At 68.6% G+C, this 57,671-nt stretch carries 51 protein-coding genes and 1 pseudogene (1 of these 52 running past the window's edge); 15 read left to right on the top strand and 37 right to left on the bottom strand.

Going from position 1 to position 57,671, the window contains the following annotated elements:
- Positions 1–2,338: the 3' portion of a glycoside hydrolase family 65 protein gene (locus EJK91_RS11300; RefSeq protein WP_024440349.1), read on the top strand. 23 nt of this gene lie to the left of the window's left edge; only the last 2,338 of its 2,361 coding nucleotides appear in the window; its start codon lies off the left edge, out of view; the stop codon is at positions 2,336–2,338.
- 4 nt (positions 2,339–2,342) lie between these two features.
- On the opposite strand, the gene EJK91_RS11295 is transcribed toward EJK91_RS11300, so the two are convergent.
- The 3 genes from EJK91_RS11295 to guaB all read right to left on the bottom strand — a co-directional run bounded on the left by EJK91_RS11295 (position 2,343) and on the right by guaB (position 6,917).
- On the bottom strand, positions 2,343–4,073 hold the full coding sequence (locus EJK91_RS11295; RefSeq protein ID WP_125078971.1) for a GMC oxidoreductase: 1,731 nt from the start codon (positions 4,071–4,073) through the stop codon (positions 2,343–2,345).
- A 98-nt stretch (positions 4,074–4,171) separates the two neighbouring features.
- Positions 4,172–5,311 (bottom strand): GuaB3 family IMP dehydrogenase-related protein, encoded by a 1,140-nt coding sequence (locus EJK91_RS11290; protein WP_206430412.1) that lies wholly within the window; start codon positions 5,309–5,311, stop codon positions 4,172–4,174.
- A gap of 73 nt (positions 5,312–5,384) precedes the next feature.
- Positions 5,385–6,917, bottom strand: a complete 1,533-nt coding sequence (guaB, locus tag EJK91_RS11285) for an IMP dehydrogenase (protein WP_051190144.1) — start codon at positions 6,915–6,917, stop codon at positions 5,385–5,387.
- Between the two features lie 198 nt (positions 6,918–7,115).
- On the opposite strand from guaB, the gene EJK91_RS11280 reads away from it, so the two are divergent.
- Positions 7,116–7,520 carry a DUF5319 domain-containing protein gene (locus tag EJK91_RS11280; protein ID WP_024440345.1) on the top strand — a complete coding sequence of 135 codons (405 nt, stop codon included), beginning with the start codon at positions 7,116–7,118 and terminating at the stop codon, positions 7,518–7,520.
- Here the strand turns inward: EJK91_RS11280 and EJK91_RS11275 are convergent.
- The gene (locus tag EJK91_RS11275) at positions 7,511–8,326 is read right to left on the bottom strand and encodes a hypothetical protein (protein WP_125078969.1); all 816 of its coding nucleotides are present in this window, start codon (positions 8,324–8,326) and stop codon (positions 7,511–7,513) included. The genes EJK91_RS11280 and EJK91_RS11275 overlap by 10 nt on opposite strands.
- Before the next feature lie 253 nt (positions 8,327–8,579).
- On the opposite strand from EJK91_RS11275, the gene EJK91_RS11270 reads away from it, so the two are divergent.
- Complete coding sequence (locus EJK91_RS11270) at positions 8,580–8,870, top strand: WhiB family transcriptional regulator (RefSeq protein ID WP_046300968.1); 291 nt, start codon at positions 8,580–8,582, stop codon at positions 8,868–8,870.
- 247 nt (positions 8,871–9,117) lie between these two features.
- Entirely contained in the window at positions 9,118–9,429 is a 312-nt protein-coding gene (locus tag EJK91_RS11265) for a DUF732 domain-containing protein (protein ID WP_024440342.1), read from the top strand.
- 113 nt (positions 9,430–9,542) lie between these two features.
- Here the strand turns inward: EJK91_RS11265 and EJK91_RS11260 are convergent, their stop codons facing one another.
- The 11 genes from EJK91_RS11260 to alr form a co-directional block, all read right to left on the bottom strand.
- Positions 9,543–9,821 carry a hypothetical protein gene (locus EJK91_RS11260; protein WP_024440341.1) on the bottom strand — a complete coding sequence of 93 codons (279 nt, stop codon included), beginning with the start codon at positions 9,819–9,821 and terminating at the stop codon, positions 9,543–9,545.
- 12 nt (positions 9,822–9,833) lie between these two features.
- Positions 9,834–10,133 (bottom strand): GlsB/YeaQ/YmgE family stress response membrane protein, encoded by a 300-nt coding sequence (locus tag EJK91_RS11255; protein WP_024440340.1) that lies wholly within the window; start codon positions 10,131–10,133, stop codon positions 9,834–9,836.
- Between the two features lie 208 nt (positions 10,134–10,341).
- Positions 10,342–11,442, bottom strand: coding sequence for a ferritin-like domain-containing protein (locus EJK91_RS11250; protein WP_024440339.1), 1,101 nt, complete (start codon positions 11,440–11,442; stop codon positions 10,342–10,344).
- A gap of 206 nt (positions 11,443–11,648) precedes the next feature.
- A complete protein-coding gene (locus EJK91_RS11245; protein WP_125078968.1) occupies positions 11,649–12,164 on the bottom strand; it encodes a lipocalin family protein in 516 nt (171 codons plus the stop codon).
- 241 nt (positions 12,165–12,405) lie between these two features.
- Positions 12,406–14,025, bottom strand: coding sequence for a chaperonin GroEL (gene groL / locus EJK91_RS11240; RefSeq protein ID WP_125078967.1), 1,620 nt, complete (start codon positions 14,023–14,025; stop codon positions 12,406–12,408).
- 91 nt (positions 14,026–14,116) lie between these two features.
- A complete protein-coding gene (gene groES / locus EJK91_RS11235; RefSeq protein ID WP_024440336.1) occupies positions 14,117–14,419 on the bottom strand; it encodes a co-chaperone GroES in 303 nt (100 codons plus the stop codon).
- Positions 14,420–14,669: 250 nt separating this feature from the next.
- Positions 14,670–15,692 (bottom strand): tRNA (adenosine(37)-N6)-threonylcarbamoyltransferase complex transferase subunit TsaD, encoded by a 1,023-nt coding sequence (tsaD, locus tag EJK91_RS11230; RefSeq protein WP_024440335.1) that lies wholly within the window; start codon positions 15,690–15,692, stop codon positions 14,670–14,672.
- Positions 15,689–16,774, bottom strand: coding sequence for a bifunctional tRNA (adenosine(37)-N6)-threonylcarbamoyltransferase complex dimerization subunit type 1 TsaB/ribosomal protein alanine acetyltransferase RimI (locus EJK91_RS11225; protein WP_024440334.1), 1,086 nt, complete (start codon positions 16,772–16,774; stop codon positions 15,689–15,691). The genes tsaD and EJK91_RS11225 overlap by 4 nt, the downstream gene beginning before the upstream one ends.
- Entirely contained in the window at positions 16,771–17,250 is a 480-nt protein-coding gene (gene tsaE, locus EJK91_RS11220; protein ID WP_231383951.1) for a tRNA (adenosine(37)-N6)-threonylcarbamoyltransferase complex ATPase subunit type 1 TsaE, read from the bottom strand. The genes EJK91_RS11225 and tsaE overlap by 4 nt, the downstream gene beginning before the upstream one ends.
- Positions 17,225–18,331 (bottom strand): alpha/beta fold hydrolase, encoded by a 1,107-nt coding sequence (locus tag EJK91_RS11215; RefSeq protein ID WP_024440332.1) that lies wholly within the window; start codon positions 18,329–18,331, stop codon positions 17,225–17,227. The genes tsaE and EJK91_RS11215 overlap by 26 nt, the downstream gene beginning before the upstream one ends.
- Complete coding sequence (gene alr / locus EJK91_RS11210; protein ID WP_125078966.1) at positions 18,321–19,475, bottom strand: alanine racemase; 1,155 nt, start codon at positions 19,473–19,475, stop codon at positions 18,321–18,323. Before alr ends, EJK91_RS11215 begins: the two co-directional genes overlap by 11 nt.
- A gap of 162 nt (positions 19,476–19,637) precedes the next feature.
- On the opposite strand from alr, the gene EJK91_RS11205 reads away from it, so the two are divergent.
- Positions 19,638–20,510: a hypothetical protein gene (locus EJK91_RS11205; RefSeq protein WP_125078965.1), complete on the top strand. Its 873-nt coding sequence runs from the start codon at positions 19,638–19,640 to the stop codon at positions 20,508–20,510.
- A 74-nt stretch (positions 20,511–20,584) separates the two neighbouring features.
- Here EJK91_RS11205 and EJK91_RS11200 read toward each other — a convergent pair whose 3' ends face one another.
- The 3 genes from EJK91_RS11200 to EJK91_RS11190 are packed head-to-tail and all read right to left on the bottom strand — an operon-like array spanning position 20,585 to position 24,258.
- Entirely contained in the window at positions 20,585–21,973 is a 1,389-nt protein-coding gene (locus tag EJK91_RS11200) for a glutamate decarboxylase (RefSeq protein WP_125078964.1), read from the bottom strand.
- Positions 21,974–21,985: 12 nt separating this feature from the next.
- Positions 21,986–23,578, bottom strand: coding sequence for an NAD(P)H-hydrate epimerase (locus EJK91_RS11195; RefSeq protein WP_125078963.1), 1,593 nt, complete (start codon positions 23,576–23,578; stop codon positions 21,986–21,988).
- 32 nt (positions 23,579–23,610) lie between these two features.
- A complete protein-coding gene (locus tag EJK91_RS11190) occupies positions 23,611–24,258 on the bottom strand; it encodes a rhomboid-like protein (RefSeq protein ID WP_046301272.1) in 648 nt (215 codons plus the stop codon).
- 171 nt (positions 24,259–24,429) lie between these two features.
- Here EJK91_RS11190 and EJK91_RS11185 point away from each other — a divergent pair, with 171 nt between their 5' ends.
- From EJK91_RS11185 to EJK91_RS11175, 3 genes are all read left to right on the top strand, one after another.
- Positions 24,430–25,287, top strand: a complete 858-nt coding sequence (locus EJK91_RS11185) for a sensor domain-containing protein (RefSeq protein WP_081654638.1) — start codon at positions 24,430–24,432, stop codon at positions 25,285–25,287.
- Between the two features lie 120 nt (positions 25,288–25,407).
- Complete coding sequence (locus EJK91_RS11180) at positions 25,408–27,345, top strand: flavin-containing monooxygenase (protein ID WP_125078962.1); 1,938 nt, start codon at positions 25,408–25,410, stop codon at positions 27,343–27,345.
- Entirely contained in the window at positions 27,342–28,079 is a 738-nt protein-coding gene (locus EJK91_RS11175) for an SDR family NAD(P)-dependent oxidoreductase (protein ID WP_024443803.1), read from the top strand. Before EJK91_RS11180 ends, EJK91_RS11175 begins: the two co-directional genes overlap by 4 nt.
- Before the next feature lie 5 nt (positions 28,080–28,084).
- On the opposite strand, the gene EJK91_RS11170 is transcribed toward EJK91_RS11175, so the two are convergent.
- On the bottom strand, positions 28,085–28,633 hold the full coding sequence (locus EJK91_RS11170) for a hypothetical protein (RefSeq protein WP_125078961.1): 549 nt from the start codon (positions 28,631–28,633) through the stop codon (positions 28,085–28,087).
- Between the two features lie 138 nt (positions 28,634–28,771).
- Between EJK91_RS11170 and EJK91_RS11165 the strand changes: the two genes are divergently transcribed.
- Positions 28,772–29,128, top strand: coding sequence for a hypothetical protein (locus tag EJK91_RS11165; RefSeq protein WP_046301265.1), 357 nt, complete (start codon positions 28,772–28,774; stop codon positions 29,126–29,128).
- Positions 29,129–29,131: 3 nt separating this feature from the next.
- Here the strand turns inward: EJK91_RS11165 and rnhA are convergent, their stop codons facing one another.
- The 5 genes from rnhA to glmS all read right to left on the bottom strand — a co-directional run bounded on the left by rnhA (position 29,132) and on the right by glmS (position 33,790).
- Positions 29,132–29,680: a ribonuclease HI gene (rnhA, locus tag EJK91_RS11160; RefSeq protein ID WP_024443800.1), complete on the bottom strand. Its 549-nt coding sequence runs from the start codon at positions 29,678–29,680 to the stop codon at positions 29,132–29,134.
- Entirely contained in the window at positions 29,677–30,303 is a 627-nt protein-coding gene (locus EJK91_RS11155; protein WP_125078960.1) for a VOC family protein, read from the bottom strand. Before EJK91_RS11155 ends, rnhA begins: the two co-directional genes overlap by 4 nt.
- A 14-nt stretch (positions 30,304–30,317) precedes the next feature.
- Positions 30,318–31,139 (bottom strand): DUF4436 domain-containing protein, encoded by an 822-nt coding sequence (locus EJK91_RS11150; protein ID WP_046301270.1) that lies wholly within the window; start codon positions 31,137–31,139, stop codon positions 30,318–30,320.
- A gap of 211 nt (positions 31,140–31,350) precedes the next feature.
- Positions 31,351–31,908 (bottom strand): hypothetical protein, encoded by a 558-nt coding sequence (locus EJK91_RS11145; protein ID WP_024443797.1) that lies wholly within the window; start codon positions 31,906–31,908, stop codon positions 31,351–31,353.
- Positions 31,909–31,921: 13 nt separating this feature from the next.
- Positions 31,922–33,790: a glutamine--fructose-6-phosphate transaminase (isomerizing) gene (gene glmS / locus EJK91_RS11140; RefSeq protein ID WP_024443796.1), complete on the bottom strand. Its 1,869-nt coding sequence runs from the start codon at positions 33,788–33,790 to the stop codon at positions 31,922–31,924.
- A gap of 119 nt (positions 33,791–33,909) precedes the next feature.
- On the opposite strand from glmS, the gene EJK91_RS11135 reads away from it, so the two are divergent.
- On the top strand, positions 33,910–34,749 hold the full coding sequence (locus EJK91_RS11135) for a dienelactone hydrolase family protein (protein WP_125078959.1): 840 nt from the start codon (positions 33,910–33,912) through the stop codon (positions 34,747–34,749).
- Positions 34,750–34,877: 128 nt separating this feature from the next.
- Here the strand turns inward: EJK91_RS11135 and EJK91_RS21770 are convergent, their stop codons facing one another.
- Complete coding sequence (locus EJK91_RS21770) at positions 34,878–38,255, bottom strand: PGRS repeat-containing protein (RefSeq protein WP_164517937.1); 3,378 nt, start codon at positions 38,253–38,255, stop codon at positions 34,878–34,880.
- Positions 38,256–38,338: 83 nt separating this feature from the next.
- The gene (gene gjpA / locus EJK91_RS11115; protein WP_125078956.1) at positions 38,339–39,526 is read right to left on the bottom strand and encodes an outer membrane porin GjpA; all 1,188 of its coding nucleotides are present in this window, start codon (positions 39,524–39,526) and stop codon (positions 38,339–38,341) included.
- 472 nt (positions 39,527–39,998) lie between these two features.
- On the opposite strand from gjpA, the gene EJK91_RS11110 reads away from it, so the two are divergent.
- Both EJK91_RS11110 and EJK91_RS11105 read left to right on the top strand, forming a co-directional pair.
- Positions 39,999–41,042, top strand: a complete 1,044-nt coding sequence (locus EJK91_RS11110; RefSeq protein ID WP_024443792.1) for an LLM class F420-dependent oxidoreductase — start codon at positions 39,999–40,001, stop codon at positions 41,040–41,042.
- 68 nt (positions 41,043–41,110) lie between these two features.
- Entirely contained in the window at positions 41,111–42,934 is a 1,824-nt protein-coding gene (locus tag EJK91_RS11105) for a fatty acyl-AMP ligase (protein WP_125078955.1), read from the top strand.
- 22 nt (positions 42,935–42,956) lie between these two features.
- Here the strand turns inward: EJK91_RS11105 and EJK91_RS11100 are convergent, their stop codons facing one another.
- The 9 genes from EJK91_RS11100 to EJK91_RS11060 form a co-directional block, all read right to left on the bottom strand.
- Positions 42,957–43,382, bottom strand: coding sequence for a TA system VapC family ribonuclease toxin (locus EJK91_RS11100; protein ID WP_125078954.1), 426 nt, complete (start codon positions 43,380–43,382; stop codon positions 42,957–42,959).
- 6 nt (positions 43,383–43,388) lie between these two features.
- Positions 43,389–43,625 carry a CopG family transcriptional regulator gene (locus EJK91_RS11095; RefSeq protein ID WP_125078953.1) on the bottom strand — a complete coding sequence of 79 codons (237 nt, stop codon included), beginning with the start codon at positions 43,623–43,625 and terminating at the stop codon, positions 43,389–43,391.
- Between the two features lie 58 nt (positions 43,626–43,683).
- Positions 43,684–45,009 (bottom strand): hypothetical protein, encoded by a 1,326-nt coding sequence (locus tag EJK91_RS11090; protein WP_125078952.1) that lies wholly within the window; start codon positions 45,007–45,009, stop codon positions 43,684–43,686.
- 1 nt (position 45,010) lies between these two features.
- Positions 45,011–45,313 (bottom strand): type VII secretion target, encoded by a 303-nt coding sequence (locus tag EJK91_RS11085; RefSeq protein WP_024443787.1) that lies wholly within the window; start codon positions 45,311–45,313, stop codon positions 45,011–45,013.
- A 65-nt stretch (positions 45,314–45,378) separates the two neighbouring features.
- Positions 45,379–46,710: a phosphoglucosamine mutase gene (gene glmM / locus EJK91_RS11080; RefSeq protein WP_046301787.1), complete on the bottom strand. Its 1,332-nt coding sequence runs from the start codon at positions 46,708–46,710 to the stop codon at positions 45,379–45,381.
- Between the two features lie 145 nt (positions 46,711–46,855).
- Positions 46,856–47,371: a 30S ribosomal protein S9 gene (gene rpsI / locus EJK91_RS11075; RefSeq protein ID WP_024443785.1), complete on the bottom strand. Its 516-nt coding sequence runs from the start codon at positions 47,369–47,371 to the stop codon at positions 46,856–46,858.
- The gene (rplM, locus tag EJK91_RS11070; RefSeq protein WP_024443784.1) at positions 47,368–47,811 is read right to left on the bottom strand and encodes a 50S ribosomal protein L13; all 444 of its coding nucleotides are present in this window, start codon (positions 47,809–47,811) and stop codon (positions 47,368–47,370) included. Before rplM ends, rpsI begins: the two co-directional genes overlap by 4 nt.
- A gap of 273 nt (positions 47,812–48,084) precedes the next feature.
- Positions 48,085–48,381, bottom strand: a complete 297-nt coding sequence (locus EJK91_RS11065) for a WXG100 family type VII secretion target (protein ID WP_024443783.1) — start codon at positions 48,379–48,381, stop codon at positions 48,085–48,087.
- Positions 48,382–48,393: 12 nt separating this feature from the next.
- On the bottom strand, positions 48,394–48,720 hold the full coding sequence (locus EJK91_RS11060; protein WP_024443782.1) for a WXG100 family type VII secretion target: 327 nt from the start codon (positions 48,718–48,720) through the stop codon (positions 48,394–48,396).
- Between the two features lie 219 nt (positions 48,721–48,939).
- Here EJK91_RS11060 and EJK91_RS11055 point away from each other — a divergent pair, with 219 nt between their 5' ends.
- Complete coding sequence (locus EJK91_RS11055) at positions 48,940–50,382, top strand: PE-PPE domain-containing protein (protein WP_046301786.1); 1,443 nt, start codon at positions 48,940–48,942, stop codon at positions 50,380–50,382.
- A gap of 133 nt (positions 50,383–50,515) precedes the next feature.
- Here the strand turns inward: EJK91_RS11055 and EJK91_RS11050 are convergent, their stop codons facing one another.
- Together EJK91_RS11050 and eccCb are read right to left on the bottom strand one after the other, a co-directional pair.
- Positions 50,516–51,685, bottom strand: coding sequence for a type VII secretion-associated protein (locus tag EJK91_RS11050; RefSeq protein WP_125078951.1), 1,170 nt, complete (start codon positions 51,683–51,685; stop codon positions 50,516–50,518).
- Positions 51,682–55,272, bottom strand: a complete 3,591-nt coding sequence (gene eccCb, locus EJK91_RS11045) for a type VII secretion protein EccCb (protein ID WP_125078950.1) — start codon at positions 55,270–55,272, stop codon at positions 51,682–51,684. The genes EJK91_RS11050 and eccCb overlap by 4 nt, the downstream gene beginning before the upstream one ends.
- Positions 55,273–55,386: 114 nt before the next feature.
- Between eccCb and EJK91_RS11040 the strand changes: the two genes are divergently transcribed.
- Positions 55,387–56,550, top strand: coding sequence for an EsaB/YukD family protein (locus EJK91_RS11040; protein WP_164517936.1), 1,164 nt, complete (start codon positions 55,387–55,389; stop codon positions 56,548–56,550).
- A 3-nt stretch (positions 56,551–56,553) separates the two neighbouring features.
- A pseudogene (gene mycP / locus EJK91_RS11035) lies at positions 56,554–57,627 on the top strand (type VII secretion-associated serine protease mycosin); the annotation flags it as partial.
- Positions 57,628–57,671: the final 44 nt, after the last annotated feature.

The raw sequence follows: 57,671 nt of genomic DNA, 5'->3' as shown, positions 1-57,671 counted from the left end.
GATAGAACCGTGGCAGATCCGCGAGACCCACCTCGACCTGGATCTGCTGGGGCAGACGGAGTCCCTGTTCGCCCTGTCCAACGGGCACATCGGCCTGCGCGGCAACCTCGATGAGGGCGAACCGCATGGCCTGCCCGGAACCTACCTGAACTCGTTCTACGAGGTGCGGCCGCTGCCGCACGCCGAGTCCGGATTCGGCTACCCGCAGGCCGGGCAGACCGTGGTCGACGTGACCAACGGCAAGATAATCCGGCTGATGGTCGACGACGAACCGCTGGACGTCCGCTACGGCGAGCTGATCGAACACGAGCGGATCCTCGATCTGCGCGCGGGCACCCTGACCCGCCACATCCACTGGCGCTCACCGGCGAAGAAGCAAGTCAAGGTGCATTCGACCCGGCTGGTGTCGCTCGCGCAGCGCAGCGTCGCCGCCATCGAATACGTCGTCGAGGCGGTCGATGAATTCGTCCGTGTGACAGTGCAATCCGAGCTGGTCGCCAATGAGGACCAGCCGCCGACCTCCGACGACCCGCGGGTTGCGGCGATCCTGGAGAACCCACTGGAGGCCGTCGAACGCGAGAACACCAACACCGGTGCGGTACTGGTGCACCGCACCCGCGCCAGCGAACTGATGATGGCCGCCGCCATGGATCACGAGGTCGAGGTACCCGGGCGGGTCCAGGTCTCCACGATAGCGATCCCCGACGTGGCGGCGACCACCGTGGTGTGCGGACTGCGTCCCGGGCAGAAACTGCGCATCGTCAAATACCTGGCCTACGGCTGGTCCAGTGAGCGGTCCAGGCCCGCGCTGCGCGATCAGGCCATCGCGGCGCTGACCGGCGCCCGCTACAGCGGCTGGCAGGGGCTGGTCGACGCCCAACGTGCCTACCTCGACGAGTTCTGGGACGGTGCCGACGTCGAGGTCCACGGCGACCCGGACTGCCAGCAGGCGGTCCGCTTCGCGCTGTTCCACCTGCTACAAGCCAGCGCCCGCGCCGAACGCCGCGCCATCCCCAGTAAGGGCCTGACCGGCACCGGCTATGACGGCCATACCTTCTGGGACAGCGAGAGCTTCATCCTGCCGGTGCTGATCTACACCGCTCCGCACGCCGCGGCCGATGCGCTGCGCTGGCGGGCGACCACGCTGGATCTCGCGCGCGGGCGCGCCACCGAGTTGGGGCTGTCCGGCGCGGCTTTCCCGTGGCGGACGATCCGTGGCCAAGAATGCTCCGGGTACTGGCCGGCGGGCACCGCCGCCTGGCACATCAACGCCGATATCGCGGCGGCGTTCGAGCAGTACCGGGTGGTCACCGGCGACCCCTCGGTGGAGCAGGAGTGCGGGCTGGCGGTGCTGGTCGAGACCGCGCGGCTCTGGCGCTCGCTGGGGCACCACGACCGGCACGGGGTGTGGCACCTGTACGGGGTCACCGGTCCCGACGAATACACCGCGATCGTTCGGGACAACGTGTTCACCAACCTGATGGCCGCCCATAATCTGCGCACCGCCGCCGAGGCATGCGCCCGCCACCCCGATGCCGCCCACGAGTTGGGGGTCACCACCGAGGAGATGGCGGGCTGGCGGGACGCGGCCGACGCGGCGCACATTCCCTACGACGAGGAACTCGGGGTGCATCCGCAGTGCGACGGGTTCACCACGGCCGCGGAATGGGACTTCGACACCCGCAACACCTACCCACTGCTACTCAGCGAACCCTATGTGCGGCTGTACCCGGCCCAGGTGGTCAAGCAGGCCGATCTGCTACTGGCCATGCAGTGGCGCAGCCATGCGTTCACCGACGAGCAGAAGGCCCGCAACGTCGACTACTACGAGCGGCGCACGGTACGGGACTCGTCGCTGTCGGCGTGCACCCAGGCGGTGATGTGCGCCGAGGTGGGACACCTGGAGTTGGCCCACGACTACACCTACGAGACGGCGTTCGTCGACCTGCGCGATCTGCACGACAACACCCGCGACGGCCTGCATATGGCGGCGCTGGCCGGGACCTGGCTGTCATTGGTGGCCGGGTTCGGCGGCCTGCGCGACGACGCCGGCGTGCTGTCGCTGGATCCCGCCCTGCCGGACGGAATCTCACGGCTACGGTTCGGGTTGCGCTGGCGGGGGTTTCGGGTGACGGTCGACGCCAACCACAGCAAGGTCACCTACACGCTGCGCGATGGCCCCGATGGCCGACTGACGATCAACCATGCCGGCGAGGAGGTCGAACTGAGTACGCGGTCCCCGACGACGCTGCCGGCCCGTCGGCGCGAACCGCTGCTGCCCACTCCGACGCAGCCGCCCGGCCGCGAACCCATGCACCGCCGGGAAGTCGCGCGGTGATCGCTCAGGCGATACCGGAGGACCAGCGCAGCGCACCGAAGGCGCTGTCGGGCACCGCCGGGTTCTTCGGCGCGATCGGGTCGAGCCGCCGGTAGGCCTCGCCCTGGGTGGGCCGCAGGTCGGCCTCGCCCTTGTTGGGCCACAGCGATGCGGCCCGCTCGGCCTGCGCGGTGATCGACAGGGACGGGTTGACGCCGAGGTTGGCCGACACCGCCGCGCCGTCCATCACCGCCAGGGTCGGGTAGCCGTACACCCGCTGGTAGGGGTCGATGACGCCGTGCTCGGGGCTGTCCCCGATCGCCGCCCCGCCCAGGAAGTGTGCGGTGAGCGGAATGTTGAACAGCTCGCCCCAGGTACCGCCGGCCACGCCGTCGATCTTGGCGGCGATGCGGCGGGTGACCTCGTTGCCGACCGGAATCCAGCTCGGGTTCGGCTCGCCGTGGCCCTGCTTGCTGCTGTAGCGGCGGATGCCCAGCTTGCTGCGTTTGGTGAAGGTGGTGATCGAGTTGTCCAGATGCTGCATGACCAGGGCGATCACGGTGCGCTCACTCCAGCCCCGGGGGTTGAGCAGCCGCAAAATGTTGCGGGGGTCTTCGCCGGCTTGGTTCAGCAGCTGGCGCCACCGCGGGGTGTCGGTTCCTTGCGGACCGGAACCATCAGTCATCAGGGTCTGCAACAACCCCATGGCGTTGGAGCCCTTGCCGTAGCGGACCGGTTCGACGTGGGTGTCGGTGGTGGGGTGGATCGAGGAGGTGATCGCCACGCCGTGGGTCAGGTCCAGGTCCGGGTTGACCTTCAAGGTGGCCGCGCCCACGATCGATTCGGAGTTGGTGCGGGTCAGCACGCCCAGCTTGTCGGAGAGCTTCGGCAGCTTGCCCTTATCGCGCATCTTGAACAACAGCCGCTGGGTGTTGTAGGTGCCGGCGGCCAGGATCAGGTGCCGGGCGGTGAAGGTCTTGCGGTGCCGGCGCGCGCGCAAGCCGGTTCGTACCGTCGTCACCTGCCATAGCCCGTCGGCCCCCTGCTCGAAGGCGGTCACCGTCGTCATCGGATGCACCTGTGCTCCAGCCGATTCCGCCAGATACAGGTAGTTCTTGACCAAGGTGTTCTTGGCGCCCCAGCGGCAGCCCGTCATGCATTCGCCGCACTCGATACAACCGGTGCGTTTCGGGCCCGCGCCGCCGAAGTACGGGTCGGCCACGGTCTTGCCCGGCTCCTTGGCACCGTTGGCGCCGTCCGGGCCGAAGAACACCCCGACCGGGGTGGCCACGAAGGTGTCGCCGACCCCCATCTCATCGGCGACCTGCTTGACGATGCGGTCCGCGTCGGTGAAGGTCGGGTTCTTGACCACGCCGAGCATCCGCTTGGCCTGGTCGTAGTGCGGCATCAACTCGGCGCGCCAGTCGGTGATGTGCGCCCACTGCTTGTCGGCGAAGAACGGCTCCGGCGGTACATAGAGCGTGTTGGCGTAGTTCAACGACCCGCCGCCGACCCCGGCGCCGGCCAGCACCATGACGTTGTTGAGCAAATGAATGCGCTGAATGCCGTAGCAACCCAGCTTCGGCGCCCACAAAAACTCGCGCAGATGCCAGGAGTTCTTCGCGAAATCCGCGTCGGCGTAGCGGCGGCCTGCTTCCAGCACGCCGACCCGATAACCCTTCTCGGTCAGCCGCAACGCGCTCACGCTGCCGCCGAAACCCGAGCCGATGATCAGGACGTCGTAGTCAGGCTCCATCGCATCAGTATGCCCTACCCGGTACCCGCGGTAGCAGGGTCGCCGAGGCTACATTTCGTCGCGGTTTTCGTCTCCCGGAGACAAAGACAGGGCCGAAATCAGGAACCGACGGTCAGGCCGACCTTCTGGAACTCCTTGAGGTCGCAGTAGCCGGCCTTGGCCATCGCGCGACGCAGCCCGCCGACCAGGTTCAACGAGCCGAACGGGTCGTCGGAGGGGCCCTCGAGCACCTGCGCCAGACCGGGCCGCTCCCCGTAGGCGACCTGCATCAGCGCGCCACGCGGCAGGGAGGGGTGAGCCGCTGCCGACGGCCAGTACCAGCCGTCGCCCTGCGCCTCGGCTGCGCCGGCCAGCGGCGTGCCCAGCACCGCCGCGTCGGCACCGCAGGCGATCGCCTTGGCCAGATCCCCGGACGTGTGGATGTCACCGTCGGCCAGCACGTGCACGTAGCGCCCGCCGGTCTCATCGAGGTATTCGCGGCGCGCGGCGGCCGCGTCGGCGATCGCGGTGGCCATCGGCACCGAGATGCCCAGGACTTCGTCGGAGGTGGTCACCCCGGAGGTGGACCCGTAGCCGACGATCACCCCGGCCGCGCCGGTGCGCATCAGGTGCAGCGCGGTGCGGTGGTCGATCACCCCGCCGGCCACCACCGGGATGTCCAGCTCGGAGATGAAGGTCTTCAAGTTGAGCGGTTCCCCGGCTCCGTCGCGGTCCACGGCGACCCGCTCGGCGGAGATGATGGTGCCCTGGATGACCAGCAGGTCGACGCCCGCGGCCACCAGCGCCGGGGTCAGCGCCGCGGCGTTCTGCGGGCTCACCCGTACCGCGGTGGTCACTCCGGCCTCGCTGATGCGCGCCACCGCGGCGCCGAGCAGTTCGGGGTTCAGCGGCGCAGCGTGCAACTGCTGCAGCAGCCGGATCGCCGCCGACGGCTCGGGTTCTTTGGCGGCCGCCTCGATCACCTGGGCGATCTTGGCCTGGACGTCGGCGTGGCGGCCGATCAGTCCTTCGCCGTTGAGCACCCCCAGCCCGCCGAGCCGGCCCAGTTCGATGGCGAACTCCGGGGAGACCAGCGCGTCGGTGGGATGGGCCAGGACCGGCATCTCGAACCGGTAGGCGTCCAGCTGCCAGGCGGTGGACACGTCCTTGGAGGAACGAGTACGCCGGGATGGCACGATGTTGATGTCGTCGAGTTCATAGGTCCGGCGGGCGGTGCGGCCCATGCCGATCTCAACCATGTCACGCATGACGGGTCAGCCTCGTTTCTGTTGCTCTGCTTGTCTGCGCGCAGACGCGGGGACGAACGCCTGCTCAGCGCACGTAGTAGTTGGGGGCTTCGACAGTCATGGTGATGTCGTGCGGGTGGCTTTCCTTCAGGCCCGCGGCGGTGATGCGCACGAACTGTGCCTGCTGCAGCGCCTCGATGGTGGCCGAACCGGTGTAGCCCATCGCCGCGCGCAGCCCGCCGGTGAGCTGGTGGATGACCGTGCTCAGCGGGCCCCGGAACGGCACGCGGCCTTCGATGCCCTCGGGCACCAGCTTGTCCTCGGAGAGCGCGTCGTCCTGGAAGTAGCGGTCCTTGGAGTAGGACTTGGCTCCACCGCGGCCCTGCATGGCACCCAGCGAACCCATCCCGCGGTAGCTCTTGAACTGCTTGCCGTTGACGAAGATCAGCTCGCCGGGCGATTCGGCGGTGCCGGCCAACAGCGAGCCGAGCATCGTCGTCGAGGCGCCGGCGGCCAGCGCCTTGGCGATGTCGCCGGAGTACTGCAGCCCTCCATCGGCGATCACCGGCACACCGGCCGGGGCGCAGACGGCGACGGCTTCCATGATGGCGGTGATCTGGGGGGCGCCCACCCCGGCCACCACCCGGGTGGTGCAGATCGAGCCGGGGCCCACCCCGACCTTCACCGCGTCGGCACCGGCCTCGACCAGCGCGGCGGCGCCACTTCGGGTAGCAACGTTGCCGCCGACCACGTCGACCCGCTCCCCCACTTCGGCTTTGAGCTTGCCCACCATGTCCAGCACCCCGCGGTTGTGGGCGTGTGCGGTGTCGACGATCAGCACATCCACCCCGGCGTCCACCAGCGTCATCGCCCGGACCCAGGCGTCGTCGCCAACACCCACCGCGGCGCCGACCAGCAGTCGACCGTCGCTGTCCTTGGTTGCCAGCGGGTGCTGCTCGGTCTTGACGAAATCCTTGACGGTGATCAGTCCGGTCAGCTTGCCGTGGCCGTCGACGATCGGCAGCTTCTCGATCTTGTGCCGGCGCAGCAGCCCCAGCGCGGCGTCGGCGGAGACACCCTCCTGTGCGGTGATCAGCGGCGTCTTGGTCATCACTTCGGCGACCGGCTTGTTCTGGTCGACCTCGAAGCGCATGTCCCGATTGGTGATGATGCCAACGAGTTGGCCCCGCGAGTCCACTACCGGCAGCCCGGAGATCCGGAAGCGGGCGCACAGCGCGTCCACCTCGGCCAGGGTGTTCTCCGGTGTACAGGTGACCGGGTCGGTGACCATGCCGGCCTCGGACCGCTTGACGGTCTCGACCTGGCCGGCCTGCTCGGTGACGGGCAGATTGCGGTGCAGCACGCCCATGCCACCGGCGCGGGCCATCGCGATCGCCATCCGGGCCTCGGTGACGGTGTCCATCGCGGAGCTGACCAGCGGCACCTTGAGGGCGATGTTGCGCGTGAGCCGACTCGCGGTGTCGGCGGTAGCCGGCACCACGTCGGATGCCGCCGGAAGCAGCAGGACGTCATCGAAGGTCAGCCCCAGCATCGCGATCTTGGGGGACTGTCCGTCGAGCGCGCCACCGGCATATACCGCATCGTCTTGCGGACCCATGGCACCAGTCATCGGAGCGCTGACCTCTGTTTTGGACAACCAACGGCCATCTGGGAGCCTCCACTACAAAACCGGGGTGAGAATTCCATCTTAATGGCGGCGCGCAGCCGCCTTCGCCCGCCACCACCCTTGGTCTCCGGGCGGGCCCCTTGGCCCACCGCTGGCGTTCTGTCAGGGCTACTGCGTACCCTGATGGGCGTGCGTGACCACCTGCCACCCGGTTTGCCGCCCGACCCGTTCGCCGACGATCCGCATGACCCGTCTGCCGCACTGGACGCAGTCGAACCGGGCCAGCCGCTCGACCCGCAGGAACGGACCGCAGTCGAGGCCGACCTCGCAGATCTGGCGGTCTATGAAGCGCTGCTGGCGCACAGAGGAATTCGCGGCCTGGTGGTCTGCTGCGACGACTGCCAACAGGACCACTACCACGACTGGGACATGCTGCGCGCCAACCTGCTGCAGCTGCTGATCGACGGCACCGTCCGCCCGCACGAGCCGGCCTACGACCCGGAGCCGGACAGCTACGTGACGTGGGATTACTGCCGCGGTTATGCCGATGCGTCGCTCAACGGGGCGACCTCGGAAGCCGACGGCTACCGCTGATCAGGTCGCTGCCAGTTTCCACCGCGGTGGACCACCAGCTGCGCGGCGTCGTCACGCAGGCCGCGTAACTCTGCTGCCGTGTGCGCGCCGGCGGCGTCGTTCAAATCGGCCAGCATGCACGCCAACGCCCATTGCAGGGGAATCAACCCCAGCCGGCCGGTGTGCTGCAGTGCGGCCTCGGCCACGGCGCGTGCTCGGTCGAGGTTCCCCGCGCAACACAGCGCGCCGGCCAGCACCACCTGACTTTTCACCCGGTGTCGCGTCATACCGTCGCTCACCAGCTCGCACGCCTGCTCGGCATGGCGCACCGCGGCGACTCCATCGCCGGTGACCATCGCCAGTTCCGCGGTCACCCAATGCCGGCGCACCGCCAGGCGCGCCGGCGCGGTGGACGGCTCCGGTTCGGCGCGGGCCAGCAGTGCCGCCGACGCCGCGAAACGCCCCACTCCGAGGGCGTCGGCGGCCAGCCCGACCAGCGCATCGGCGCGGGCTTCAGGGTCGACTTCGCGGTCATTGAGGGCCAGCGCCAGCGCGCGGCCGTCGAAGACGCGGGCCCGATCGTGACCGCCGAGTTGGCGCAGGAACGAGCCCCGGGTGCTGTATGCCAGGGAGGCCAGCGGCCCGGCCGGCACCTCGCGCAACAACGCCGCCAGATCGGCGGCGGCACTGGCGTAGCGCCCTTGGCCTCCGGCCGCGACGGCACGCAGCCACCGCTGCCGGGGATTGGTCGCCGCCGGCAGGGGCCAGCGGCCGGGTTCGTCGCCGAACGCGGCGGCAACGAGGACTGCATTCGGGTCGTCGATCATCGCTGCGCGACGTTACGCGGTACCGCCTTCACATAACCACTCCACAGAATGCGGAATAACATCCACTCTCACGGAAACTCCACTCTTTTAGGCCAGCCTTTCTTAACCATCGCGTTGGTTTTACTTCAGATCGTTTAGTTACCGTCCCTTCGGCGCCGGAAGACAGCCGGCGCTGTTTTACGCGCACCACCCACCGCTCGACAAGCCGCATCCCCAAAGATCCGGCCCCAACAGCGTTTTGAGAGGGGTTCCCATGCCACAGGTTGAGCAATTGCCCGGCCGCAACGCGGACGTATGGGATTGGCAGCTTCGGGGAGCGTGTCGAGGGGTCGACTCATCGGTGTTCTTCCCGCCCGACGGAGAACGCGGCCGCGCCCGGGCCCAGCGCGAGCAGAACGCCAAGAAGTGGTGCCGCAATTGCCCGGTGCTGGAACAGTGCCGGACGCACGCACTCGCCGTAGGTGAGCCCTATGGCATCTGGGGCGGCATGTCTGAAGCCGAGCGGCACGCCGCACTGCGCTGCAACCTGCGCCCCAGCGGCTAATCGCTTCCCGACCGGCCGCGGCGTCACATCCGCGGCTCGTGGGCACCCTGAGCAGCCCCCGGGTTTCCCGGGGGCTGTTCGCCCCACTGCACCTCCCCCGGCGAGGCGATCGTTACGTGCAGCAGCGGTGTGATCGCTGAGTTGAGCGCAGATCACTCGGTTCTGGCGATCACCGGCCACCTGCGCCATTACGCTTTCTTTCGGCAGCCCGCGGGCCTGCGGGGGAAAGAAGAGCAAGGAGTGCCCGGTGAGAAAGCACCTGCTGTTCGGAACCATCGCAGCTGGGTTCGCCGTCGGCCTCATCGGCGCACCCATCGCGAGCGCTGATGACGAGGGATTCCTCAATGAACTGCGGTCCAATGGATTCCCGGGCCTGACGCTGGGCGACCAGCAGCTGCCCGACGGCGTGGTGGTGGCCAACGGTTGGATGGCCTGCAACCGGCTGCGCCTGGGTGAGAAGCCCGAACAGACACTGGCCCAAGTGAACCCGAACGACGTCGACAAGGGACGCATGCTGATCAATGCCGCGCAGCATCACCTGTGCCCCGACACCCTCTAACAGCCCTGCCGGTCGCCCGCCCGATGACCTCGCGCCGCTGTTTCAACGAATTCTTCTGACACCGATAGGCACCAGCACGCCAGTGCTGGTGCCTATCGGTTCCGAACGTGAGATCAGCCGTGCGGCGCCTCAGATATCTTGCTCTCCGGCTTGCCCAGCGTCTTGCAGTAGGTCGATACCGACAGGCGCGTGGCCGAGATCTCCAGATTCGATGGATCGGCACCGCTCTTGTCTTTGAGCATCTTGCTGATTTCGTCGTCCTGCTTCTTCTCGTCCTGTTCGACGAAATCCTTGCACTTGGTGTCGCCGCCGGTGTTGATCACCTGCGACGCCGAGCAACCACTGGAAATGAGCACGCCCAGTGCGAGGGCGGCAAATGCAATGCTTTTCATTCTCGTCACTCCCTACGCCTCGCGCCCGAATAGGCGCACCAGCCAAAGCAGGATGATCGCGCCCAATATTGCGGTGAACAGGGTGAACCACCAGCCGCCGCTCGCCGTATCCACGACGAAGCTGAGCAGGAACCCGCCGATCAACGCTCCGACTACGCCCACGATTACGTCGGTGAACAGGCCATATTTGGTCTTCATGGCCATACCCGCGATCCAGCCGGCGATAGCGCCGATCACGATGTAGCCGATCCACCCCACACTGGTCAACGTTGTGGAACGGGCCAAGAATTCGGTGGCCGCCACTGCGTTCATGGTGATCTCCTTTTCGACACCTTTAGCGCCGTTGAGGTCAACGCCGCGGAGGATTCATACCCGTTTCACGCGGAGACTAATCACCTCTCGCGCGCTCTTCACAGTTGAACCGGAAATGAATTGATAACCGATGCAAATGCATTCGCCCGCTCCGAGTTATGTCGCACCCTTCGGCAGGTGGCAGGCGAACCGCTTCGGCCAGCCAAAGTCAGCTCGCGCCCGCCGCGATCACGTCGTTGACCTCGACGGCGCGCGCGGCCATCTCGGCATGAGCCCGGTCCAGGGATTCAGCTTGATCCTCATCGGCCTTCATCAACGCCTCGATGTCGAAACCGGCCATGTCGAGCACACCCATGTCTCGGAATGCCTTCTGCACCTTGGTGCCCCACAGCCCGATGTCCTTGACGATCGGCACGATGCGGCTGAACAGGTGCGAACGGAACTGGATCATCAACGGTGACGAGTCGACCCATTCCGCGCACTCTTTGACGTTCATGCCAAGGGTCTCAAAGACCTCCTCCCCACGGAATCGGTCGCGCATCAGGTAGCAGGCGTCTACGACGAACTCTTCACGTTCATCGCGTTCGGCCTCGGTGAGCGCGGAGTAGTAGTCCTTCAACGAGATTCGGCCGAAGGCGACATGGCGAGCCTCGTCCTGCATGACGTAGGCCAGTACCTTCTTGGCCAGGGAATCCGGTGCTGACATGTCCCGCAGTACCCCGAAGGCGGCCAACGCGAGCCCCTCGATGAGGACCTGCATCCCCAGGTAGGGCATGTCCCAACGCGAGTCGCGCAGGGTATCGCCCAGCAGCGCGGTCAGGTGTTTGTTGATCGGGTAGACCATCTCGGCCTTGTCCTGCAGGAACCGCGAAAACGCCTCGACATGGCGGGCTTCGTCCATGGTCTGGGTAGCCGCGTAGAACTTCGCGTCCAGATCCGGGACCACTTCGACGATCTTGGCCGCGCACACCATCGCGCCCTGTTCCCCGTGCAGGAACTGGGAGAACTGCCAGGACTGGAAGTGCTGGCGCATCTCGGCGCGACGCGCGTCGTCGGCGGCGTCCCACATCGGGCTGCCAAACAGGGGGTGGAACTCGTCGGGCAGACCGATCGGGTTCATCGGGTCGACGTCTTGGGACCAGTCGATGCGCGACTGGGCGTCCCACTGCTTGTCCTTCCCCTTCTGATACAGCGATAGCAGGCGGCCCCGCCCGTCGTCGTACTCCCAGGTGAAGCGCGCGTCTCCGGCGCTGGCGACCTCCCACGAGTAGGGGTCGGGCACGGTCGTGTACTTGTCCCTTGTGGTCATGCGCTGCCGCCTTTACCGGGTGTGACCAGTGGTCTTATGACGTGTATCACACTGCGCCGCCGGCCGCGGCGCGTCAAGCATGTCGGGGCGGGAAACCGAACGTACGAAAACGCCCGGCCCATCAGGACCAGGGGCGTTCTCGAGCGAACTGGCCTCAACCGTCCGCCACAAAATCAAGGCGCGCAAGTACCGCGGATTCGGCTCTGTCAGCCGTTCAGCTGGTCGTCGGTGACGCGTGCACCGGACTGCTTCGGAACGATCCACCCGTCGAGGTCGAACCCCTGCCGAGTCGCCTCAGCCAGGTAGGCCTCCCGCGTCGCAGGGTCGATCACCGGCTCGCGGGCCAGGAGCCACAGGTTCTTGCGGTTAGGGGTGCCGACGAGAGCAACTGAGTATTCGTCGTCGATCTTCAGCACCCAGTAGTCACCCTTCGTGAACGGTATCCAACGCAGCAGTTCCGGCAGGAACGTAACCTGCAACCGGCCCGGTTGGCCGTCGACCGGCGTCGCCCAGCCGATCGCCTGCGACGGCTTGCCGTTCTCGTCGATGCACCGATTGTCGACACGCAGGCTGCCATCGTCGTGGCGCGTGTAGTTCGCGGTGATGTCGGTGGACTCGGGGGCTTCCCACCGGAGCGGAAGCCGTCCGATCTCGTACCACAGCCCGAGGTAGCGGTCCAAGTCCAGCGAGCTGACCGACGTGACTTCAGATGGTCGGCCCATGACGGACCCCACTCTGGCCGCGCGCCCGTGGCACCTGCGACCGTTCCGAAGGTGACTTCTCGTCACCCTGCTGCTTCAGCACGTGACTGGCGCTACTAACGCTCCGGGTGAAAGCGTACTGCGTCCGCGCTCTGCTCCTACAGGGCCGAAAGTCCGCGTCTCCATCGCTCTGCGCTGATACGCAGAAGCGAATGAAAACGCCCCCGACCCGAATGGGCGGGGGCGCTTCGACTTTCAATTCCTAATGGTGGTGATGCCCGTGACCGTGGCCGTGGTCCTCCGGCTCAGCCGGCTTGTCGACCACAGCGGTCTCGGTGGTTAGCACCATCCGCGCCACCGACGCGGCGTTGAGCACCGCTGAGCGGGTCACCTTGACCGGGTCGATGACACCGTCGGCAGCCAGGTCGCCGTAGGACAGCGTGGCGGCGTTGAAGCCCTGCCCCACCGGCAACTCGGCGACCTTGCTGGTCACCACGGCACCGTCCACCCCGGCATTGGTGGCGATCCAGTACAGCGGCGCGCTGAGCGCAGCGGCGAACACCTGCACGCCCTGCTTCTCGTCGCCGGTCAGCGTGGACTGCAGATCCGCCAGCACCGCCCGGGCCTGCACCAGCGCCGCGCCGCCACCGGTGACGATGCCCTCCTCCACCGCAGCCTTGGCCGCCGCCACCGCGTCTTCGACCCGGTGCTTGCGCTCCTTGAGTGCGGTCTCGGTGGCTGCGCCGACCTTGATCACGGCCACGCCGCCGGCCAGCTTGGCCAGCCGCTCTTCGAGCTTCTCGCGATCCCAGTCGGAGTCGGTCGCCTCGATCTCAGCGCGCAGCTGCTTGACCCGTCCCGCGATGGCCTCGGCGCTCCCGGCACCGTCGACGATCACGGTGTCGTCCTTGCTGACCACCACCCGCCGTGCCGTGCCCAGCACGTCCAGACCGGCCTCCCGCAGCGTCAGGCCCACGTCGGGGTTGATCACCTGGGCGCCGGTGACGATCGCGAGGTCCTCCAGGAACTCCTTGCGGCGGTCACCGAAGTAGGGCGCCTTGACGGCAACGGCCTTGAGCGTCTTGCGGATTGCGTTGACCACCAGAGTCGACAGTGGCTCGCCCTCGACGTCCTCGGCGATGATCAGCAGTGGCTTGCCCGCCTCGGCGACCTTCTCCAGCAGCGGCAGCAGGTCCGGCAGCGAGCTGATCTTGTCGCGGTGCAGCAGGATCAGCGCGTCTTCGAGGACGGCTTCCTGCGAGTCGAAGTCGGTGACGAAGTACGCCGACAGAAAACCCTTGTCAAAGCCGACACCGTCGGTGATCTCCAGCTCGGTAGACAGCGTCGAGGACTCCTCTACGCTGACCACGCCGTCGCTGCCGACCTTGGTCATCGCCTCGCCGACCAGCTCACCGATCTCCTCGTCACGCGAGGACACGTTGGCCACCTGCGCGATCGATTCCTTGCCGGAGACCGGGATGGCCGCGGCCAGCAGCGCTTCAGACACCGCGTCGGCGGCCTTGGCGATACCGGCGCCCAGCGCGATCGGGTTGGCGCCGGCCGCAACGTTGCGCAGCCCGCCGGAGATGATGGCCTGGGCCAGCACGGTGGCGGTGGTGGTGCCGTCGCCGGCCACGTCGTTGGTCTTAGTGGCGACCGACTTGACCAGCTGGGCACCGAGGTTCTCGAACGGGTCTTCCAGGTCCACGTCGCGGGCCACGGTGACGCCGTCCATGGTCACCGTCGGGCCGCCGAAGGACTTGGCCAGCACCACCGTGCGGCCGCGCGGCCCCAGCGTCACCCGGACCGCGTCGGCGAGCTTGTTGACGCCGGCTTCCATCGCCCGGCGCGCGGCCTCGTTGAACTCAATCTGCTTGCTCATAGCTGTTTAAGCCCTTTTCTCTACGCGTGCCGCCCCGGACATCACCCGTAAAACGGGGATCTCCGGGGCGGGCACGGTGGTTGCTTCGTGGCTACTTGCCGACGATGGCCAGCACGTCGCGCGCGGACAGGATCAGGTACTCCTGGCCGCCGTACTTGATCTCGGTGCCGCCGTACTTGCTGTAGATGACGACATCGCCTTCCTTGACGTCCAGCGGGATCCGCTTGTCGCCATCCTCGTCCCAGCGGCCGGGGCCGACGGCGACGACAGTGCCTTCCTGCGGCTTCTCCTTGGCAGTGTCCGGAATGACCAGACCGGAAGCGGTCGTGGTCTCGGCCTCGTTGGCCTGAACGAGGATCTTGTCCTCGAGTGGCTTGATGTTCACGCTCGCCACGATTGGAGCCCTCCACATTGTCTGGATGCGACCCGGCCGATGCCGAGCCCATCGGAACGTACTTACTTAAGGTGTTCGGCATTCGTGCGAACCCTCGCGTCGTCGTCGCGGGTGCCGAGCGAGAATCGACCGACTGCCACCTAGCACTCTATACATGAGAGTGCTAGCACTCAAGGTGACCCCGGTGCCGAGATCATTTCCCAGGTAGCGTCCGGCAACCGAACCGATCGCACGTTGCCGTCGCCGGCACCTACACCTGGCCCTGCACCACCGGCAGGCCCGGGTTGGTGGCCACGTCCAGCGGCGACGGTGGAGCGCCCGCCGCGATCAGTTGCGCCGCGAACGACGCGATCATCGCCCCGTTGTCGGTGCATAACCGCAGCGGCGGGATGCGCAGCGTCACTGCCGCTGCCGCGCAGCGTTGTTCGGCGAGCTCCCGCAGGCGGGAGTTGGCGGCTACCCCGCCGGCGATCAGCAGAGTGCTGACCCCGAGGTCGGTGGCCGCACGGACCGCCTTGGCGGTCAGCACGTCGGCGACCGATTCCTGGAAACCGGCAGCCACGTCGGCGGGGACGAAATCGGGGTTGCGCTCCACATAGCGGGCCACCGCGGTCTTGAGCCCGGAGAAGCTGAACACGTAGGGGTCGTCGCGCGGGCCGGTCATCCCGCGCGGGAAGACCACCGCATCCCGGTCGCCGGTGCGGGCCAGTTCATCGAGCACCCGCCCACCCGGGTAGCCCAGCCCGAGCAGGCGGGCCACCTTGTCGTAGGCCTCCCCCGCGGCGTCGTCGACGGTGCTGCCCAGCTCGACGATCGGCTCCCCCAGCGACCGCACATGCAGCAGGTGGGTATGGCCGCCAGACACCAGCAGAGCCACGCACTCCGGCAGTGGTCCATGGGCGTAGACGTCGGCGGCCAGGTGGCCGCCCAAGTGGTTGACGGCGTAGAACGGCACGCCCCAGGCCGCCGCATAGGCCTTGGCCGCGGCCGCACCCACCAGCAGCGCCCCGGCCAGTCCCGGCCCGATGGTGGTCGCGACCACGTCAGGCTTGTCCACCCCTGCCGTCGCCAGCGCCCGGCGCATGGTCGGCCCCAACGCCTCCAGGTGTGCCCGCGACGCGACCTCGGGCACCACCCCGCCGAATCGGGTGTGCTCCTCCACGCTGGAGGCCACCTCGTCGGCCAGCAACGTCAGGGTGCCATCGGCTTCCAAGCGGGTGATGCCGACACCTGTTTCGTCGCAAGAGGATTCGATGGCCAGCACTACTGTCATGCCGGGGGCTCCCGTCGCATCGTGTAGGCGTCGGCACCATTGCGGTAGTAGCGCTTACGCAGTCCGGTCTCGACGAAGCCGACGTCGCGGTAGAGCGCGATCGCCGGAGCGTTGTCGGTCCGGACCTCCAGGTACACGACGCCCCCGTCGGCGTAGTCCAGCAGGTCGGTGAGTAGCCGCCGCCCGATGCCGCGGCCCTGATGGGCCTTGTCCACCCCGATGGTGTGCACTTCGTATTCGAACGGTGCGGTGCGCCCCAACCGCGCGATTCCGCCGTAGCCCACCACGGCATCGCCGATCCGGGCGGCGACGTAATGGTTGTCTCCCGCAGCGATCGCCCGGCTGAACGCTTCGGCCGGCCATGGGTCGTCGTCGCCGAACAGTTGGGCTTCCAATTCGGCGCAGCGCACCGCATCGCTGTCCTCCAGTGCGCCCAGCGTCACCGGCACCGCGGCCGTCGCCGCCGGTTTGGCGTCGGGGCGGCGCAGGTACAGCGGGACCAGCGATTCCGGCGTCGTATTCCAATCCCGCACTGCGGCAACCAGTCCGGCCGGAGTCGGGTAGGTGATGTCGAGAACCGGCAGGTCGAACAGCTCGGTATGCGCGGGCGAGCCGGCGACCGCGACGGCATCCGCGGGGTCGACGTCGGCCGGCGAACATACCGCGGGGCCCGCGACCCGGGCACCGTCGCGGTAGCGCGCCCAGTAGACCTCCCGACGGCGGGCGTCGGTGACCACCAGGACCGGCCCCGTGGTGCGCACGCCGATCGCGTCCAGGCTGCACACGCCGTAGACCGGAATGCCCAGGGCGTGTCCGTAGGCGGCGGCGCTGGCCATCCCGACCCGTAGACCGGTGAACGGTCCCGGCCCGCACCCCACCACAACCGCGGTCAACTCGGCCATGCTCAGGCCGGCGTCAGCCAGGGCGTCCAGCACATTGGGGGTCAGTCGTTCGGCGTGCGCCCGGGCGTCGGGGGTGGCCCGTTCGGCCAACACGGCCGGCCGGCCGGCCTCATCTAGGACCACCACACCCGCGGTAACGGCGGGGGTGGCGGTGTCGATGGTCAGAATCGCTCGGGTCACGGCGCGTGCCACCGCCAGCTCACGGTGCGCGTCTCGGAGTCCGCGGCGCGGTCCAACCGGATGTCGAGGTGCCGTTCGGAGAGCCGCTCGGCCAGTCCTTCGCCCCACTCGACCACCACGACCGCGTCGTCGAGTTCGGTGTCAAGGTCTAGAGAGTCCAGCTCGGCCAACAGGTCCAGGCCCGACTCGTCGAGCAGCCGGTAGAGGTCGACGTGAATCATCGCCGGGCTGCCGGGCCGGCGAGCCCGATGCTCGCGGGCCAGCACGTACGTCGGCGAGGTGACTGGGCCGTCGACATCGAGTGCCGTGGCGATCCCCTTGGCCAACACGGTTTTACCGGCACCCAACGGTCCGGACAAAACCACCACGTCGCCAGCACGCAGCTGTTCACCCAGCCGAGCTCCCAGCGCAACAGTGTCCTCGGCGGTGGCCAAGGTCGCCTCCTGCGGATCAGCCACTGCGCCCGGCCTTCCCACGTAACCGGTGCGTCAGCATGCCACGGCGCGGAGTGGCCCGCTCCACCAGTCGCACCAGCGCCTCGTCGATGACATCGGGTTCCTCCAACTGCACCAGATGCCCGGCCCCGGGCACGATCACCAGCTCACAATCCCACAACGTGGCCGCCATCGCTCGCGAGTACCCCGGCGGGGTGAGCAGGTCCTGGTCGCCACAGGCGACCAGGGTAGGGATCTTGGCCAGCGTCGTTAGCGCCGCACTCTCGTCATGCACTTCCAGGGCGTGCAAGAAGCCCACCATGGTGGCGACCGGGGTGGAGTGCATCATCTCCTCTGAGTACGCCACCACACTCGGGCTGATCTGGTCGGTGCCATAGGAGGCGGCCCGCAGAATCGGTGCGATCACCCCCCGCACCGCGCCGCGGCCGCGGTGCACCAACTTCGGCGCGTAGCGCACACTGAACTGCACGGCCTCCAGCGCCGGGTTGCGCAGGATCTGGCCCAGCGGGGACCGCGAAACACCTTTGGCGGCCGACGATATCAATGCCGCACCGACGATCCGCCTGCCGTAGCGCCGGGGGAACTGCCGAGCATGCGCCAACACGGTCATGCCGCCCATCGAATGCCCGACCAGCACTATCGGGCCGCGCGGCACGGCCGCGGTCAGCACTGCCTCCAGATCCTGGCCGAGTCGCGGCACGGTGTAGGTCCCCGGAGGCGCGACACTGGAATCGCCGTGACCGCGCTGGTCATAGAAGACCATGCGCACCTGATCACCCCACTCGGCCGCCAGTCGCGCCCGCTGAAAGTGGAAAGACCCCATCCGCAGGCAGAATCCGTGCGCGAACACCACGGTCAACGGTGCGTTACGCGGACCGGTGTCGCGCACCGCCAGTTCGACACCGTCATCGGTGACCACCACCGAGCTGTGGTCGTGGTCGAAGATCTCGAAATCCTCGTCGGCGTAAGCGTCTTCGGCAGTGGTGCGGCGTGTTACCGACCGCGCGACAGTGCTTCCGGCGAGGGTGCCGACGGCGGCCAGGCCGGCCATCCCCGCGAGCCAACCGCCGGCCCGCCGTGACCCGCGCCGATTATCGGCCATCGGCGCCCCGATACGTCCTGGCGACCCGTCCGCGGGGACTGTTCACCACCTCGTAGTGGATGGTGCCCAACGCGTCGGCCCAGTCCTGGGCCAGCGGTTCGCCGTCTGCTCCGGACCCGAACAGGACGACTTCGTCACCTTCGGCGACGTCGACCGGGCCGGGGCCCAGATCGACGACGAACTGGTCCATACACACCCGGCCCACGCTGGGCCGACGCCGGCCGTTGATCAACACGTCGAACCGTCCGCTCAGCGGCCGGAACACTCCGTCGGCGTAGCCCATCGGTACCAGCGCCACGGTGGTGTCTACCGGGGCGACCCAGGTCTGGCCATAGGAGACCGCCTCCCCGGCTTTGATCGGACGAACCAGCACCACAAGAGATTTCAGCGTCATCGCCGGAATCAGACCCATGTCACCACGTTCGGGGATCGGACTCAGGCCGTACATGGCTATCCCGGGCCGAACCATGTCGAACGCCAGATCGGGGCGGGTCATGGCCCCGGCCGAGTTGGCCAGGTGGGCGACCGGGAACCTCAGCCCCTGCTCGCGGGCCACGCTCAGCAGATCGGAAAAGCGTTGGGTTTGAACGTCGTTGATCGGGTTGGCAGTCTCATCGGCGCAGGCCAGATGGGACATCAGGCCGCGAACCCGGATCGCGTCGTCGGCGACGGCTCGCTGCAGCGCGGTCACCAGTTCCGGAAAGTCGGCGGCGCCTACCCCGTTGCGGTTCATGCCGGTGTCGGCCTTGACCGTGACGGTCGCGGTCCGGCCGGTACGTCGCACCGCGTCGAGCAGCTCGCCCAGCTGGGACACCGAAGACACGGCGATCTGTACGTCGGCGGCCAGGGCGGGAGCGAAGTCGGTGTGCGGCCCGTGCAGCCACGCCAGCACGGGTGCGGTGACGCCGCCCGCCCGCAACGTCAGAGCCTCGTCGACGGTGGCGACGCCGAGTTCGGCCGCGCCGGCGGCCAGCGCGGCACGGGCAACCGGGACCGCGCCGTGGCCGTAACCGTCGGCCTTGACCACAGCCATCACCCCGGCGGCGCCGGCGTGTTCATCCAGCACCCGCACGTTGTGAGCAATGGCGTCCAGGTCCACCAGCGCTTGCGCGAGCAGACCGGACGTTCGGGATACGGCAGTCATGTCAGCGTCGATTGTCCCAGAACCTGCCAAACCGGCCCGCCGGATCATCCAGGGTGGGGTTTGATCGGCTCAGCGGCCGTTTTGCGACCGAGAACACACCCTCGGCGGCGGCCAGTGAATCAGCGGCGGCACCGCGACCCGCCCGCGTGCCAACCTGCTGACATGCGAACCCGGCAGGGGCCATTTCGGGCGTCCGAGGCGCTGGCCGTCGGCGCGGTGACCCGTGCCCCACTGCGGCGCGACTACACCGCCGTCTACCCCGGCGTTTGGGTGCCGCGCGAGGCAGCGCTCTCGGCGACGCAGCGGGCCCGGGCCGCCTGGCTCTGGTCGCGTCGGCGGGGCGTGCTCGCCGGGTTGTCGGCATCGGCGATGCTCGGCGCTAAGTGGATCGACTCCGACAAACCCGCGGAACTCGTCCACAGCAACCGGCGGGCACCACCGCTGCTCACCGTGCACACCGACACACTGCTGGCCGGCGAAGTTCGAGTAGTGAGCGGACTGCCGGTGACCACGGCCGCGCGCACCGCGTTCGACCTGGGAAGGCGCCTGGCTCTCAGCGAGGGCGTTCAGCGTATCGACGCCCTGATGAACGCCACTGATCTCAAGATTGTCGATGTGGAGGCGGTGGCCGACGCTCACCGCGGTGCGCGGGGCCTGCGGCAACTCGACGAAACGCTGCCGCTTGTCGACGGCGGCGCCGAGTCACCATACGAATCGCTCACGCGGTTGATCCTCATGCAGGCCGGTTTTCCGCGGCCCCAGACCCAGATTCCGGTGTATGGCGACTACGGCCAACTCGTCGCCGTAGTCGACATGGGCTGGAAGGAGTACTTGGTAGGCGTGGACTTCGAGGGCGCCCACCATTGGACCGATCCCAAGCAGCGGGAGCGTGACGCCGAGCGCTACAACGCCCTTCTCGAACTCGGCTGGGTCGACATGAAGCTGACGAGTCGCACGCTGCATGTGGCTCCTGGCCGGTTCCTGGACCGAGTCGGGGCGGCTCTGGTCGGCCGCGGCTGCCCGAAAACCTGGTGACCCCGCATCGAGTGTGTGGTTTAGTCGGGCCACGGGTCATTTTCCCGACCAAACCGCACACTCGGCGGGAAGGCTCAGTGCGAAAAGTGCTGCTGATCGTCGTAATGGCCCGCCGGCTTGAGCCTGTCCAGGGCGGTCACCGATTTCATGATGTCGTCGAAGAGCGCGCGGGCAAGGTCCGCCGACAGCCCCTCGCGGACCACGACGCGCAACACCGCGACGTCCTCGGCCCCCTCCGGCATGGTGTAGGCCGGCACCTGCCAGCCGAACGTGCGCAACTCGTGGGACACGTCGAACTCGGTGTAGCCGCGCTCGCCGGCCAGCCGGCAGCTCACCACCGGGATCGCCGAACCGTCGCTGATCACCTCGAAGTGCTCCGAAGCGGCCAACTGATGGCTCAGCCAGCGGGCGGTGTCGGACAGGGTCCGCATCACCTCGGTGTAGCCGGCGCGGCCCAGCCGCAGGAAGTTGTAGTACTGGCCGACGACCTGGTTGCCCGGCCGGGAGAAATTCAGCGTGAACGTCGGCATATCGCCGCCCAGGTAGTTGACCCGGAACACCAGCTCCTCGGGCAGATAGTCGGCGTTGCGCCACACCACGAAGCCGATGCCCGGATAGGTCAGGCCGTACTTGTGGCCGCTGACGTTGATCGAGACCACCCGCGGCAGCCGGAAATCCCACTTAAGGCCTGGGTGCAAGAAGGGCACCACGAAGCCCCCGCTGGCCGCGTCCACGTGCACCGGCACGTCCGGCCCGCCGCCGGCGGCAAGGGTGTCCAGTGCCGCACAGATCTGCTCGATGGGTTCGAGCTCGCCGGTGTAGGTGGTGCCCAGGATGCCCACCACCCCGATGGTGTTCTCGTCGACGGCGTCGATCACCTGCTCGGGCGTGATCACGTAGCGGTCTTCGGCCATCGGCAGGTAACGGGGTTCGACGTCGAAGTAGCGGCAGAACTTCTCCCACACCACCTGGACATTGGAGCCCATCACCAGGTTCGGGGTGCGGCCTTTCCAGTCGTCGCCGACCTGCTGGCGCCAGCGCCACTTCATCGCCAGCCCGCCCAGCATCACCGCCTCACTGGACCCGACGGTGGACACCCCGATCGCGCTGGCGGGGTCATCGTCGCGCAGGTTCTCGGCGTGGAACAGATCGGCGACCATGGACACGCAGCGCTGCTCAATGGCCGCGGTGGCCGGGTATTCGTCCTTGTCGATCATGTTCTTGTCGAACGACTCCGCCATCAGCGTCGACCCCTCGGGATCCATCCAGGTGGTGACGAACGTGGCCAGATTCAGCCGGGAACTGCCGTCGAGCATCAACTCGTCGTGGATGAAGCGGTAGGCGGTCTGCGGGTCCATCGGGTCGTCGGGCAACCGCAACGCCGGGACCGGCGAGGTGAACATCCGGCCGGTGTAGGCGGGAGCGATGGCATGCGCCGGCACGGACGGGTGCGAATGGGTCACTGAGACTCTCCTCTATAGCTGGGCCAGGGCGGTACGGATGTGGGCCAGGATGCGCGAGGCCGACGTCGGGGTGTCACCGGGTCCGGGGTCGGCGGCCGAGGCGGCGGCGGCGCGGGTGTGCACGAACGCGGCGGCGGCAGCGGCCTGAGCGGGAGGCAGCCCCGAAGCCAACAGCGCGCCGATCATCCCGGACAGCACATCACCGGAACCTGCGGTGGCCGCCCAGGATCCGCCGGCCGGGTTGAGGTAAACCGGGCCGGCCTGATGCGCCGGCCCCAGCTTCGCCTCTCCTGCGTCGAGCCTCGCTGAACCGCCGGGTTCATGCGGCGCTCCCAGCTTCGCCTCTCCTGCGTCGAGCCTCGCTGAACCGCCGGGTTCATGCGGCGCTCCCAGCTTCGCCTCTCCTGCGTCGAGCCTCGCTGAACCGCCGGAGGGGTCCGCTACCACGGTGACATTGCCTTTCAACAGCACCGTGGCCCCGAATCGGTCGGCCAGCTCGCGGGCCGCGCCCACCCGGTCCGGCCCGGGCGGGTGTCCGGCTAGGCGGGCGTATTCGCCGGCATGCGGGGTGAGCACGGTCGGGGCGGTGCGGTCGGCCACCAGCGACGGGTGGGCGGCCAGGATGGTGAGCGCGTCCGCGTCGACGATCACTGGAAGATCGGTGCCGAGCGCGAACCACAGTGCGGCAGCAGCCTGCTCGCCGGTGCCAAGACCGGGACCGACTGCCCACGCCTGCACCTTCCCGGCGGCTGCCGGGCTGGGCGCCGCCACCACCTCAGGCCAGTGCGAAACCACTTGGGCATCAGCGTTTCCGGCGTAGCGCACCATGCCAGAGGTGGCCGCCACCGCTGCCCCGGCACACAGGATCGCCGCGCCCGGGTAGGTCGCCGAGCCGGCCAGGATTCCAGTGACGCCCTGGGTGTATTTGTCGTCGCGGGGGCCGGGCGCCGGCCAGCAGGCCTCGACGTCGGCAGCGGTCAACGAATGAATGTCGGTGTCCGGCAGGTCCAGGCCGATCTCGATGAGCTCGACCCGCCCGCACTGCCCCAGCGCGTGCACCGGTTTGAGGCCACCGAAGGTGACGGTGAGCGCGGCGTTCACCGCGGGACCGTCCGCCGCGCCGGTGTGCGGATCCAAGCCGCTGGGGATGTCGACAGCCACCACCGGAATGCCCGCCGCCTCAACCGCGGCGAAGACTTCGGCGGCGTTCGGCCGCAACGGGCCGCGCCCAGAGATGCCGACCACTCCGTCGATCACCAGATCTGTTGCGGGCGGCACGGTGTCAACGATCCGGCCGCCGGCACGCCGGAACGCTGCAAGCCCTTTGGCGTGGGCGCGCGCAGGGTCGAGCAGGATGGCGCTGGCCGCCACGCCGCGCCGGCGCAGCAGCGTGGCCGCCCACAGCGCATCGCCGCCGTTGTCGCCGGACCCCACCACCGCGCACACGTTGCGTCCGGCGGTCCCGCCGGTGCGCGCGGCCAGCTCCCGAGCGATCGCGGTCGCCAGCCCAAACGCGGCCCGGCGCATCAACACACCGTCGGGCAGGCTCGCCAACAGCGGTGCTTCGGCAGCGCGAATGACCTCGACGCTGTAGTAATGCCGCACTTGCCCTCCTCGGACTGCCCGCGATTGTCAGGCTAGTGGCCGCCGACGACGCTCGGGGGATGTCGCGGCGGATGGTGGGGGTGAGTCAGCGGGTAACAGCACAATCCGATGACCACCGCGGCGGCGTGGCCGATCGCGGTGAAGTCGGGATTGATGAGCAGAGGCACGGTGAAGATGACGACCAGACCGGCCAGGTAGGCCCAGCGCCACGGCCGACGGATGCGGTAGGTGAGCACTGCCATCACGCCCACCAGGAAGTAGCTGACGCCGATGTCGCGGGCGAAGGTCAACCGCTCCGATTCGCGGTGCAGGTGAATCAGTGCGTAGAGCGCGCCCTCACTGACATAGGTGGCGCCGACGTGGGAGATCAATCCGACCATCAGCCAGCGCAGGTGCCCCAGCCAGTGTTCGGCCGGGGCCAGAAACAGGGTGAACAGCACCAGATACGGCGACCAGTCCTTGCCGTCGATCCACAACAGGCTGGAGACCAGCACCTCCAGCGGGTCGGTGGCCAGGTGATGCAGGTTGGTGGACTGCTCGACGAGCATGGTGTGCAGGCGCGGGCCGACCAGGTGCTGGATGACGGTGGTGACGCCCAGCACCGCCAGCCATAGGTAAGTCAGCGGCGCGGTGTGCACGAAGTGCCACACCGCAGCCAGGCGCGTTCTGACGTCGGCCACGGCGTACAGCGTCGCACGGCTGATGCAGACACGGACAGACCATCCGCTGATAGCCTCTGGGAAAATCGGGCCCATCCGCCTGCGATCGGCCCCGAGGGGATCTGGGGGCACCTCATGAACGAACCGCACGGTCCGACGCCCAATCCATACCAGCAGCCCCCCTTCGCGCCCATGAACCAGCCCATCCCGCCGGTTCCGGGGGGACCGTTCCCGCCGCCGCTGCTGCCGCCTGGGCTCGGCGGTCCCCCACCGTGGTCGCCAGGGCCCAACCGCCGCAAGGTGTGGACGCTGTTGGCCACGGTCGCCGTGATCGCGGTGATCGGCGTCGTGCTCACCGTGACACTGTCCGGGCGCGGCCAGCACGACACTGCCAAGCCCGCCGCAAAGACGACGACCCCGGCGACAGCGTCGGCATCCACTGACAAGGCACCGGTGCCGGTTTCCAAGATCGAGGGGTTGCTGCCCCGGCAGGAAGTCCTCGCCGCGGCGGTGGCCGATCCCGAACTCGGCGTCGTGGCCAGTGGTGAGGCGATGGATGAGGTCACCGTGGTGGACGCCGACTGCCAGGGCATCAGTTCGGTCGCCTCGGGACCCGTCTACGCCGGCACCGGCTGGACCGCCATCCGCTGGCAACGCTGGTACAGCCCACCCGACATCGACACCCACGACCTGAAGCACGGCCTGCTGGTATCGGTGGCGGCCTTTCCCCGGGCGGACAACGCGCAGGCCTTCTACACCAAGCAGCGCGACAAGTGGAAAAGGTGCGCCGGCCGCACCCTGAACATGACCGTGACCCCTGGCGACAATGAGCCGCGCGTCTTCTGGACCGTCACCGAGGTCACCGAGTCCGATGAGCTCGTCAAGACAACAGCGATCAGTGAGGGCGGCGGTGGCTGGTCATGCCAGGACGCCCTGACCATCCGCAACAACCTCGTCGCGCAGGCCGATGTCTGCGGTAACAGCATCCCGGCCACCGCGGCGCAGGAAATCCTCGCCTCGATCACCACGAAGATCGACGCCGCCGGGTGAGCTGACCGCGCCGGGAGCCGGCGCCACCGCACCCAACCCTTGATCAGCCTCAGCGCCTCGCGTATCGTCCGACTCAATTTCGCGTCGCACAGTAGCGAATACAGGGGAAGGGCCGAGCCGTTGCGCAACCGCTACGCCGGGGAACCGTTCACCACCACCGATTCCGAGATCGCCGCCGCTTTGGAGCAGGTCTCGATCCCCACCTTGTTGCTGTCGTGCGTGCACATCACCGGCGACCCCCGCTTCATCCGGGAGTTCCGGCAGAACGGGATCTTCCTCAACGAGATCCAGGGGTTCATGTCCGAGGAGGACAAGGCCCGCGCCCGCGCCGAAGCGCTGCCGGTGATCATCGACTATCGCGACCGTGGCTGCCCGCAGCCCGCTCCCCTGCCCGCCGAGCTGGTCAAGGAGATGATGGACTGGGCGGCCTGCGAGACCGTGCCCGACGCCTACCTGGGGTTGCTCTCCGAAGAACTCGACCTCGAAGGCCGCGATCCACGACGGCCCGCACCCCTGGACCCGGCACGCGCCGCGGAGCTGTCGGTGGTGGTGGTCGGCTGCGGCGAATCGGGTGTGCTGGCCGGAATCCGGCTCGCGCAGGCCGGTATTCCCTTCACGATCATCGAGAAGAACGAGGGCCCGGGCGGAACCTGGTGGGAGAACGACTATCCCGGAGCCCGGGTGGACGTCGCGAACCACTTCTACTGCTACAGTTTCGAACCCAACAACGACTGGGGCCACTACTTCGCCGAACAGCCCGAGCTGCGGGCATACTTCACCGATCTGGTCATCAAACATGGCCTGAACGAGCACATTCGGTGGGGCACCGAGGTCACCGACGCCGTCTGGGACGAGGGCATCGGAACCTGGACCTTGACCACTCGCGCCGCCGACGGTTCGCAGTCCACGCTGCCGGCGCGCGCGGTGATCACCGCGGTCGGTCAGCTCAACCGGCCGCATCTGCCCGATCTCGACGGGTCGGACAGCTTCGCCGGACGCGCATTTCACTCCGCGGCGTGGGACCACAGCGTCGACCTGACCGGTAAGCGGGTAGCACTGATCGGGGCCGGTGCCAGCGGATTTCAGATCGCACCCGCGATCGCGGAGAAGGTAGCGCACCTCACGGTGTTTCAGCGCACCGCACAGTGGATGTTCCCCAACCCGATGTATCACGACGCCGTCGAAGACGGGGTGCACTGGGCGTTGCAGCACCTGCCGTTCTACGGCCGCTGGTACCGCTTCCTGCTGCTGTGGCCCGGCGCCGACAAGGGACTGGAGGCCGCCCGGGTAGACCCGGACTATCCCGACCAGGACTACGCGGTGAGCGAGATCAACGCCCTGGCCCGGCAGATGTTCACCGCCTGGATCACCGATCAGGTGGGTGACGACGACGAGCTGCTGGCCAAGGTACTGCCGGACTATCCGGCGACCGGCAAGCGCACCCTGCAGGACAACGGAACCTGGCTCAAAACCCTGCGGCGCGACAATGTCGAGCTGATCCGCACCCCGATACGCTCGATCACCCCGCAAGGGGTGGAGACCGACGACGGCGTCCACCACGAGGTGGACGTGATCGTGTACGCCACCGGCTTTCGGCACACCGACGTGTTGTGGCCGATGCGCATCACCGGCCGCGGCGGCACCGATCTACACGCGCTGTGGGGCAACAAACCGTATGCACACCTGGGCATCACCGTGCCCGGCTTCCCGAACTTCTTTGTGCTCTACGGGCCCGGGGCGCATCTGGCACACGGCGGCAGCCTGATCTTCAACTCCGAGTTGGAGATGCGCTACATCGACGCCTGCCTAGCCAAGCTCGCCGGTGAACAGCTGCACTCGATCGAGCCGACCGTGCAGGCCGCCACCGAGTGGCAGCAGGCCACCCAGGCCGCGATCGCCCAGACGGTCTGGGCTCATCCGGCGATCAAGCATTCCTACTTCAAAAACGCCGACGGCGAGATCCACACGGTGAGCCCGTGGCGGCTCGACGAGTACTGGTCGGCGGTGCGTGAACCGGATTGGTCGCAGTTCGTCATCACAGAGGGAGCGCGCAGGTGAGCGGAGTTGTCATCACCGGGGCGGCATCGGGGATCGGCCGGGCCTGCGCCCAAGCCCTTGTCGCCGAGGGGCGCCGGGTTGCGTTGTGGGACATCGCCCCGGCGGTCCAGGAGGTGGCCGAGAGTTTGGGGATGCCCGGCGCGGTGGTCGACGTGTGCGACGACGCCGGCATGCCCGCCGCGGTCGCGGTCGCGGCCGAGGCACTCGATGGCATCGACGGTTTGGTGCACGCCGCGGGCCGGGTTCTGCCCGAACCGGTAGGCGCCTACACCGCCGAATCCTGGGATGCGGTAATGGATGTCAACCTGCGCGCGCAGGCGATGCTCGTGCAGTTGATGCTGCCGCATCTGGAGGCTGTCGCCCGGGCCGGTGGCGACCCGGCGGTGGTCGGCATTTCGAGCATCGAGGGCTTGACCGCCAACCCGTTCATCCCCGCCTACTGCGCCTCCAAGGCCGGACTGCTGGGGCTGACCAGGTCGATGGCCGCCCAGTTGGGCCCGGCCGGAATCCGCGTCAACGCGGTCTGCCCCGGCTTCATCGAAACCCCGATGCTGCAGATCGCGCTCGACGTCGAAGAGGTCGCGGCCGGCTTTGTGGCCGCTGCGCCGTTGGGCCGAATCGGTCAACCGGCCGAGGTGGCCCAGGCGGTGGCGTTCCTGATGTCGCCGCGGGCGTCGTTCATCACCGGAACCCAGATCGTCGTCGACGGTGGAGTCACCGCCCGGCATCCGTGACTGGCCTAGAAGACCCAGCTCTGCGGTGCGGCGATGACGAAGCCGTGGGTGGCCACCGGACCCTCCGCACCGGACACCTGGGGTTCTTTGAGCACACAGACCAAATCGGTGGACGGCGGGACCCCGCAGACCATCGACTGGGCGGGTGAGAAGTCCCAGAACACGATCTTGTGGCCCACCGGAAGCTTTGCGGCCGGCGGGTTTGCGGCGGCCAGAGCGTCCGGCGCAGCGGGAAGGAAACGCGCCGGAATGCTTTCCTTGCCGTAGATTCCGGGCAGCTCTACCGCTCCGGCGCCGCGCGGCGCCCCCGGAAGGTCGCCGGCACAGTTGACGTCGTGAGTGATCTTGCCCTGCCGCATCCTGCAGAGCAGCCCGGAGTCGGTCGCGAAGACCACGTTGGGGACCTCCTGCAGGTCACTGACCGAACCGGGCAGCGGCCCACTGTCGTCGATCAAAGAACCCAAGTCGGGGACACCCGGGGCCGCTACGGCGTCGGGGACCGCCATCGACGCCGCCACCGAGGCGATCGCCACTGCCAGTTCCCGCCACGCCAAGCGGAGCCTCCTTGTTCGCCGTGAACTCTTGAAACTACGAGCGACGGGCGCTGCGGTCAACGTCATCGGCCCACCGCGTGCATCCACGGCACCCGAACCTCGCCTCCGCGAGCACGCGCATCGGTAGCATCCCCGAAGATGACCCAGCGCCAGCCACCACCGAAACCGCCGATCTCGCGGGGCGATCTCGCCGGGTCTGTCTCAGCACTGGTCCTGACGTTCGTCGGCGGTGCTGTGGCCGCGGTCCTGGGACTGTTCATGATGGCCTTCACCGACTACTGCCCGCCCGCAACCTGCAATATCGATGCAGGCGTCACGGCAATCATGACCGGATTCGCGGCTGCCGCTGCGGTCGGCGCGATCGGAACGGCGGTGACCATCGTGCGACTGGTGCGCCGTCACCGGGCCTGGCCCTACGCCGTCGCGACCTTGGTGCTGACCGCCGTGGCGTGCGCTGTGGGCATAGGCGGCTATCTCGCTGCGGTGGGCGGCTGACTCCTACGTGGCGCTCACCGAGGAAGCGCGCCTGGCCGCATCGGCGATCGCTTCCCGCAGACCCCGCGTCGCCAGCTCATCGGCCAGCTCGTTGTCGGCAACCCCGGAATGGCCTTTCACCCAGAACCACTCGACCTGGTGACGCGCGCAGGCGGCCTGAAGCCGTTGCCACAGGTCGACGTTCTTCACCGGCTGCTTGGCGGCGGTCAGCCAGCCGTTGCGCTCCCAGCCCGACACCCACTTGGTGATGCCATTGCGCACGTAGGTGCTGTCAGTGTGCAGATGTACCACCACGGGCCGGGTGAGGGCTTCCAGCGCCGCGATCGGAGCGGTCAGCTCCATCCGGTTGTTGCTCGTCTCGCCGGGCTCGCCACCGCACATCTCGCGGACGTGGTGGCGCATGCGCAGCACCGCGCCCCAACCGCCGGGACCCGGGTTGGGCCGGCACCCACCGTCGGTGTGGATGACGACCACGTCATCGGTGGATTCGGCGAGCGGTGTAGTTCCGCGAGCAAGAGATCCGACGCCATCAGGATCGGTGGATTCGGTCATCGGCTGAGAATAGGCGGCGAGATCATCGCGGTGCGGACCGACATGCCCAGATCGCGATGCCGCAGTGTGGTGATCCGGCGCCCGGGCTGCACGGCGTCCTTCACCGGCAACGTGCGCTCGCCGAAGAACGACGCCGTCGCCTCGATATCGGCGACGACGTAGGTGATACCCCACAGCGATGACGGGCCGTCCGCCGCGGCGTCGGGCGACCCGACGACTTCGAGGATCACCGGCCCCAGCCGGAAGAAGATCTGCCGCATCGGCCGGCCGCCGAATTCGGCGTCGCGTACCCGGCGCGACTGCAGCCCGACCGCGACCAACGCCTGCACGGTCCGAGACAGGTTGGGAGACAACAGCACAACATGATCGATCGAGGTCACGCCGTTCGGATGTGTGGCCGGCTCCGCGGCCGCCGCGGCGGAACGGGAGGTGGGAATGCCGTCGAGCGGGCCGTCTTGGGGTAGGCCCCGCAATACCCACCCCAGGATGCCGCTGCCGCCTCCGGACAGCCGCAGCCGGACGTCACCCACCCGGCAGACGTCGTCGGGGTCCACGCTGAAACCGGCCGCGCGCCACGTGTCAGCCGGATCGGCAAGATGGAATTCATCGACGGTGACGGACATGCCGCTCACTCGTGTCAGGCCTGCGTGACCGGCTCGGGTTTCAGGTCGCGCCACCAGCAGTAGATGTACAGCAGCATCGACATCACCAGCGCGACGATCACCCAGAGCGTGATCGTGACGTCGATCCAGGATCCGATCGGCGGAGAGTCGGGCAGCGCGTTTCTCAGCGGGACCACCGCGAAAAGCATTGCCGCATACCAGGTTGTCATCGGCGGCTGGAACTTGCGCCAGCCCAGCAACGTCAGGTTGGCGACCACAACGGCCACCGCGGCCAAGGCGATCAAAACACCGACGATCACGGCACCAAAAGCCATCGTGCTCGGCGACCGGTGCAGCGTGATGCGGTACGGGCCACCGTCCTCGCGGTCGCTGACAATCTCGTTCTTCCAACCGGCGATGTGGTCCACGAACGTCACCGACATCCGTTCGGGAATCGTGGCATCACCACGCACGACGTCGACGGTGATGGGCCCGGTCTGGTAGTGATCGAACGGCCACTTCGACGAATTACCGGAGATGGTCAAGGGGACCGGGAACTCACCGGGCACCGTGCCTTTGGTCCAGGTGCGCTTCGTCGGCGTGACCGCGGAGTGCACCGCGATGCTCAGGTCCTCGGTGAGCCCGTGCCTGACCGGATCGAGCAGTGCAGGCCCCGGGGTGATGGTGACCTTGCCGGTCAGGGTTCCCTTCACCGTCTGGAGATCCTCGATGTCGACGGTCACGGTCGTGCCATCGGCCGACGCCAGTCCTTCGGTGAGGTGGCGCGGGCATCCGCATCCCGCGCGCTCATACAGCGCGACGGTGACGACGTAGGACGCGACGAAGAAGATCGTCATAGCGAGGATCAGGAGCAGCCTGGGCCGGTTGAAGTGAACGGCAGGATCGGCGTTGGACAAGCCCGTTCTCCCTGATGTCAGCTCGACGGTCGACAGCAACGGCTGCATCGTCTCATCGTCGCCGCGGTTGCCGCCGAGTTTTCGACGGACAACGGCACACAAATCGAGTTGCTGCAACCGGTTTCCGGCAGTGTCGCGAACCGTTGGCGGGTTAGAAGACGTCGCTGTGCGGGGCGGCGATGACGAATCCGTGTGTCACCGTCGGGCCGCCGCTCTTGGCGCTGTTCTCGCGCGCGGCCTTGAGCACGCAGGCCACTTCGGTGCCCATCGGAGCGCCGCACACCAGCGATTCGGTGGGTGAGAAGTCCCAGAACACGATTTTGTGACCGGGCGCCAACATGATCGTCGGAACCTTTCCGGGATCGCCGAGGAGCCCGGCGGGCGCCATCGGCATGAACTGCGCCGGGCCGTTGCCGTCGGCATGGACGGTCCCCAGGCTCACGCTGCGGCTTCCCGCCGGGGCGCCGACCAGGTTCCCGGCACAGGCCACACTGTGCGTCACCTTCCCGCGACTTTTGCGGCAGGCCAGACCCGACGGGGTGGTAAATGCCAGATCCGGGATTCCGGTGAGGTCAGCCACCGAGCCCGGCAGCGGTCCGCTGTCGTCAAAAAGCGGGTCGAGGTCGGGAACCTCGTTCGCCGCACCGGCGTTGGGTACCGGAATAAGCACTGCCAACGCGGCGCACGCCGCCGCCAACAATTCCCGCACTGAAGGGCTCCTGCTACTCGACGGTGACCGACTTGGCCAGGTTGCGCGGCTTGTCCACGTCGTAGCCGCGCGCCTGCGCCACCCCGGCGGCAAACACCTGCAGCGGGATGGTCGACAACAACGGCTGGTACAACGTTGACACCGCAGGGATTTCGATCAGGTGGTCGGCGTAGGGGCGCACCGTATCGTCGCCCTCCTCGGCAATCACGATGGTGACGGCACCGCGGGCCTGGATCTCGCGAATATTGGACAGCAGCTTGGAATGCAGCATCGCCGCGTTCTTGGGCGAGGGCATCACGACGATCACCGGAAGGTCGTCCTCGATCAGTGCGATCGGGCCGTGCTTGAGTTCACCGGCGGCAAACCCCTCGGCATGCATATAGGCCAGCTCTTTGAGCTTGAGCGCGCCTTCCAGCGCCACCGGGTAACCGACGTGGCGGCCGAGAAAGAGCACCGCACTGGACGACGCGAACTGCCGCGCCAACTCGGCGACCGAATCGATGCCACTCAGCACGTGCGACACCAGGTCGGGCATCGCCTCCAGTTGCCGGTACTCGTGCTCGACCTCGTCGGGGTATTTGGTGCCCCGGGCCTGCGCCAGCGCCAGACCGACCAGGTAGTTCGCGGTGATCTGCGCCAGGAACGTCTTCGTGGAGGCGACGCCGATCTCCGGCCCGGCCCGGGTGTAGAGCACCGCGTCGCACTCCCGGGGAATCTGCGAGCCGTTGGTGTTGCAGACCGCGAGTACCTTGGCCTTCTGCTCCTTGGCGTGCCGGACAGCCTCGAGGGTGTCGGCAGTCTCGCCGGACTGGCTGATCGCCACCACCAGCGTGCTGCGATCCAGCACCGGGTCCCGGTAGCGGAACTCACTGGCCAGCTCGACTTCCACCGGCAACCGCGTCCAGTGCTCGATCGCGTACTTGGCCAACAGACCGGAGTGGTAGGCGGTGCCGCAGGCCACGACGAACACCTTGTCGATCTCACGTAACTCTTGGTCGCTCAAGCGCTGCTCGTCGAGAACGATTCGGCCGTCCTCGAAGTGCCCCAGCAGAGTCTCGGCCACCGCGGTGGGCTGCTCGGCGATCTCTTTGAGCATGAAGTACTCATAGCCGCCCTTCTCGGCGGCCGACAGGTCCCAGTCGATGTGAAATCGGCGAGCGGCGGCAGTGTCGTCGTTGCCGTGGAAGTCAGAGATGCGGTAGCCATCGGCGGTGATGACCACCGCCTGATCCTGGCCCAGTTCGACGGCTTCGCGGGTGTACGGGATGAACGCCGCCACATCGGAGCCCAGGAACATCTCGCCGTCACCGATACCGACCACCAGCGGGGTGGATCGACGCGCCGCCACGATGGTGCCGGGTTCATCAGCGTGGGCGAACACCACGGTGAAGTGGCCCTCCAGTCGGCGCAGCACCGCCAGCGCCGAGGCCACGAAGTCCCCGGCGGTGTCGCCCTCGCGGTACTGGCGGGCCAGCAGGTGAACGGTCACCTCGCTGTCGGTCTCGCTGGTGAACTCCACCCCGGCGCGTTCCAGTTCGTCGCGCAGCATCGCGAAATTCTCGATGATGCCGTTGTGCACCACGGCGAACTTGCCGGCCGCGTCGCAGTGCGGGTGGGCGTTGTGGTCGGTGGGGCGGCCGTGGGTGGCCCAGCGGGTGTGGCCCAGCCCGGTGCCCCCGACCAGCAGGGCGGGATCGGTCGCGGCCAGTTCGGCTTCCAGGTTGGCCAGCCGGCCGGCGCGACGCCGGACGGTCAGCTGCCCGATCCCGTCGACGACGGCGATTCCCGCGGAGTCATAGCCGCGGTATTCCATGCGGCGCAGGGCCTCGACGACGACGTCGCGAGCAGGGCGTTGCCCGACGTAGCCGACGATTCCACACATAGCTGTTCAGGGTAGTGCACCGGCAGGCAGCCCCCATGAATCGCGCAGGTCAGCGGGATACCCGTCGCGCGCCAAGCAAGGTGCTCCTGGCCGAATCCCCCGTGCGTTACGGTCATCAGATGGCCAGCATCAAGCGCCTTTACACCGCGTTGACCCGACCCGGACCGCATCGCGTCCTGCGCGGCGATCTGGCCTATGCCGGCCTGGCCGGGGTGGTGTACACCCCACAGTCCGGGTACCGGCTTCCCGCGGTGGCATTCGGCCACGACTGGCTGACCGGAACCGACCGCTACGCCGGACTGCTGGAACACTTCGCCTCGTGGGGCATCGTGGCGGCGGCTCCCGACACCGGACGGGGGTTGGCGCCCTCGGTACTGGATCTGGCTGCTGATTTGGGCCGCGCCCTGGAGATCGCCACCGAGGTCCGGCTGGGGCCGGGTCGGATCAGTGTCGACCGCGATCGGCTCGCGGTGGCCGGACACGGGTTCGGCGGTTCGGCCGCGATCTTCGCGGCAGCCACACTGTCAGTGAAACCCACAGCGGTGGCAGCGATTTTCCCGACCGCGACCACCCCGCCCGCCGAGCAGGCGGCGTTGGGGCTGGACGTGCCGGGCGTGGTCTTCAGCAGTCCCGACGCCCCGAAGGCACTGCGGTCCAACGCGATCGAGCTGGCCCATGCCTGGCAGCATTGCACCCTGCGGGTGATCGACAAGGTGTCGCCGGCCGGTTTGCCGCAGGGCCGCCGGCTGACCGGGTTCTTCGGATTGCCGACCTCGGATCGGCGCACCCAGCGGCGGGTGCGGGCCCTGGTGACCGGAGACCTGCTGGCACAACTGGTGGGCGACAAGACGTTCCGCGACTTCGCGAACCCCCGGGTGGCCCTCCCCCGTACTGCAGCGCTCGATGCGCTGCCGGAACCGGCCAGCCCGGAAGAGAAGATCGCCGCACTGTTCAAGTAGTTCTGCATACGGCAGCGGCCGTCGAGTCCTTTCAGACCCGAGCGGCAATACGGAATCAAACGTGGCGAAACGACAACGGTCGCCGAGCCCAGGTGGACTCGGCGACCGTGGTCGCGTTGCGCTGTCGGCTACGCGCCGGGCGCGCCGTCAGTGCCCGGGGTGCCGGGGGCGCCGTTGCCGGCACCGCCGGTTCCGGTGCCGCCGGTTCCGGCCGCCCCACCGGCCCCGCCGGGACCAGCCGGGCTGCCGCCCTTGCCACCGTTCGCGCCGTCGCCGCCATCGCCGCCGGTGTTGCCAGCGCCCTGGGCGGTACCGCCCTTGCCGCCCGCCCCGCCGGCACCGCCGGACCCGCCTGCCCGGTCAGCACCGTCCGAGCCCGCCGCGCCACTGGTGCTGGCACCGCCGGCTCCGCCGGTGCCGCCGGTGCCGCCGGTGCCACCGACCGCGCCGTTGCCGCCGTCGAATCCGTCGCCGGTGGCGTTGGTTCCGCCGTTGCCGCCAGCTCCACCGGCGCCACCTGCACCGGCAAGGCCGCCGTCCCCGCCGGACCCGCCGCTACCAGCGACGGAGGTGCCACCGGCACCGCCCTTGCCGCCGTTGCCTCCATCACCGGCCGCGCTGCCGTTGCCACCGGCCGCGTTCGAGTGGTTAGCGCCCGCCGCGCCGGCACCGCCGACCCCGCCGTTACCGCCGGCACCGCCGGCACCGCCGTCGCCATCGCCGCCGACAGTTCCAGCGGGTCCGCTGGTGCTGGTACCGGCCGCGCCGCCGACGCCGGCCTTACCGCCGACCCCGCCGTTGCCGCCGTTACCGCCGTCTTGGCCCTGACTGCCGGCGCCTCCGTTACCGCCGGCCCCGCCGGCCCCACCGGTGCCACCGACTCCGCCGCTGCCGGCGGCGCCGGTGCCCGAGGTACCACCGGCCCCGCCGTTGCCGGCGCTGCCGCCGTTACCGCCGTTGGTGCCGTTGCCGCCGGCCGCGCCGTCAGTGCCCGCCGTTCCGGCCCCGCCGTTACCGCCGGCGCCACCTTCGCCGCCACTGCCATCGAGTCCGACGGTCCCTGCGGCACCAGCGGTTCCGCTGGTGCTGGCGCCGCCCGCGCCGGCCGCGCCACCGGCGCCGCCCGCGCCGCCCTTGCCGCCATTACCGCCGGCCAAGCCGTTGCCACTGGCGTCGGTACCGCCGTTACCGCCGGCGCCACCGGTGCCACCGCTGCCACCGACTCCGCCGTTGCCGCCCTGGCCGCCGTCACCGGTGGTCGCGGAACCGCCGGCGCCGCCCTTGCCACCCGCGTTGCCGGCCGCGCCGTCACCGCCGTTACCACCGGCCTTGCCGGCAAGTGCGGTACCGGCCGCTCCGGCCGCTCCGGCCGTGCCGGCACCGCCGTTACCACCGTTACCGCCGTTGGCCGTGCCGGTAGCGGCGCCGCCGTTACCGCCCTGGCCGCCACCGGCACCACCGTCACCGCCGTTACCGGCATGAGCGTCACCGGGTGCGATGCCGAGGGGGTTCCCGATCGCCGCCACCGCGCTGCCGCTGCTGGCGCCGCCATTACCGCCGGCGCCAGCCGTACCGCCGGGCTGACCGGCAGCGCCGCCGGCACCGCCGTTGCCGCCGATGACCGTGCCGCTGCCGCCGGCACCGCCGGCAGCGCCGTTACCGCCATTCGTCGTGCCGCCGGTGAGGCCGGCTCCGCCGGCACCGCCGGCACCGCCCGCACCGCCATTGCCGCCCACGCTGACGCCGGTGGTCGCGCCGGCGCCGCCCGCACCGCCGGCACCGCCGTTACCACCGTTAAAGCCCAGGAGGCCGGACCCGCCGGCGCCTAAGCCACCAGAGCCGCCGTTGCCGCCCCTGCTGTACACACCGGTCCCGTCGTTCCAGCCGGTGGCGCTACCGCCGGCGCCACCGATGCCGCCGTTGCCGCCGCCGTACTGCCCGCCACCACCGTTACCGCCGTTACCACCGGCGAAGGTCCCGGCACCACCGGCACCACCGGCACCGCCGTTGCCGCCGGGACCCTTGGAGCCGAATCCGCCGCCACCGCCTTGACCGCCCGCTCCACCGGTGGTCTTCACGGTGGCGTCGTTGGTGGCGCCAGCACCACCGGCTCCACCGGCGCCACCGTTACCTGCTGCCCCGGTGCCGTTGCCGCTACCGCCGAAGCCGCCCTGACCGCCGGCCCCGCCGACGCCCGCAGCTAGTGCGGAACCGGTCGCGGCACCACCGGCACCGCCGTTACCACCGGCGCCCCCGGTGCCAGTACCGAAGCCGCCGCCGCCACTGCCGCCACTACCGCCGAGGCCGCCGTTGATGCCGGCACCGCCCGCACCCCCGCTGCCGCCGTCCGCGCCGATGCCGAACTTGGCCCCGTAGCCCAGGCCGCCGCCTTGGCCGCCGGAACCGCCCATGCCGCCGTTGCCGAGGAAGGCACCGGTGCCGTCCTTGGCCGCGTCGCCGCCGGCGCCACCGGCACCGCCGGCTGAGCTGGCGCCGAGCTGGCCGGCCCCACCGAGGGGGCCGTTGAACTTCTCACCGCCGACACCGCCGGCGGCGCCGCTACCGGCCCAGCCGCCGTTACCACCGTTGAGGTGAGTGGCGTCACCGGCAGCCCCCACGCCGCCGTTGCCGGCGGTGCCGGCCGCGCCGCCGTTGCCGCCGGCGCCGAGGGTGTAGCCACTGCGGCCACCGTCACCGCCAACGCCGGCGCTACCACCGGTGCCGCCGTTGCCGCTGCCGCCGTTGGCGAATGTGCCGGCCGCGCCATTAGCACCGTCACCGCCGGCACCGCCGTTACCGCCCGTGCCGAAGAACCAGGCCACCGCGGCACCGCCGTCACCACCGGCACCGCCGCTGAAGCCGGCAGTGATGGCGTCGCCGCCGGCCCCACCGTCACCACCAAGGCCCATGAACCAGCCACCGGCGCCACCGTCGCCGCCCGCCGCGCCGGCGCCGCCGGCCCCACCGTCACCGCCGTTGCCGATCCAGCCGAGGGCGCTGCCGCCGTTACCGCCGGCAACACCGGCCGCGTCGCTGCTCCAGCCAGCGCCACCGTCGCCGAACCACAAGCCACCGTCACCGCCATCGGGATTGAGAGCTGTTCCGTCGGCACCATCACCGATCAGGTACAACCCGGAGAAGTCGTTGATGGCACCGTTGACCAACTCGCCCAACGGGTTATTGATCCAGAACTCCATCACCATGTGGAGCGGGTTGTAGAACAAGTTGGTGAACAGGTCCGTGCCGAAGTCCGCCGCGGGCATGGGCTCGAAGTTGAAGCTGAAGTCCGCCGGCGAGGCATCCGACTGCGGGAACATGTCGGAGAGCCAATCGAAGTTGAACAGATCATCGAGGTCGGCCTGCGCCGGGGGCGCCGAAGCCAACGGCGCCATGCCGAAAGCCAGGAACGCGGCGACGGCGCTGCTGGCGCCGGCCACCCGGTTGCGGCGCCGCGAGCGCACCTCCGGCTGAGTGCCACGCTGACTGCTGCTGTGACGACGATTCATTTTCGAACACCTCTCCTGTGAACAGTCCTGTTGAGCGGTTGTGACTTGTCAGTTGGGTCGTGCGACATGCTGGCTGTGTCGGCCTAAGCGCCTAGGCCGGCCAGGGCGTCCATCAGGTACGTCCAATCGAACGTGTCCCCCACGCTGGAGCCGGCGCCGCCGTCATCGAAGAGGTCGGAGGGGATGATGGGGAAGGAGAATCCGGCCAGCGGCGGCTCCACGGGTGGTTGGCCAGGGTTCTTGCCGTCCCAGTTCCAGGCAGCCCCGCCCATCAAGCCGACCATCGCCTGCTGCCAGCCCATCATGGCGCCGATCGGGCCGACCCCATGGCTGTCAACGGTGAGCGTGAGCGGTACCCCCAGAAAACCCGACGCGTCGATAGCGAGGCCGACACTGTTGAAGATCGAACCGCCGACCGCGGGCACGGAGTCGACGATGTTTCCGGAAGAGTCGTAGTACGTGTAGTCAGCGTTGGCCACCGAGCCGGGGGTAAGCAGGCCACCGAACGCGAAATCCAGATGCGAGATGGTGCCCGGGGGGACCGCATCCCCGAGCAGCGGTATCACGAAGCCGAGATCGAGAGTGGCGCCGTTGAAGAAGGCGCCGGCCATATTGGCCAGGGTCTCGTTCAGGCCGTCGCCGTCGTTGATGCTATTGAGCAGCGCGATCCAGGGGCTTATCCCCGGCCCAAGCATGCCCATGATCATGCCGCTCATCGGTGACGAGATGAAGTTGATGATCGCGTTTATCGGTTCGACGTCGGTACCGGGGGGCAAGAAGGCCGGCAACAGTTGAGGCAGAAGCCCGAAGAGCAGCGAGTGGCCGAGGGTGAAGGTGGATAGGTCGGCACCACCACTGAGGGTATGCAGAATCGTGGTAGCTGCGATCGGGTCATCCGCGGCGACATTGAGCAGGGTGTAGCCATTCATCACCCCACGCAGATGTTCCTGCATCTCATTGACCACGTCGGGGATCTTCGACGGGTCGTTGAGGATCTCCTGGAAGAACGCGTACTGGTTGGCGATGAACTGCTGGAACACCACATTCGGAGCGACGTTGAAGTTGTTGGCAAGCACCGTGGCGTTCTGGGCCGCGATGTTGTACTGGTCGATCCACGGCGCCCAAAGATCGCCAAGTGCACTGAGCTGAACATCTCGGATCGTGGGGACACTCGCCAGCGGGGTTGCCGCCGGGGTGGCTGCGATCAGGCCGGAGCCCACGATCGCAATGCCGGCGGTGACGTAGGGGCGAAGAGTTTGCTGCACAGCCATCTCCTTTTGTGAGGTGCCGCCCTCGGCAGGCGCCCCTTGCGAAGCCGTGACGCTGCCGTGTTGTTCCTGAATTCACGCTTACTTACTGATGTGTCACGGAACACTATCCGTGAGGAACTTAAGACACAAGCATCTCCGTCAAGTATTTTTCGTGTGTTTTCAAAGCTCACAGGCGTTAACTTTGTATATCTCGTGGTCCGGCATATTTTTCACCTGAGAGTGGACAGTCGTTCTTTTCGGGATACGTCTGCCGTCCACAAGAGGACCGGCTTATGTGATAAAAGCGACCCCGCGAACGACACGGTCGTGGGGGCCCGCCAGTGACCCGGCGGCCGTGAGGTGTCGTACTCGGGCGCCCACCAGCCGCCGAGCGGTCGGTGGCCGGGGTCCTGCGCCGCGGTTGTAGTCGGTGCGGCCGGCACCACCCCACTGTGCCGATACCGCGTTTTGACTGCCGTGGTATGTCTGATAAGTGCGGATCGGTGTACAGCTGGCCTACGCGGGCGGCTTCAAGGAAGCGGTGGAGCGGGTCATCGAGCTGGAGCAAGCCGGGATCGACGTGATCGCCGTCGCGGAGGCCTACTCGTTCGACGCCATCAGCCAGCTGGGCTACCTGGCGGCCAAGACTTCACGAGTCGAACTCCTCACCGGGGTCCTGCCGATCTACACCCGAACGCCCACCTTGTTGGCAATGACAGCCGCCGGCTTGGACTACGTATCCGACGGCCGGTTCGCCCTGGGCCTGGGCACCTCGGGGCCGCAGGTGGTGGAGGGCTTCCACGGCGTACCGTTCGACGCCCCACTGGGACGTACCCGCGAGGTGGTGGAGATCTGCCGGACGGTGTGGCGCCGCGAACGACTCAGCTACGACGGAGAGCACTACCAGCTACCCCTTCCGGCGGACCGCGGAACCGGGCTGGGCAAGTCATTGAAGTTGATCAATCACCCGGTGCGGGCGCGGATTCCGATCTCGATCGCTGCGCTGGGGCCCAAGAACGTCGCACTGACCGCCGAGATCGCCGACGGTTGGCAGCCGGTGTTCTTCTACCCGGAACGGTCCGGCGAAGTGTGGGGCGAGTCCTTGAAAGCCGGCGCCGCAAAACGTGATCCGGCGCTGGGTCCGCTGGATGTCATCGTGGGGGCGTCGCTGGCCATCGGCGACGACGTCGAGGACCGGCTGGCTTGGGTGAAACCGCAACTGGCCTTGTACATCGGCGGAATGGGCGCCAAAGGCCGCAATTTCTACCACAACCTGGCCACCCGGTACGGCTTTGGGGCCGCCGCCGATCGCATCCAGGAGCTGTATCTGTCCGGACGCAAGGCCGAGGCGATCGCCGCCGTGCCCGACGAGCTGGTGCGCCACACCTCGCTGGTCGGGCCGCGCGGCCTGGTGGCCGAACGACTCGCCGCCTACGCCGAGGCCGGCGTGACCACGCTGCTGGTGGGCCCGCTGGCCACCGGGCCCGACGAAGCGCTGCGCTACGTCGAGGAGCTCCGCGCCCTACTGCCGTCCTGAGCCAGCGCACCGCAGGCCGACGATGGGCCGGATGTGGCCCAGGACACTCCGCAGACCAAGATGGGCCTATGGACTTCACGCCGACCGTGACAACGCCCATCGCCCAAACCCTGTTTGAGCTGCTGCAACGCCAAGCAGACCGGTTCGGTGACAAGGTCGCGTTCAGCTTCTCCTACAACGGCGACGACGAAGGCCGCAGCGAGCTGACGTTTCGTGAGCTGGACCGCCGCGCACGCGCGATCGCGGCGAACCTGCAACGCTACGACGTCGCCGGCGAGCGGGTCCTGGTGCTGGTGCGGCCGGGCCTGGACTTCATCGCCGGGTTTTTCGGCTGCCTCTACGCCGGCGCCGTGGCGGTGCCGGTCCATCAGAAACTGGCGCCGCGCCTGCAGGTCGTCGTCCCCGACGCGGCCGCGAAGTTCGCGCTCACCGCCAGCGAGAAGAGCGAGGAAACCCGAGCCGCGGTCGCCGGGATTCCAGGGGAACCCGAGCAGTGGTTCTTCACCGATGCAGGCGCCAACCCTGACACCTGGGTGACGCCGGACCTCAACATCGACTCGCCAGCTGCCATCCAGTACACCTCCGGATCGACTCGCTCCCCCAAGGGCGTGCTGCTGAGCCACGGCAACATCCTGCACAACTGCGATGCCATCCGCCAGTCGTGGAACGGCGACGAGAACGCCAGGGGCGTGTTCTGGCTGCCACCGCACCACGACCTGGGCCTGATCGGCGGCATCCTGTCCATGATCTACGTCGGGGCCAGCACGGCGCTGATGTCACCGACCGCGTTCATCAAGCGCCCGATGCGCTGGCTGGAACTGGTGTCCGCCCATCGGGGCGTGATCACCGCCGCGCCGAACTTCGCCTACGACCGGTGCGTGGAGACGAGCACTCCCGAAGAGCGTGCCGCGCTGGACCTTTCCTGCATGACAGTCGCCATGAACGGAGCCGAGTCGGTGCGCGCCACCTCACTGGCGGCGTTCGCCGACGCCTTCGCGCCGGCGGGTTTCCAGCTCTCGTCGTGCTATCCGGTGTACGGATTGGCCGAGGCCACCCTGTGTGTGGCGTCCGGATCGCCCGCCGGAGTACCCGGGGTGCGCTACCTCGATCGGGTCGCGCTGGAACAGGACCGCATCGTCGACGTGGCACCGGAGGACCTCGCCGCCGCGACGTTCGTGGGCTGCGGTCAGCCCCGGCAGACCGACATCGCCATCGTCGATCCAGTGACCCGCCGCCTCTGCGGACCCGACGAGATCGGTGAGATCTGGGTCGCCGGACCCAATGTGGCGCAGGGCTACTGGAATAGGCCGGAGGAAACGGCGGCGACGTTCGGAGCCAGGCTGGCCGAACCGGCCGACCAGGCCCGCGGACCGTTCTTGCGCACCGGAGATCTCGGTTTCCTGTGTGCCGGTGAGATTTTCACGACCGGACGCTGCAAGGATCTGATCACCATCGACGGTCACAACTACTACCCCAACGACATCGAATTCACCGTGCAGCAGTGCAGTCCGGTGCTGGTCTCGGGCCGCGGAGCGGCCTTCGCCACCGACGCGCCGCCCAACGGGGTCGGACAGTTGGTCATCATCCACGAGGTGGACAGTGCGCAGGCCGCTGAGGCCGACCTCGATGCGATCATCGAGGCGATTCGACTGGCGGTCGCAACCCATCACGGGATCGCGGCCGACGCCGTGGTCTTGGTGCACCACGTATCGCTGCCGACCACCTCGAGCGGCAAGATCCAGCGCGGCCAGTCCAAGCAGAACTTCGTCGAGGGCAGGCTGGCAGTCCTCGCCGAGTGGCGTACGCCGACCCGCGAACTGTCTCTGGAAGAACTGGAGGCGGCAGCCAGGATCGTCTCGACGCTGCAGTCCTGGGGAACCGCGCAGGGCTGAACGACGCGCCGGGTGCTTGGCCTTACGCCAGCGGGTTGATCCAGCGCAAACCGGGGAATCGCTGAAAATCGGTGTCGGCGGAGGCCAGTTCGACGCCGTGCTCGATGGCGAGGGCGGCAAGCTGCGCGTCCGGTACCAGGTTGCCGGTGACTTCGATCTGAGCGCAGATCGTGGCGTATGCCTGTGCGGTGGTTTCGGTCGCGGGCGGGATCCACACCACCGGGACCGCTAACCAGTCCGCGATGTAAGCCCACGCTTGAGGCCCGGTCAAGGGGTTGGCAGTCACCCTGGGATGAGTGACGATACGCAGAAACGCGCCGATGGTCTGCCATGGCAGGCCGACCCGGTTGGCGCCGTTCAGCGTTTCTTCCAGCCACGCCGCGGCCACGGGATTGTGTTTGCTATCGGCGTCGACCGCGTACATCAGGAGGTTCGCGTCTAGGAGCATCGCGGCTCACCGGTCATCATCGAGCAGGTCCAGCACCTGCGCCACGTTGGTGACATCGACCTTCAGGCCGATCGGCGCGGAGCGATGACGATACCGAGACCCGGGGGCGCTGGCCGATGCGGCGATACCGCGGCGGGCGAGCAGGTTCAGCGCCTCGCTGATCCCCAGCCCCTGCCGCCGAAGCCGCTCGATCTCGGCAGCGACGTCGCTGTCGATGACCACGGTTGTCCTCACGTTCAGCATCGTACTCCGATGCGCATCATGATGCGTTCTTAACCGCATCATGATGTGAGTGCTCGGATCACTCCCCTACCTGCGGCAACTCTTCGGCGGCGGTCTCACAGGGGGTCTTCGGCGCGACATCAGCGGCCGGCCCGGGGGGGTCGTCCGCCTCGCCGGGCTGGTCGGCGTCTTCGGTGTCCGCGGTTTCCTCGGCTCCCGGCCGCGGACCGATGTCTTCCGACAGTTCGGCCGGCTCGGGTTCCTCAGCCGCACCGGCGGTCTGGCCTGCCGGTTCGGAGTCGCCGGCGTCCTCGGAATCGGTGGGGCCCGCGGGGTCTTCGGGTTCAGGGTCGCCCCGGGCGTGTTCATCGAACGGCTCGTCGAGCGCCTGGTCGGCGCCGGGATCGCCGAGCGCATCGATAAGCCGCGGGATCAGCCCGCCCAGGCCCGCGAGGCCGCCGAGCCCACCACCCGCGCCGCCCGGTAGTCCCGTCGACGGCAACCCCAGGTCGCCGGGCAGGCCGGGCACTCCAAGCGAGCCAAGATCACCCGGCAGGGCATCGAGCGGTCCGGCGGGCGCCGGGTCGCCCACTGCCGGCCCCGGCGGGCCCGGCGCCACCGCGGCAGGCTGCGCCGGCGGAACCTCCGCAAGACCCGGCATCGGCGCAACCGAAAACGGCACAACGGGCTCCGCCGCGGCGGGCTGACCCACCGGTCCCAGGTCCCCCGGCAGCGCGAACACCACGCCCGGCCCAGGCTCGGCCGCCGCGACCGCGGCGCCGTAGGCCGCATCAATGCCGTCCCGCGCCGACCGGACCGCGGCCACCCACTCGACGCGGACATCGTTGTCCACGTACGGCAGCACCTGCTTGTCGACCACCTCGGTGGCACGTTCGTCCTCGGAGCCGGAGGCCACCGCGTGGGCTGCCGCCAGCCAAGACGACCGGTACGCGCCCGCCCGCTCATCGACGGCCAACACCGCGGCGACCTTAGCGTCGACCAACCGCCACAGCTCATCCCGCAGCGAGCCACAGGCGCCGGCCACGGCGCGCAGCCGGGCCGTCAGCTGCGCCGCGGCGTCACAGTGCTGGCGCAGGAACTCCGCGGCCACGTCGGCGCCCGGACCGCGCCAAGCACCGTCCAACTCGACCAGTTGCTGTCGTTGCGCGCGCAGTGCCTCGTCGGCAGCGTCAGCCAGTGCGTACATACCGACACAGTCGGCATCGAGCGCTCGCAGGTCCAGGCCGGCTTCGCTGTCGTAGTGGTCGGCGAGCTGTCCTTCGTAGCCGGTGAGCTCCGGATGCCGATATCCCCGTCGCTGGCAGGCCGCCACGTAGGTCTGCAGGTGCGTGACCGCCTCACGCCCCTCGGCCAGCCGGCCGGACACATCGTGTCGCTGGGCCACGTCAGCCGACCCGTTCGGCCGCAGAGGTATCGGCCTGTCCATAGCGCACCAGGCCGACTCGCAGTGCCGTGGCGATCTCGGCGTTGGCCCGCGACCAGCGCATCAGCTCGGGCAACCACGCCTGTAGACCACGGCGTAACGCCTCACCCGGGCCGATATGGTCGCGTCCGGCAACACCGCCGTCGAATATCAACCCGCCCAACCGGATGCCGGAAGCCGTATCAATGGCCGACGCGGTCGCATCGAAATGGTCCGCCACCGACCGCAGCGCGGCGGCGTCGAGGTAGAGCTGTTGTCGTCCCATACGGGTATGACGGCGACAGCGTTGGACGGGTTCCCTGGTTCCCCGAGATTCGCTGAACCGCGGGTTCAGTTCCGAGTGCGTACCGCGTCGGCGACATCTGCCGCGATCCGGCGCGCCGTCTCCTCATCGGAGGCTTCCACCATCACGCGGACGAGCTGCTCGGTTCCCGACGGTCGCAACAGGATTCGTCCAGTGGCACCGAGTTCGTCGGTGGCACGCTGCACCGCGTCACGCACGGCGGGGCGGCCCACCGCTTCGGCCTTGTCAGTGACCTCGACATTGATCAGCACCTGCGGCAACGTGCGCATCGCCGAGGCCAGGGCGGCCAGCGGAGTCCGGGTCTGCGCCATTCGTGCCATCAGACGCAGGCCGGTGATGATGCCGTCACCGGTAGTGGCCACCTGGGGAAGCACGATGTGACCGGACTGCTCACCGCCGAGCGTGAATCCTCCGGCCCGCAACTGCTCGAGAACGTAGCGGTCGCCGACGTCGGTGGTGTGCACGGTGACCCCGGCCTCGCGCATGGCCAGGTGCAACCCGAGATTGCTCATCACGGTCGCCACCAGGGTGTCGTCGACCAGTTCTCCGGCGTCACGCATGGCCAGTGCCAGCACGACCATGATGGCGTCACCGTCGATCACATTGCCGGCGGCATCGACGGCCAGGCAGCGGTCGGCGTCACCGTCGTGCGCCAGGCCCAGGTCGGCGCCGTGGTGCAGCACCGCGGCGCGCACCGGTTCCAGATGCGTCGAGCCGCACCCCTCGTTGATGTTGAGCCCGTCGGGATCGGAGTTGATCGTGATCACGGTGGCCCCGGCGGCCCGGTAAGCCCGCGGCGCCGCGTCCGATGCCGCGCCGTGCGCGCAGTCCACCACCACGGTCAGGCCGTCCAGCCGAGTGGGATGGGTTTCGGTCAGGTGCCGCAGGTAGCAGTCCAGCGCATCCTTGGCGTCCACCACCCGGCCCAGCTCGGCGCCGATCGGGCGCAAGCCCGGTCCGGCGGCCACCAGGTCTTCGATCTGGTCCTCGGTCGCGTCGTCGAGTTTGTGTCCACCCGGGCCGAAGAATTTGATGCCGTTGTCCGGCATCGGGTTGTGCGAGGCGGAGATCATCACCCCGAAGTCGGCTTCATACGCGCTGGTCAGATAGGCCACTGCCGGGGTCGGCAGCACACCGGCGCGCAGTGCGTCGACGCCCTGGCTGGTCAGCCCGGCGATGACCGCGGCCTCCAGCATCTCTCCGCTGGCCCGCGGGTCACGGCCGACGACGGCCACCCGGCGACCGGTACCGGTGGCGAGCCGCTGGGCCGCCGCGCCGCCCAGTGCGACCGCCAGCTCGGCGGTCAGCTCGCGGTTGGCAACCCCGCGGACGCCGTCGGTGCCGAAAAGTCGACCCATAACTATCCTTTATCGCCGCGAGCGCGCGTGTCTCCGGCCCGACACGCCGGTATCGGACCGAAAACACGCACCCTCAAACGCAAGCCGGGGGCACCTTCCGCGTGCGGAAGGCACCCCCAACTCGCTGCCAGAATGCAATCGCAGATCAGCGCTTGCTGTACTGCGGAGCCTTGCGGGCCTTCTTGAGACCGTACTTCTTGCGCTCGGTGGCCCGCGGGTCACGAGTCAGGAAGCCGGCCTTCTTCAGAGCCGGACGGTCTTCGGGCTGCACCAGGATCAGCGCGCGGGCCAGCGCCAGCCGCAGCGCACCGGCCTGGCCGGAGGGGCCGCCGCCGTCGAGGTGGGCGTAGACGTCGAAGCTGTCCACCCGGTCCACGGTGACCAGCGGAGCCTTGATCAGCTGCTGGTGCACCTTGTTCGGGAAGTAGGCCTCCAGGGTGCGTCCGTCCAGGTTGAACTTGCCGGTGCCGGGCACCAGGCGCACACGCACCACTGCCTCCTTGCGGCGGCCGACGGTCTGGATGGGACGGCCCAGGTCGTGCGGCTGGTAAGCCGGCGCGGCCTCTTCGTGCACCTCTACGGTCTCGTCAACCGCGCTGGCCTCAGAGGCCTCGGCGGCCTCGTCGATGGCCTCGGTACCCTCAAATGCGGTCTCGGTCATTGCGCCACCTGCTTGATTTCGAACGGGATCGGCTGCTGAGCGGTGTGCGGATGCACCGGGCCGGCGTAGACGTGCAGCTTTCGCTGAATCTGACGCCCCAGCTTGTTGTGCGGGATCATCCCGAGGATCGCCTTCTCCACGACGCGGTCGGGACGGGTCTCCATCAGCTCACCGATGCTGCGCTTGCGCAGCCCGCCCGGGTAGCCCGAGTGGCGGTAAGCCATCTTCTTCTGCAATTTGTCGCCGCTGATGGCGACCTTGTCGGCGTTGATGATGATGACGAAGTCACCGCCATCAACGTTCGGTGCGAATGTCGGCTTGTGCTTGCCGCGCAGCAGGGTTGCTGCCGCAACGGCGAGCCGGCCGAGCACCACGTCGGTGGCGTCGATGACGTACCACGAACGTGTGGTGTCACCCGCCTTCGGCGCATAGGTGGGCACAGCGCTTACCTCTTCTTTTACTCGAGCCGGGCGTTCCCGGTTCTAGCGGATCCCGGAGCGAGCCGGGTGCCGGTCCGGCGTGAACGCGGGGTGATTTCTCGGCGACCGACATTGACCCGAGAACCCGCTGTGCCACTAGGCACCGCACGCCAACGGTGCAGCTTACCGGCGGCGATCCGCGGGGGTCAAAACGGTGACCGCCGGCGTGGGAGCCGGTGTGGCCCCGTCGGCTCTCCATCCTCCGGGGCCACACCGTGTTAGGGGCGGCCTCTCCTACCTCCCCCAAGCTCCCGCGGCGCGACAGTCGGCGTCGGCAACGTCGGCGGCGCCGTCGCGGACGGCGCCGCCAAGGTCGAACAGGATCTGGTTCAGCGCGCTGACCGCGTGCTGCCATCGCAGCTGTTCAGCGTGGTAGGCACCGGCCGCCTCCCGCGTCCACACCTGCTGCAGGGGGGCGATCTGCGACCGCAGCTCCTCCAGGGCCCCGTTGAGCCGGGCGGCCGTGGAGTGGATCTCCTGGCGGACGGCATATTCGATCTCGTCGAAGTTGTACGACAATGCGGCATCCATCTGGGTCTCCGCTCAGATTCCGTCGCCGGCGGCAGCGATGTGGTGGGAGTGGGCCTGGGCGACCTCGCGCAGCGCCCGCTCGTTGTGGCGGATGGTCTCGGCAATGCGCGCCAGCGCGTGGTGCAGCTTCAGGGATTCGGCGTTCCAGCGGTCCACGACGTCCTGGAACCGGGCGGCCGCCAGGCCCGACCACACCGACGGCGGCACCGCCCGCATTCGACCGACAAACGCCTGCAGCATCCCGCGGATCTCCTCGTTGCGGGCGTCGGTGGCCGCCGCGACGGCGCGCATGACGTCGAAGTCGGCGCTGAGTGTGCTGGTGGCTGCGGGTGTGCTCACATCGTCTCCTGCCGTCGGCGGCCGCGATCGAGTCGCGCTGATATGTAGTTCGACGGCGTTCGGCTGGCTTCGGTTCCCTCGACCGTGGGCGTCCACCCGGCGTCGATTCTGCGCATTCCGCTTCTAGAGCCACCGCCTGGATGACATAAATGCGGAACGCGGACCGTAAGCCTTGAGCTGACTGCGGCGTGGGCCCGTCGTCTGCATCGAGGAGGGGAAATGCAACGCACTCTGGGCGTCTGTCTCACCGCTGGACTGGTCATCACCGGCGCCGGTGCGCTGGTCGTTCCGCCGGTGCAACCAGCGGCAACATCGGCGCCGGTGCTCTTAGCCGGCACTGGATCCTCGCTCGGGGACGGCACCGCCCTGATCATGGGCGCCAGCTTCGTCGCAACCCCCAGCCAGGGCTGGCTCAACGCGTTCGACAGGTTGTACCTGCAACCACATGGCTTCACCGGCGACCTTCTGCCGGTGACCACACCGCAGTCGCTGTATCCGTTCACCGGGCCGTTCAGCATGACGTTCGACAATTCGACAGCCCGGGGCATGCAGATCATCGAAGAGGCGATCCAGCGGCAGATCGCGACCGGTGGAGTCAGCGCCGACAACCCCGTCGTGGTGAGCGGCTACTCGCAGAGCGCCTCCATCGACTCGCTGCTGATGGCGCGACTGGAGCAGGAGGGCATTGATCCCGCGAATGTGCACTTCGTGCTGCTGGGCAACCCGAACAACCCCAACGGCGGGTTGCTGGAACGGTTCGCCGTCCCGTTCGGCGATAACCCCGACGCCGTACACCTGGGGCTGACGTTTTCCGGCGCCGCCCCATCGGATGTGTCGCCGACCTCGGTCTACACCTATGAGTACGACGGCTTCGCCGACTTCCCGAAATACCCGATCAATCTGCTGGCCGACCTCAACGCGTATCTGGGCATCCTCTTCAACCATGTCGCGTATCTGGGGTTGACGCCGGAGCAGATCAGCAACGCCGTGCCGCTGCCGACCTTGGATCCCGACAGCCTGACCAGCTACTACATGATCGAGTCGCCGAGCCTGCCGCTGCTGGCCCCGCTTCGGCTGCTGCCGGTGTTCGGCAATCCGCTGGCCGACCTGCTGCAGCCGGCGCTGTCTGTGTTGGTGAACCTGGGCTACGGCAGCATCGACAACGGCTGGTCGCCCGGCTACGCCGATGTGGCCACCCCGATGGGTTTCCTGCCCGACCAAAGCATCCTCGACCAGGTGCCCGAGGCGCTGTGGAACGGTGTGCTGCAGGGATTCACCGACGCCTACCAGGACCTGATCGATCCCGCGAACTACCAGCTGATCTCACCGAAAACGATGTCCGACGTGCTGGGGCCACTGCTGAACTCGGCGACCGCGGCGTTCAACCTCGACGGGTCGTGGGAGGACATCACGAGTTATCTGTCGACCTTCCTCGCCGGCGCCGCGAACTGGTACGCCGAAGGCCTCCAGGAGCTGTCGCTGACCCACACCGGTCTGCCGCCCATCGACATGGGCAGCACCCTGTTCTTCACCCTGCCCCAGGTCGCCTGGAACCTGTTCGAAACCCAGCTGGCTGCCGGCGACCCGCTGGCCGCCATCGGCGAACCACTGGCGGCGCTGATCGGCCTGGCACCGCTCATGCTGGTGGGGGCGGTGATTTAGGCCCAACGACGCTGAGGAGCTGGCCTGCGTGCATTGTCCACCGGCCGGCCTGTGGTCCGAATGGCCGGACTCACGGCAGCTCTCCCAGCCAGTGGCGCAAATCCCCCCGTTTGACGTTTGGCGGCATCGACCCTCAGCTGACGGCGTGGGCAGAGCGCACCGCCTGCTCACACACCGCGCGCAGGGTGGCCTCGCCACCCGGTCCGCTCTGGCATCCGATGCCGATGCGCACGGCGCGGTCGACCACGATCGCCCAGTCGACGTGGTGGCCGTCGCGCACCTCTCGATAGGTCACCGCAGGCCGACCCGCGCTGGTGCCGGCGGGGTTGAAACCGGTGAACACCCCGGGCGTCTCGGCGTCAGCGCGTCGCAGTGCTCGCTGCAACGGTTCGGCGACGGCGGTCAGGGTATCGCCGGCGGCGGGCGCCTGGGTGACGTGCAGCACCAGCTGCGGGTCGCCGGGCGACGCCACCTCCACCCGGGCCGAACCTGGCCCATCCGTCACCCGTCGCGTCACCCAATCAGACGGAACCTGCACCGCCACATGACTTTCCACGAGATAGGTCACGGGATTCTCGATGTCCGGGCGCGCCGCGTGACCTGCCAGCAGGGCCAGCGCCACCACACCGCCGACCAGGGCGGCTGGGCCCAGCCACAACCGGCGACCGGAAGGGGCCGGTTCGGCGACCGGCGGATCGACGGCGCGGCGGATCGGCGGCAGCCGATCGACCACCGTCACCCGCACCTCGGGCCGCAGCCGCTGCTCGATCAGCGCCGAGAGCAACCCCGCCCCGCCAATCCCGGCCGGTGCGTCGATCACGACCACTGCGGGGTGACCCCGAACCGCCGCACGTATCCGGTGTGCCACCGCGTCGGCGACCTCGTCGGGGGAACCGATGCGCGGCTCGGCAACGACATCAGCGCCTTCGGCTCCGGTGACGGCCACCAGGACCGCGGCGATCTCCACCACGACCGCGGCGCGGAATGCACACGCCAGTAGCGTTGCACGCGAACGGGTCACGACCTCGCCGGTCAGCTCTCGCGCCGCCGCCGTGAGCAGTTGCACCCTTCGAACCGGCCACCAGGATGGGTGGATGAGCTCGACCGACTCGCCAGGCAGCGGGCAGACCAGTACGTCGCGTAGCAGCTCCGCCATCGACACCGGTTGCCCGCCGACCAGTCCGACCGGGTCATCGATCCACTCCAGCGCCGCTACAGCGTCGACTGATTCCACTCCGCCGCAACATAATCGGCGAATCGATACGGGACCTGCCTCGATCACCGCACGATGACATGCGCTCATGGCTCCCAAGCCACCTGGATAAGCCGCTCGCCGTCAGACCGGGTGACCAGGGTGCCGCGCCCGGGCGGCAGGGGCACCGGGCGGACCGGACCCCACGGGGCGTCCGCGGCACTGCCGGCCAAACCGTTCATCGTCAGCGTCATCGCGCCCAGATCGGTCAGCGCGGTCAGCAACGGCTCGTACATCGACCGGGCCGCTCCCCCGCTGCGACAGGCCACGATCAGGTGCAGTCCGAGATCCCCTGCGTGCGGCAGGTATTCCAGCAGTGGTGCCAGCGGATTGCCGGTGCCGGCGGCAACCAGGTCGTGGTCATCGACCACCACGTACAAGTGCGGGCCAGACCACCACGACCCGGCGCGCAGTTGCTGCGGTCTGAGGTCGGCACCGGGCATCCGCCTCGCCAGCCGGTCGATCAGCTCCGGCAGCAGTGTTGTCAGCGCCGGCCGCGACATCGCATAACCGGCCAAGTGCCCGGCCGGCACGACGTCCAGCAGGCCGCGCCGGTAGTCGACCACCAGCAGCTGAGCCTGGCCGACGGCGTGGCATCGGACCAGCTCCCGGCACAACGTTCGCAGCGCGGAGGTCTTGCCGCACTCGCTGCCGCCCACGACGAGCAGGTGCGGTTGGCGACCGAAATCAATCGGAACAGCCTCGAGTCCGCGTTCGTCCACGCCCAGAACCGGCAGGCCAGCAGGGGTCGCCGCCAGCTCGGCCCGGTCGACGACGGCCGGCAGCAGCCGGATCGGCGGCGCGACGGCACCGTCCGGGTGCCGCATCGGTTCCCAGCCTTGCGGGCGGGCCAGCAGCATGTGCATGCCGTCGTGGGTCAGGCCGCGTCCGGGCCGGCCCTGCGGCACCCGCTGGGCCTGGCGGCGGTCCAGTTCGGACTCGGCCGGATCCCCCAGCCTCAGCTCGATACGGGTGCCGATCAGGTCCCGCAAGGCGGGCCGCACCTCGGCCCACCGCGACGCACCCAATATCACGTGCACGCCAAAGGACAGCCCGCGGGCGGCCAGCGCGACAATCCTGGCCTCCACCTCGATTTCGCGGCACAGCGCGGACCATCCGTCGATCACCATAAACACGTCCGCGGCCGGGCGTTCGTCTTGCGCGATGCGGTCGGCTCGCTGGGCTTCGCGCCGCGCCACGATCGCCTCCATCTCGGCAACCACCCGCCGGACCAGGTCCGGTTGCCCAATGCCGGCGACGGCACCGACGTGCGGCAGGGTTCGGAGCGCCGATAGCGTCCCACCACCGAAGTCCAAGCAGTAGAACGCGACCCGGGTCGCATCGTGGGTGGCGCACAGCGCCGCGATCAGGGTATGCAGCGCGGTCGACTTGCCCGACTGCGGGGCACCCACGACAGCGACATGTCCGCCGCCGCCGTCCAACCGAAGCGACAAGGTAGTCCGACGCTGCTCAAAGGGCCGATCCACGATGCCGATCGGGACCGTCAGATCAGCGTAGCCTGCGTCGAGGAGTGCTCCCAGAGCTGGGGAATCTCCCAGCGGCGCCAGCCATATCGGTCGCGCCGCCGGGCCGTACCCGGACAATCGCTGCAGCATTGCCTGCAGCAGGGTGCGCCCGCCCGCTTCGGCCGCTTCCCTTACCGGGCCCAGTGGCGCGGCGGTGAACGGGCGGACCGCGATCGGATCAGTCCGGGCAGCAGGGCACATCCCGGAGACGTAGGCCGTCTGGAATCGCCGCACCGTGCCGTCTGCGGTGCGCAAGAGCCCCACTCCGGGAATGTTGGGCAGTTCGTATGCCTCGCCGTTGCCCAGCACTATCCGGGATTCGGCCGCCGACATCGTCTTGAGACACACCCGATAGGACAGATGCGATTCCAGACCCCGAAGCCTGCCCTCTTCGAGCCGCTGGCTGGCCAGCAACAGGTGCATTCCCAGCGACCGGCCCAGCCGGCCGATGGCGACAAAGGTGTCGAGCAGGTCGGGCTGCTGGTGCAATAGCTCGGCGAACTCGTCGACGATCACCAGCAGTGCAGGCAGGGACGGCAGCTGCGGCTGCGCCGTTCGCACCTGCCGATATGCGGCGATACTGGGCGCCCCGGCGGCGCGCAGTTGTTGCTGGCGCCGCTGCATCTCGCCGGCCAGCGCGTCGCGCATCCGCTCCACCAGCGGCGCCTCGTCGGCAAGGTTCGTGATGACCGCACTGACATGGTTGACCTGCTCGAAACCGAGAAAGGTTGCGCCGCCTTTGTAGTCGACCAGCACCAGGTTGAGTTCCTCGGGTGAATGCCGCGCCGCCATGCCCAACACCAGGGTGCGCAGGAACTCCGATTTGCCCGAACCTGTGGCTCCGACACAGAGCCCGTGCGGTCCACTACCGTGCTCGGCGGCCTCCTTGATGTCCAGCCGTACCGGGTCTCCGCTCGGGTCCGTGCCGATCGGGACGCACAATGACTGCGCTGATGCGCGTGCCCATTCCGACGGTGCATCGAAGCGGTCGATGTCGCCGATGCCGAGCAGATGAGCCCACCCTTGAGCGTCCCCGGCGCCGACGGGCCCGTGCGCCGCCAGGCGCCGTGCACACACCACCGCGTCGGCGAGGGTCAGAAAGTCCGGCCGGCCAAGGCGGTCATCGGCGTCACGCAGCTCCGTCGCGGTCACGTGCAGGCGGCGCGCCTCACCTCGGGCGCCTGTCTCCGCCACCCGAAGGCCGCTGGCGTCGTCGCTGACCACGATGGCCCGGCGGCCGGACAGGCTGGTTTCGGCGGCGGCCAGGCCGGGATAGTTCAGGCGCAATGGCCCGCCGGCATCGGTGGCCGACGGATGCTGATGGTGCGGCAGCCATTTCAGCCAATCCCAGTCGCCGCAACGCCGACCGTCCACGGCCGCGATCAGCAGTGCATCGGGCCCGTGCAGCACGGCGAGCTGACAGATCAGTGCGCGCAGCAGACCGCGAGCCCGTTCACTGTCGCCATCCAGCAGCAGGGGCGAAGGTCCCAGCACCGTCACCGCGACAGGTACGTCTGGCACCGCAGCGTAGGTGTCCAGGAAACGGCGCAGCGCTGCGTCGGTGACCGGATCGACCCCGCGCACCGGATCGCGCGAGGGTGCCACCACTCGACTGGCCGGGACAGCCGGGCCGATCCCGACTCGCACCGAGCCGAAGTCGGGGTCGCCGAGCTGGCGCTCCCACATTCGGGCCCCGCCGGCCAACGTCCAGAGTGCGTCCGGCTCTGGGTGCGACCACAGCGCCCAAGCCCGCTGGGCCGCAGCATTGTCTGCCAAAGACTTCCGTAAGTCCGCGAGATAGGCCAGGTAGTTCTCGCGGTCCTCGTCGATGTCGTTGCCACGTCCGTGGCTTCGCCCGGCGACAACGGCGGTCACCGCGGAGGTGAGCATCATCAGTGGGAACAGTGCGAACAGCGGGCTACGTGCGGCCGGGGAGCCCGAGCGGTAGGCGACGGCGGTCACGACGAGCATGCCCACCGCCATAGCGGCGGGCAGCAACCGGGCCAGAATCATCCGCGGCTCGGAGTCCGGCACCGATGGCGGTGCAGCGACCGCAATTTCATCCCGCGATGGCGACGCGGGTGGGAGCGCGGTCGGCGCTGGACCGGTCATCGGCACACCGTAGGCACCGCCGATTTCACCGGCAAGTCGGCTGTGGATAGTCGCAATCCTCTCCGCAGCCGGATCAGTAGCGTGCGAGCAACGAAGCCGAAAGGAGAACGTGCCGTGTCAGATCCGGATTCCGGCCTGCGTCGGGTAGCGGTACACGCCGCTAACGCGCACGCCGATCTGACGCTCCCGTCCAGGGTGCCGGTGGCGGTTCTGATCGCGGCTGTCCTCGAGCTGATGCCGTGCCTAGCCAGCCCGGACTCGCTGCGGCCCTATCGGCTCTTCGAGCCGGGACGAGCCGCACTAAACGGCACGAAAACCCTTTCTCAGCAAGGTATCCGCGATGGCGCCACCCTGGTGTTGAGCCACGCTGAATGTCCGGCCCCACAAGTGTCGTTCGACGATCCCGCCGAAGAGGTGGCGGCCGCGGTGCGCAACATCGAGCGCCCATGGAGTCCTGCGGCTTGCCGGCTCAGCGCTGCGCTCGCCGCGTCCGGGCTGGCCGGGGTGGCCGGCTTCGTGGCGACTCCGGGCGGCCCCGGCGCCCCAAACGCGCTGTTGGCGGTCGCGGCCACCGGCGCGGTCGCCCTGATGGCCGTCCCACCGAGTGGCTGCAACGGGTTGGTGCGCACCACATTGTGCTGCCTGGCCGGATTGGCGGTACTGGGTGCCGTCGCGGGAATGACCGTCGCGGTGACAGGAATTGCGCTGCCGCGGGCGGGAGCCGCGGCGGTTGTCGCCGGAGTCGGCATGCTCCGAGTCGCCGGCCGAGCGGCGGCCGCGGCCACCGGGTTGTTCCGCCGGGGACAAGCCGTGCCGGCGCAGGTAGCCGAGACGCACCACCTGGTGACCGGATTGGTTGCGGCGACTGCGGCGTCGGCGACTCTGGGCGCTGCCGCGGTGGTCGCCGGATCACCGGGTGCCGGGGCGCCCCGCATGGTCGGCGCAGTGTTCGCGGCGACGGCCGGCATGGCGCTGGCACTGCGCGCCCGCTCGCACACCGACGGCGTGCAGGTCGCGGCGCTGATCGCCGGCGGTACCGCCACACTGGCGGTCGGCCTGCTCGCCGCGGCAAGCAGCACAACGGCGCAATGGCCGGCGGCGCTGGCCGTGATGCTTGTCGCGACGGCGCTCGGACTGGGCTTCACGGCTCCGACCGCGTCCCCGCTGATCCGGCGGGTCGCCGAGGTGATGGAGGGCCTGGCTCTCGGATCCTTGGCGCCGCTGGCGTGTTGGGTGTGCGGGTTCTACAGCCTGGCCCGCGGATTGAGTATCGGCTGAGCCGTGCCGCGTACCCGGATCGCTCGGCTACTGGCGGCCGCCACGATCGCGGTGACGGCGGCCGCGCCACCGGCCAGCGCGGTTACACCGCCGCCGGTCGACCGCACCCTGGTTCCTGCCCCGGCGCCGGCCACGCCGGAGCGGCCAACGGTGCAACGTGAGGTGTGCGCGGTGGGCACGCTGGGGCCAGGTGCGGCCCCGACCCAGCTCGCCGGGCTGGACCTGGCGGCGGCCTGGGCGCTCACTCGCGGTGCCGGTCAGCGGGTCGCGGTGATCGACACCGGTGTTGCCCCGCACCGGCGGCTACCCGGACTGATCGGCGGCGGTGACTACGTCTCCACCGGCGACGGCACCCGGGATTGCGATGGACACGGCACCCTGGTCGCCGGAATCATCGCGGCCGCAGCGGATCCGGTGACCGACGGGTTCAGCGGCGTGGCACCGCTGGCCACCGTGATCGGCATCCGCGCGTCCAGCACCCGGTTCGCGGCACTCGGCGACGCCGCAGGTATCGGCGACGTCGACATCCTGGCCAAGGCGGTACGTACCGCGGCCGACCTGGGTGCGTCGGTGATCAACATCTCCACGGTGGCCTGCCGGCCCGCCCGTACCGGACTCGACGACCGCGCGCTGGGCGCTGCCCTGGCGTACGCGGTCGAGATCAAGAACAGCGTCGTCGTCGCAGCAGCCGGCAACACCGACCAGGGTTGCGGGGCCCAGGAACCCATGATCGTCACGCCGGCCTGGTACGACAACTACGTGCTGACCGTGGGCTCGGTGAACTCGCGCGGCGTCGCCTCGGCGTTCACCCTGCCCGGTCCGTGGGTGGATGTGGCAGCGCCCGGCGAAGCGGTGCTCTCGTTGAGTACCGTCGGCGATGCGCTGGCCGATACCCTCGACGACTCGCCGTTGAGCGGCACCAGTTTCGCCGCTCCGGTGGTCAGCGGGCTGGCGGCGCTGATCCGCTCGAGGTTTCCGCAGTGGACACCGCACCAGGTGATGGACCGGATCAGGGCCACCGCCCATCACCCACCGGGCGGGCGTGATGATCTCGTCGGTGCCGGTGTGGTGGACGCCACCGGGCGGGCGTGATGATCTCGTCGGTGCCGGTGTGGTGGACG

Origin of the sequence: Mycobacterium sp. P7213 (assembly GCF_900604305.1) — a bacterium.
Lineage (GTDB): Bacteria > Actinomycetota > Actinomycetes > Mycobacteriales > Mycobacteriaceae > Mycobacterium.
This window is presented reverse-complemented; position numbering and strand designations above follow the sequence as displayed.

What these genes read in the sequence shown, in the direction of transcription:
- EJK91_RS11100 (WP_125078954.1), bottom strand. Translation starts at nt 43,382, where the DNA reads ATGCTCCTAGACGCGAACCTCCTGATGTACGCGGTCGACGCCGATAGC.
- EJK91_RS11215 (WP_024440332.1), bottom strand. Translation starts at nt 18,331, where the DNA reads ATGGCCGATAATCGGCGCGGGTCACGGCGGGCCGGCGGTTGGCTCGCG.
- rpsI (WP_024443785.1), bottom strand. Translation starts at nt 47,371, where the DNA reads ATGACCGAGACCGCATTTGAGGGTACCGAGGCCATCGACGAGGCCGCC.
- EJK91_RS11205 (WP_125078965.1), top strand. Translation starts at nt 19,638, where the DNA reads ATGCGAACCCGGCAGGGGCCATTTCGGGCGTCCGAGGCGCTGGCCGTC.
- EJK91_RS11095 (WP_125078953.1), bottom strand. Translation starts at nt 43,625, where the DNA reads ATGCTGAACGTGAGGACAACCGTGGTCATCGACAGCGACGTCGCTGCC.
- glmM (WP_046301787.1), bottom strand. Translation starts at nt 46,710, where the DNA reads ATGGGTCGACTTTTCGGCACCGACGGCGTCCGCGGGGTTGCCAACCGC.
- guaB (WP_051190144.1), bottom strand. Translation starts at nt 6,917, where the DNA reads ATGGGTCCGCAAGACGATGCGGTATATGCCGGTGGCGCGCTCGACGGA.
- EJK91_RS11165 (WP_046301265.1), top strand. Translation starts at nt 28,772, where the DNA reads ATGACCCAGCGCCAGCCACCACCGAAACCGCCGATCTCGCGGGGCGAT.
- EJK91_RS11295 (WP_125078971.1), bottom strand. Translation starts at nt 4,073, where the DNA reads ATGGAGCCTGACTACGACGTCCTGATCATCGGCTCGGGTTTCGGCGGC.
- EJK91_RS11245 (WP_125078968.1), bottom strand. Translation starts at nt 12,164, where the DNA reads ATGGGCCGACCATCTGAAGTCACGTCGGTCAGCTCGCTGGACTTGGAC.
- EJK91_RS11250 (WP_024440339.1), bottom strand. Translation starts at nt 11,442, where the DNA reads ATGACCACAAGGGACAAGTACACGACCGTGCCCGACCCCTACTCGTGG.
- EJK91_RS11275 (WP_125078969.1), bottom strand. Translation starts at nt 8,326, where the DNA reads ATGATCGACGACCCGAATGCAGTCCTCGTTGCCGCCGCGTTCGGCGAC.
- EJK91_RS11255 (WP_024440340.1), bottom strand. Translation starts at nt 10,133, where the DNA reads ATGAACGCAGTGGCGGCCACCGAATTCTTGGCCCGTTCCACAACGTTG.
- EJK91_RS11270 (WP_046300968.1), top strand. Translation starts at nt 8,580, where the DNA reads ATGCCACAGGTTGAGCAATTGCCCGGCCGCAACGCGGACGTATGGGAT.
- EJK91_RS11105 (WP_125078955.1), top strand. Translation starts at nt 41,111, where the DNA reads ATGGACTTCACGCCGACCGTGACAACGCCCATCGCCCAAACCCTGTTT.
- EJK91_RS11135 (WP_125078959.1), top strand. Translation starts at nt 33,910, where the DNA reads ATGGCCAGCATCAAGCGCCTTTACACCGCGTTGACCCGACCCGGACCG.
- EJK91_RS11065 (WP_024443783.1), bottom strand. Translation starts at nt 48,381, where the DNA reads ATGGATGCCGCATTGTCGTACAACTTCGACGAGATCGAATATGCCGTC.
- glmS (WP_024443796.1), bottom strand. Translation starts at nt 33,790, where the DNA reads ATGTGTGGAATCGTCGGCTACGTCGGGCAACGCCCTGCTCGCGACGTC.
- EJK91_RS11150 (WP_046301270.1), bottom strand. Translation starts at nt 31,139, where the DNA reads ATGACGATCTTCTTCGTCGCGTCCTACGTCGTCACCGTCGCGCTGTAT.
- groL (WP_125078967.1), bottom strand. Translation starts at nt 14,025, where the DNA reads ATGAGCAAGCAGATTGAGTTCAACGAGGCCGCGCGCCGGGCGATGGAA.
- EJK91_RS11050 (WP_125078951.1), bottom strand. Translation starts at nt 51,685, where the DNA reads ATGAGCGCATGTCATCGTGCGGTGATCGAGGCAGGTCCCGTATCGATT.
- EJK91_RS11185 (WP_081654638.1), top strand. Translation starts at nt 24,430, where the DNA reads ATGAACCAGCCCATCCCGCCGGTTCCGGGGGGACCGTTCCCGCCGCCG.
- eccCb (WP_125078950.1), bottom strand. Translation starts at nt 55,272, where the DNA reads ATGACCGGTCCAGCGCCGACCGCGCTCCCACCCGCGTCGCCATCGCGG.
- EJK91_RS11085 (WP_024443787.1), bottom strand. Translation starts at nt 45,313, where the DNA reads ATGGGACGACAACAGCTCTACCTCGACGCCGCCGCGCTGCGGTCGGTG.
- EJK91_RS11290 (WP_206430412.1), bottom strand. Translation starts at nt 5,311, where the DNA reads ATGGTTGAGATCGGCATGGGCCGCACCGCCCGCCGGACCTATGAACTC.
- alr (WP_125078966.1), bottom strand. Translation starts at nt 19,475, where the DNA reads ATGACTGCCGTATCCCGAACGTCCGGTCTGCTCGCGCAAGCGCTGGTG.
- gjpA (WP_125078956.1), bottom strand. Translation starts at nt 39,526, where the DNA reads ATGGCTGTGCAGCAAACTCTTCGCCCCTACGTCACCGCCGGCATTGCG.
- EJK91_RS11260 (WP_024440341.1), bottom strand. Translation starts at nt 9,821, where the DNA reads ATGAAAAGCATTGCATTTGCCGCCCTCGCACTGGGCGTGCTCATTTCC.
- EJK91_RS21770 (WP_164517937.1), bottom strand. Translation starts at nt 38,255, where the DNA reads ATGAATCGTCGTCACAGCAGCAGTCAGCGTGGCACTCAGCCGGAGGTG.
- EJK91_RS11055 (WP_046301786.1), top strand. Translation starts at nt 48,940, where the DNA reads ATGCAACGCACTCTGGGCGTCTGTCTCACCGCTGGACTGGTCATCACC.
- rnhA (WP_024443800.1), bottom strand. Translation starts at nt 29,680, where the DNA reads ATGACCGAATCCACCGATCCTGATGGCGTCGGATCTCTTGCTCGCGGA.
- tsaD (WP_024440335.1), bottom strand. Translation starts at nt 15,692, where the DNA reads ATGACAGTAGTGCTGGCCATCGAATCCTCTTGCGACGAAACAGGTGTC.
- EJK91_RS11155 (WP_125078960.1), bottom strand. Translation starts at nt 30,303, where the DNA reads ATGTCCGTCACCGTCGATGAATTCCATCTTGCCGATCCGGCTGACACG.